The following is a 46,841-nucleotide window of genomic DNA, read 5'->3' on the forward strand; positions in this document are numbered from 1 at the left end:
TAGCTGGAAATGCCGACATAGAGCGCCTTGCCGCTGCGCACGGCATGGGCCAGGGCACCCATGGTTTCCTCGAGCGGGGTCTCGGGATCGAAGCGGTGGGAATAGAAGATATCGACATAGTCGAGCCCCAGGCGTTTCAGGCTCTGGTCGAGGCTGGCCAGCACATATTTGCGGGAGCCGAATTCGCCATAGGGGCCGGGCCACATATTGTAGCCGGCCTTGGTGGAGACGATCAGCTCATCGCGATAGGGGCGGAAATCGCGCGCCATGACCTGGCCGAAGAGCTCTTCGGAGGAGCCGGCGGGGGGGCCATAATTGTTGGCGAGATCGAAATGGGTGATGCCGCTGTCGAAGGCATGGCCGAGGATTTCCATGGCCGAGGGATAATCGCGCGTGCCGCCGAAATTCTGCCAGAGGCCGAGGCTGATGACGGGCAGCTTGAGGCCCGATCTGCCCGAGCGGCGGTATTGCATGGTATCATAGCGTGCCGTATCGGCCCGATAGGTCATGGATGGTCTCCGAACGATTTCTCGATTTGGCCCGTGGAGCGGGCAATGATATGAGCGGGCCGATGAACCGGCCGCAAATCGATATGAACGCTAATCTGCCCCAGACCCATCAACCATACAAGGTGATGGCGATCTATAAATTCGCCGACTTGCCCGATGCCGACGCCATCCAGCCGGCGCTGGCGGCGTTCTGCTGCGCGCGGGGGATCAGGGGTACGCTGATCCTGGCGCCGGAGGGGATCAATGGCACGGTGGCGGGCACGCAAGCGGCGATCGACGCGCTGGCGGAGTGGCTCTTTGCCGGCGAGATGCTGAACGGGCGGCTCAGGGGGGCGGAGGTCAAGTATTCGAGCGCCAGCGAAATGCCGTTCCTGCGCATGAAGGTGCGGCTCAAGCCCGAAATCGTGACGCTGCGAGCGCCAGAGGCCAATCCGGCCAAACAGGTCGGCACCTATGTCGAGCCAGGGGACTGGAACGGGCTGATCGAGCGCAATGACGTGGTGCTGGTCGATACGCGCAACGATTATGAAGTGGGGTTGGGCACGTTCCAGCGGGCGCTGGACCCGACGACGAAGAATTTCACCGAGTTCAAGGACTATGTCGCCACCCATCTCGATCCGAGCCGGGACAAGAAGGTGGCCATGTTCTGCACTGGCGGCATCCGCTGTGAAAAGGCGTCGAGTTACCTCTTGAGCCAGGGCTTTGAGGAAGTGTTCCACCTCAAGGGGGGGATTCTGAAATATCTCGAAGTGGTGCCGGAGGAAGAGAGCCGCTTTGCCGGGGAATGTTTCGTGTTCGACGAGCGCGTTTCAGTGGGTCATGGCCTCGTGGAGGGTGACGCCACCTTGTGCCGCGCCTGCCGGCATCCGCTGACCGCCGCGGACCGGGCGAGTGCCGATTATGCCGAGGGCGTCAGCTGCCCCCATTGCGTGGGCGACGCGGACAAGCATGAAGCGGCGGCCGAGCGGCAGAAGCAGATGACGCTCGCCAAGGCGCGCGGCGCGGCGCATCTGGGCGATGATGCGGCGCGGCTGGCGGCGGAGCGCAAGGCCGAGAAGCGGGCGCTGGCAGAAGCGTCGCGGGTGCGGAACAAGACGGGCTGAGTCACCCTTTCCCATCGCAATAGCCGATGCTAGGCTGGAATTGTCTTTGTATTTTTCCAGCATCATAAGCCAAACCGATGGACCTCGACCAGCTTCGCACCTTTGACCGCATTGTGCGGGAGCAGAGTTTTACCCGCGCGGCGGCGCATCTCAACATTACCCAGGCGACGGCTTCGATGCGCATTCGGGCGCTGGAGAGCCTATTGGGCGTGACGCTGTTCCAGCGCGGGCGCACGGTGACGCTGACCGACCAGGGCATGACCTTCCTGCCCTTTGCACGGCGTATCATCGGCACGGCGCAGGAGGGGCGGGAGGCACTGCGGCGGGTGGAGCGCGGGCGGATCGCCATTGCTTCGCTGCGCAGCCTGGTCTCGCCGCTGATCACCGAGCCGCTGCTGCGCTTCCAGGAGAAATATCCGGGCGTCGACGTGGTGGTGAGCGAGGGGCGGCAGGCGCAGATCGTCGCCATGCTGCATGAGCGCGACGTGGAGATGGGCATATTGTGCTGGCCCAATATCGATCCGCTGGTGGTCGATCTCATTCCACTGGTGGTGATGCGCGAGCGGGTGCCGCTGGTGGTGGCGCCTGAGATTGCGGCGCAATTGTCGAGCACGCCGAGCATAGAGGAAGTGCTGGCGCTGGTGCCGCGGGTCATCTCTCTGCGTTGGTGGCAGGCCGAGCCCGAGACGGCGGCGGCGCTGGTGCGGCTGGCCAAGACCAGTGTCGAACTGCCCACCGGACCGGCGCGGCGGCTGGCAATCAAGGGCCAGGGGCTGGGCTTTTTCGTCAATTCGGCCATTGCCGAGGATGTCAAAGCAGGGCGGCTGGTGGAGATTGTGCCGGCCGATTTCGAGCCGCTGCACCGCGACACGGCTATGGTGGTGCGCTCGACCGCGGCGCTGGAGCGCGACATGCTGGCCGATTTCATCGGCGAAATCGCGCTAGAATCCGAAAGCGTCGGGGTGATCCTCGACAACCGGCTCGATACGCTCAAGGGAGCGGTGTGATGGCCTATGACCGCCATCCGGTGGGGACGCTGCGGATGGGGCTCGACAGCGGATCCGAGCGCGGTGGGGGGGCCGGACCTGAAGGTGCGCGGTATTGACGGGCTTCGTGTGATCGACTGCTCGATCATGCCAACAATCGTGTCGGGCAACACCAATGCGCCGGCCATGGCGATAGGGTCCAAAGCGGCGAGTTTGATTGCGAGCATCTATTGGCCACGAGGGCGTGGCGCCTTTTCAGGTCACCAGCCCTGCTGCCTTCGCCTGGGCCAGATAGCCGCGGCTGATGGGGACGATGGTACCGTTTTCGAGCTCCAGGACGGACTTGCCGGCTAGACGGGTAGTCCTGCGGACGGCATCGAGCGCGACCCAATGGGAGCGGTGGACCTGGAGCCCTGCTACGGGCGCAGTTTCACGGATGGCGTCGGACAGGCGAAGCAGGACGAGGGTCGTCCCCTTGTCGGTCGCGACGTCGACATAGTGGTCATTGACCGCCAGGTGGAGTAGCCGGCCGCGCTGCGGCAAGGGCAGACGATCCAGCAGCGCTGGCCTGGGTGCTATTGTTGGCTGAGCCTTGGCGGCCGTCGCGACCGCATTGCCGAGCAGGTGGCCCATTGTCGTCACGAGGGCGGCGATGGGGATGCAATAGGCCACCAAGGCGCCCAGCGACATGCCCTCGTCCTGCGGACCAAAGGCCAGATTGTTGATGAACCAGACCAGCAGCCCGATGGGGGCGCCGGAGATCAGCCCGCCCAGGCCCGCCGCAGCGAGGGCGGGAACGCGAGGAGGCAGGAGCGGCATCAGCACGAGCGTTACCAATGTGCCCAAGGCACCGGTGCTGATGACGACGACCGTCCAGTAGGCGAGGCGCGGTCCCAAGGGGAGCTCGAAAGTCTCGAAGGGGCCGACCATACCCATCAAGGCGCTGATCGCCGCGAGAACCAGCCAGACCCGCGGCTGGCGGACGAGGCCATGCATTTCACGAAGCGCCAAGTGCAAAGGATTGGATTTCACGGATCGCATCGGCGCTCGACGTAGGGACGGTTGCTCAACGCAGTCTAGTTCTGCAGGCAGGAGGGGCAAGCACAGAAAGGCCGTCTCCCCATGTCGCTGTCGCCATTGCTCGCCGCCTCCCCCGCGATCCAGATGCATGCCTATTCTGCCATGCTGGCTTTCATGCTGGGCGCTTATGTGTTGTTCCTTCCCAAGGGAGACAGCACCCATAAGCGCCTTGGGCGCGCCTGGGCGACGCTGATGGTTATCGTGGCAACCACATCCTTTTTCATCTGGGAATCGCGAGTATTCGGGCCTTTCAGCCCCATCCACCTGCTGTCGGTCAGCGCGCTGGTCTTGTTGGGGTTGGCGATCCGGGCCGCCCGGATGCGCAATATCAAGGCCCATCTGCGCATCATGCAATCGACCTACCTGGGCGCATTGGTAATCGCCGGCTGGTTCACCTTCATGCCGGGCCGCATCATGAACGAGGTCGTGTTCGGACCCAACGGTGGCAGCCCGCTGCAAAGCGGCGTTTTCCTCGCAAGCTCCATCCTGGGCGGCACGGCTATCCTGCTGCTGCTGCGGCATGCCAACCGGCGGCGCGGGCCACGGATCAACCCGGCCGAATAGAGGCGAGGCTCACGCGTTGCCGATCAGGATCCCCGCGGCAAAGACCAGGGAGCCGCCCAGCACGACCTGCAGCACGGCGCGCCAGAAGGGGGTCTGCATGTAGCGGTTCTGGATGAAGGCGATGGCCCAGAGTTCCACCAGGACGACGACGATGGCCACGGTGGTGGCGACGGTAAAATCCGCGATCAGATAGGGCAGTGCGTGGCCCAGCCCGCCAATGGCAGTCATGATGCCGGCGGCGAGGCCGCGCTTGATGGGCGAACCGCGGCCGGTGAGCTTGCCGTCGTCGGAGGCGGCTTCGGTAAAACCCATGGAAATGCCAGCGCCAATGGCTGCGGCGAGGCCGACGAGAAAGGTCTGGTGGGTATCGCCGGTGGCGAAAGCGGCGGCAAAGACGGGGGCCAGGGTGGAGACCGAGCCATCCATCAACCCGGCCAGGCCCGGCTGCACATAGGTCAGGACGAACTGGCGGTGCGACTCGCCTTTTTCGACGTCGCGGCCTTCGGCGCCAAGCCGGCTGGCATCGATGCGGTCGGCGGCATCGGCATGCTTGCGCTCCTGCGCCGCCAGATCGCCCAAGAGCTTCCTGATACCGGCATCGGTGACCTGCTTGGCCGCTTCCATATAGAAGCGATAGGCGCCCTCCTCCATCTCCCAGACCTGCTGGCGCACGGCGTCGAGGCTGAACGACTTCATCAGCCAGAGCGGCTTGCGGGCGAGAAAGCCGCGCACATGTTCGCGCCTGATGGGCACGAGGCGCGGGCCGAAGCGCTCGACATAAAGATCGAGCAGGCGCCGGCGATGTTCGTCCTCCTCGGCTGCCATGCCCTCGAACAGGGCCGCCGAGCCAGGAAAGGCATCGACCAGGCGGGTGGCGAATTCGGAATAGATGCGGCCATCTTCTTCCTCGGCGGCCACGGCGAGCGAGAGGATTTCGCGCTCGGAAAGGCTGGTGAAGGGACGGCGATTGTCGGGGAGCAGGGTGAACATGGCGCGTTTCATGGATTAGAATGGTTCTAAGCAATGATTAGAACGGTTCTAAGGTGATAGCAATGGGTGCGCGGGAGTCTCAGACGTCTCCTCCCCCTTGTGGCCTTCTCACCTAAAATCGCTCCACCGGAGCGATTTAGCCTGCGGCCGGCTCGAAGCCCACAAGGGGGAGGGATACCGACTGATGGCTCAGGGCCCTATCCTCACGCCAGCATGGATTGCTGGGCGAAGATGGCGGCCATGGCGCCTTGGGAGCTGGCGAGGGTGACGCTGGCCATGGGATTGGCGAGGTCACCGGCGGCGTAGATGCCCGGGTGGCTGGTCTGGCGGCGATCATCGACCTTGAGGGTGAAGCCGAGCGGATGCTCCACGGTTTCGAGCGCCAGTACTTCGTGCAGGCTGGCGGAGGGACGATTGCGCGGATGGGCAAAGAGCACGTCGATGGCGACGCTGCGGCCGGTGTCGAGATCGACGGTGGCGAGCTGGCCATCACTATGGGTGATCGTCGCCAGCTTGCCATCCACCACCGCCACATTGCGCCGCGCCAGGTCGGCGCGCTCGTCGTTGGAGAGGGCGTGACCGTTGGTGAACACGGTCAGCCGATCAGTCCAGTCGCCGTAGAGCGTGGTCGCATGCAGCGAATGCGGGCCGGACCAGAGCAGCCCCCAGTGCTGGCCGGCCACTTCGAAGCCATCGCAATAGGGACAGGGCACGATGGACTTGCCCCAGCATTCGGCAAAGCCGGGAGTGGCGGGCATCTGGTCGGCAATGCCATAGGTGAGCAGCAGGCGACGGGCCTTGAGACTGCTGCCGTCACTGGTGCGGACGGTGAAATCGTCCACGGCGCCGGAAATGGCATCGGCACGGGCATTGACCAGTTTGACGGTGGCATAGCGGGCGAGTTGCTGGCGGGCAGCGGCGAGAATTTCCTGCGGTGGCTTGTGGTCGTGGCCGAGCAGGCCATGGGAATGGCCGGCAAAGCGATTGCGCGGCAGGCCGGTGTCGAGGACAGTGACCTTGCGGCGGGCGCGGCCGAGCTGCAGGGCGCCGGCGAGGCCGGCAAAGCTGCCGCCGATGATGATGACGTCATCCATGATTGTGGGCTCCGTGATGGGGATGGAGGGGGTTGGGGGTGGCCTGGCGCGCAATGTCGTCAAGCGACACGCGTTCCAGCCGCGCCGCGAGCAGGGCTTCGGCATCGGCGATGAACTCACCCATGACGGCATTGACGCTGCGCACGATGCCGCACTGGATATCGCCCGGATCGCTCTCGGTGCGGATCAGCAGGCTTTCGCCCATGGCGGCATAGACCTGGCGCAGGCTGATTTCGGAGGCGGGCCGCAGCAGGCGCCAGCCGCCATCATGACCCTTGGTGGCGCCGACAATGCCGGCATCGCGCAGAGTGCCAAGCACGCGGCGGACGACGACCGGATTGGTCATCAGGCACTGGGCCAGAGTGGCGGAGGTGATCGCTTCATCCGGCTGCTTGTGCAGGTGGACGAGCGCGTGAAGGGCAAGGGACGGGCGGCTGGAACGTTTCATGTAACTTGTATTGTTACATGATAGGTTGACTGTCAACCCTGATCCGCGTTGAGGCTTTTCCCCTGCGGGCACGATGTTATGGTCGGCACGACTGGAGATGAATGGGAGAGACAGGATGAGAGTGCTTCTTGCCGCACTGGCGCTGACGCTGGCCGGGAGCGCGGCCGCCATGGGGCTGGATACAGAGACGCAGGCCGCCATCGCGCGCTACAAGCCGGGCAAGCTGGTGGCGATCGAGGATGTGGCGCAGTTCATGCGGGCCAGCGAGCAATGGTGTTACCACAACCAGGACCATAGCTGCGCCTGGACCGACATCTATCTCGAAGTGAGCGAGACCGGCGTCACCTATGAAATCGGCAATGCCTGGGACGCCGAGATCGACGTCGCCTTCACCGACCACGGCGAGTTTCGCGACGGCCGCTATATCTGCGAGACCGGCTATGACTGGGTGCCGACGGTGCGCGCCACCAGGCGCAGCGACGGCAGCGCCATTGGCGGGCGCCTGCTGGCCGAACTCAAGGACGAGATCTACGCCAATCGCGAAGGCGATACGCAGGACTGTTTCGACTATCTCTACCGCGGGTTCGACCCCGACCAGGAGGTGGTAACGCTGTTGCAGCGGCAATATGTCGGCGGCGAGCACCTGCCGGATGCCGACACGGAAGTGACGCTGCATTTCAATGCCGAGGATGCGGCGGGGCTGACCTGGCGGTGGTGAGGGGGCGGTCCGCCACGCCCACTGCGCGGCACCTCCCCCTTGACGGGGGAGGGTGTCGACTGAAACGACTGTGGTCTAGCAGGCCCGCCGCTAAATCCGACCGTCCCTCAGTGACGTCGCCAGCGGTTCCGGGCGGGTGACCGGGGTCTTGATGTCGATGGTGCGGCCTTCGCGGGAGGCGATTTCGAAGGCTTCCATGACTTCGAGGACATGCAAAGCCAGATCGCCATTGGCGCGATGCGGGCGGTTTTCGATTATGCCCGTGGCCATGTCGGCGACGCCGAGCGAGCGGTAATTGCCATCGGCATAGGGCTGGGTGACCGGGACATTGGTCCAGGTCTCCTCGCGGCCGCGCTTGCGGATTTCGACATCGCCGCCGAAGAAATTGGGATCGGGCACGATGAGGCTGGCCTCGGTGCCATAGAGTTCGAGCGGCACATGCTTATGGGCTGGGACATCGAAGCTGAGGCCGACCTGGACGATGGCGCCATTGGCGAAACCGAGCGAACCGGTGACGTGGGTATCAACCTTGACGTCCATCATCTGGCCCTTTTTGGGCTCGGAGGTCACGGGGCGCGTGAGGCGCAGGCGCGAGGCCATGGCCGAGACGCGGGCGACGGGGCCGAGCAGGTTGACCAGGTCGGTGATGTAATAGGGGCCCATATCGAGCACCGGGCCACCGCCGATATCGTAGTAGAAGGCCGGATCGGGATGCCAGCTTTCATGACCGGGGCACTGGAAGTAAGCGGTGCCGCCGACGATCTGGCCGAGGACGCCGCTATCGACCACGGCGCGCGCCTGCTGGTGCGAGCCGCCAAGGAAGGTGTCCGGCGCCGAGCCGATGCGCAGGCCGGCCTTGTTGGCGGCGTCGAGGAGTTTCCGGCCCTCGGCATAGGTGATGCCGAGCGGCTTTTCGGAATAGACGTGTTTGCCGGCGGCGAGGCATTTGAGGCCGACTTCGACATGGGCGCGCGGAATGGTGAGATTGACGATCAGTCCGATGTCCGGGCTGGCCAGCATCTCGTCAATGCTCATCGATGCAAGGCCGAATTCGGCAGCGCGTGCCTGGGAGGCCTCGGGGCGCATGTCGGCGAGGCCCTTGATGTCGAGCACCGGGAAGCCCGCCATGGACTCATGGCCGGTGATGGCCCGCAGATAGGCCGACGAAATATTGCCGGTACCGATAAAGCCGATACCGAGGCGCTTGGTGGTCACAGCGCAATCCTCCCTAGAATGTTAGCGGCAAACTAACGGGGAGAATTGCGCCGCGCCAGACGGTTGGGTGATTTTATTTGGATCACGCAGAATTTGCCGCGAGCCAGTCCGGGTCGGGTTCGATCGCGGTGATGATGTCGAGCAAAAGGCCATTGGGATCGATGGCGATGAAATGGCGCTGACCGAAGACTTCGTCGCGCAGCGGCTGGGCGATGGGGACGCCAGCGGCCGTCAGGCGCGCCTCCTCAGCAGCAGCATCGGCCACGTAGAGGCTGAGGATCATCGCCTTGGTCGGACCACGGCCGGCCGGCGGGATGGTCTCGTGATCATCAACGATCAGGGCGATCTCGAAGGGATGATCGGCAGTGGCTCGCAACTGGGCGTACCAGTCACTGGAAAAAATGCGGGTGAAACCGAGGTATCGTTCATAAAAGCGTACGGTGGCTTCGACGTCGACGACCTGGATCAGCGGATATAGGCTGTGGGTATGCATCGGAAATTCCTTGTGTGAAGCGCATAAATATACATTCTGTCTGTATCTAACTGGTACCATGCAGGTTGTATGTATGAAAGCACGTAAATCGCAAGCTGAGCGGCGGGCGGAAACGCAGCGATTGCTGGTGGCGGCAGCACGGCGGCTATTTGCCGAAAAGGGCTACGCCGCTACCGGCACTCCGGAGATAGTGGCTGGCGCCGGTGTGACAAGGGGCGCGCTCTATCACCACTATGCCGACAAGGTGGCGCTGTTTGCGACGGTGGTGGCGGAGGAACATGCCCTGCTGGCCATGGCGATCAATGCCGCCGGCGAGGGCGAGGACGAGCCCGGGCCGGTCAAGGCGCTGATCGCGGGCGGCGACGCCTTTCTCGATGCCATGCAGGATCCGGGGCGGCGCCGCATCCTGCTGGTGGACGCGCCGGCGGTGCTGGGCCGGGCAGCAGTCGATGCGATCGATGCGCAGCATGGGCTGCGCACCCTGATCGAGGGCGTGACAATCGCGATGGAGGCCAAGGCCATCCGCGAGCTGCCGGTGCTGCCGCTGGCGCATTTGCTCAATGCCCTGTTCGATCGCGCCGCTTTGGCGGCGCCGGAGGAACTGGCGGACTATCGCAAGGCGATCAAGGCGTTGATCCGGGGGCTCAAGATTTAGCCTCGAGCATTCTTACCCTTTCTTCCAGCTCCTGCACCGCCATGATCAATGGGGCGATGAAGGCATCGTAGCGCAGGCCCTGTTCGCTGTCGGGATCGGCCGGATCGGCGAGAACATGGCCGGCGAAATCGACGCCGCCGAGCGCATCCTGCACCTGTTGGGCGAGGAGGCCATAATGGGTGCGGCGGCCGGGGCGCGGCACACCGGACTCATTGCCACCCACGATCCAGCGATACTTGATCGGGATCAGGTCAAGGATGAAGTCGAGACCGAGATCGCTGGGTTCGATATCGGCTTTCTGGCGGCTGTCGGAGGTCTGGATGGTGCCGGTGGCGGACCAGACGGCGGACCAGCGGGCGCCAGCGCCACCCAGGGTCACGGCATTGTCGGTGGCGGGGCGGAAGGTGGCGGCGACGGTGGCGGCGCCGGTGCTGGCATCGACGGTGAGCGCATTGATCCAGGCCGCGCCGTCGGGGCTGACCTTGAGGCGCCAGTGGTCGTCGCCGGCCAGGCCCATTTCGGCGCGGCCGGACCAGTTGGTCTGGTAGAGCAGGCTTGCCGTATCGCCGGGGGCGGCCTTGTTGAGCTTGAGCTGGTGGCCATTGCCGGCATGGGTGAGCAGCGTCGCCGCGGCGGCGACGGCGAGCCGGTTGGTGCTGTCGGCGCTGGTATTGACGCCCAGGCGCGGCAGGGCCGAGCCCAGCGAGGCCAGCGGCATCCAGGCGCCGGAATCGAAGACATAGAGGGTCTGCTCGGCCTTGACATAGACCTGCCAGCCGGGGGCGGGATCGTGGAACAGCCAGGCGCCCGATTGCCAGGCCGCGATTTCGTCGGTGTGGCCGGCCCAGGTGCCTGACGCGCCTGACGGCACGAGATAGGCGTCGCCGGCCAGGGGAGCGACCGGCGGGGTGCCGACAATGCGGCTTTCGACTGCTGGCTGCACCAGGGCGTCCAGCGCCTCTATGGCCTCGTTATGGGTGATGTGCTTCTGCGCCTGGCTCGGCATGATGAAAGGCAGGGTCAGGCGGGGGGTATGGTCCATGGGAGTCTCCTTTTGGGGGAGAGTCTAGGGCCGGATGGAGGGGGCGGGGATAAGTGGGGAGGGCGCGCGATTTTTCCCCATGCACCCGCCGTCACCCTCGGGCTTGACCCGAGGGGTCTTCACTTACGCGCCGCTCCGCAAGTACAGAGCCCTCGGGTCAAGCCCGAGGGTGACGATCCAGTATGTGAATCATGCAGTTACCAATGGCCTTCTCGTCGTCGTCACCACGAAGGTCACGATAAACGTGATGCTCATCAGCAGCACGATGGTGGGGGCCGGGGCGCTATCGATGAAGAAGCTGGCATAGATGCCGACCAGCGAACTCAACACCGAGACCGTTACGGCGATCAGCAGCATCGGGGCGAAGCGTTTGGAGATGAGATAGGCGATGGCGCCGGGGGCGACCAGCAGCGCGATGACCAGGACGATGCCGACCGCGGTGAGGGCAGCGACGATGGTCAGTGAGAGCAGGGCGAGCAGGCCATAATGCAGCACCCGAACCGGCAGGCCGATGGCGCCGGCCTGTTGCGGATCGAAGGTGAAGAGCAGCAGATCGCGCCATTTGGCAAGGACGATGGCGGTGACCACCAGCGCTATCAAGCCGGTCTGGATCAGGTCGCCCTGGCTGACGCCGAGGATGTCGCCGAAGAGGATATGATCGAGATGCACGTCGGTCTGGATCGAGGTGTAGAGCACGATGCCGAGGCCGAACAGGCCGGAGAACACCACGCCCATCACCGTGTCTTCCTTGATGCGGCTGTTTTCCTTGAGATAGCCAACCGAGAGCGCGCAGCCCATACCGGCGGCGAAGGCGCCGATGCCGAGCGGCAGCCCCACGATATAGGCCAGGACCACGCCGGGGAGAACGGCATGGGAGATGGCGTCGCCCATCAGCGACCAGCCCTTGAGCACGAGAAAGCAGGAGAGCAGCGCCGTCGGCACCGCCACCATGACCGCGATGATCATGGCATTGGTCATGAAGGGAAACTGGAAGGGCCAGAGCGCGTAGGTGACAAACTCGTTCATCGGGCGACCCCCTCGGCCGCGCGGCGGCGATGGGCGAAGAGGCCATGCTTGGGCGCGAAGAAAAAGGCACTGAGGAAGACCGCGGTCTGCAGCACCACGATGACGCCGCCGGTGGCGCCATCGAGGAAGAAGGAGATGTAGGCCCCGACCAGCGAGGAGAGCGCGCCCACCGCGATGGCGATGAGAATGAGGCGCGGGAAGCGATCGGTAAGGAGATAGGCGGTGGCGCCGGGGGTGACCACCATGGCGATGACGAGGAAGGCGCCAACGGTCTGCATGGCGGCGACGGTGCAGGCGGCCAGGAGGGTGAAGAAGATTACCCGCAGCAAGGGCGGATTGAGCCCGATGGTGCGGGCATGGCTCTCGTCGAAGAAGGTGACCATCAGGTCCTTCCAGATGACGAACATGACCGCCAGCGTCACCACGGAAATGATGACCAGCTGCAATGTGTCCTCAGGGGTGACGGCCAGGATATTGCCCATGACGATGGTCTGGATGTTCACCGAAGTGGGTGACAACGAGATCATGAACAGGCCGAGGCCGAAAAACGCCGTGAAGATCAGGCCGATAACCGCGTCTTCCTTGAGCTTGGTACGTTGGGTGAGGAACAGCATGGCTCCGGCCGCGAGGCCACCGGAGAAAAAGGCGCCGAGCGAGAAGGGCAGGCCCAGCATATAGGCGCCAGCGACGCCGGGGACGATGGAATGGCTCAGCGCGTCGCCGATCAGCGACCAGCCCTTGAGCATGAGATAGGCGGACAGGAAAGCGCAGACGCCGCCGACCAGGGCCGAGACCCACATGGCATTGATCATGTAGCCGTAGGAAAAGGGCTGCAGCAGGGTTTCGATCATTTGTCGACCGGGTCCGAATGCTTGGTGGCCATCTTGCCCTTCTCGCCATACATGACCAGCGGCCGCTCATCGTCGGTCAGTACCGAGATGTGGCGCGGATCGTCATCGTCATGAAGCCCTGCCCCGGCAAGGACAAAGTGGCGCAGCGCGCCGCCGAAGGTCTCTTCCAGCCACTCGCGGGTGAAGATTTCGCTGGTGGGACCGGAGGCGAGGACGGTGCCCTTGACCAATACGGTACGATCGCAGAATTCGGGGACCGAGCCCAGATTGTGGGTCGAGACCAGCATGACCTTGCCTTCGTTGCGCAGGTCGCGCAGCAGGGCAACGATGGCATCCTCGGTCTTGACGTCGACGCCGGTGAAGGGCTCGTCGAGCAGGATCACTTCGCTCTGCTGCGCCAAAGCGCGGGCGAGGAAGACGCGCTTCTTCTGTCCGCCGGACAATTCGCCGATCTGGCGGTGGCGGAAGTCGAGCATGTTGACGCGCTCGAGCGCCGCAGTGACATGCGCGCGGTCGACCGGCCGGGGGCGGCGCAGCATGCCCATATGGCCGTAGCGACCCATCATCACCACGTCCTCGACCAGGACCGGGAAGTCCCAGTCGACATCTTCGGACTGCGGCACATAGGCGACGAGATTGCGCTTGAGCGCCTGCTTGCCGGGGACGCCAAGGATGTCCACCGAGCCGCGGGCCAAGGGCACGAAGCCCATGATGGCCTTGAACAGGGTCGATTTGCCCGAACCGTTGACGCCCACCAGCGCGGTTATCGATCCTTTCGGGATGGAGAAGCTGGCGTGTTTTATGGCGGTGGTGCCATTGCGGTAGGCGACGGTGATGTCGCTTACCGCAAGGCCGGGCTGCTGGGCGTCGTTCACTTGGTCAGGCCTTGCACGATGGTGTTGGTGGTAACCGAGAGCAGATCCAGATAAGTCGGAACAGGGCCATCTGGTTCAGATAGCGAATCCACATAAAGCACGCCGCCATATTCGATGCCGGTCTCGCGAGCGACCTGCTCGGCGGGCTTGGACGAAATGGTGGATTCCGAGAAGATCGCCGGCACGGCCTTGGCGCGCACCTCGTCAATGACGTGGCGCACCTGCTGGGGGGTGCCCTGCTGGTCGGCATTGATCGGCCAGAGATACAGCTCCTTGAGCCCGAAATCGCGCGTCAGGTAACTGAAGGCGCCCTCGGAGGAGGCGAGCCAGCGGCGGTCCTCAGGGATGGCGGCAATGGCCGCACGGATCGGCTCAACGGTCGCGGTGATCTCGGCCGAATAGGCCGCGGCATTGGCGTTGTAGGTCGCTTCATTGGCCGGGTCGGCCGCAACGAAAGCCTTGCGGATATTGTCGACATAGACCAGCGCGTCGGTCGGCGACATCCAGGCATGCGGATTGGGCTTGCCCGCATAGGGGCCGTCGCCGATCCCCATGGGCTCGATGCCCTCGGTGACGATGACGGATGGCACGTCGCCCAGATTGGACAGGAACTGTTCGAACCACTGCTCGAGATTGAGCCCGTTCCACAGGATCAGATCGGCGTCCTGGGCGGAGATCAGGTCGCCGGGGGTGGGTTGGTAGTTGTGAATCTCGGCGCCGGGCTTGGTAATGGAGACCACGTCGGCCACGTCGCCCGCCACGTTCTGCGCCATGTCAGCAATGATGGTGAAAGTTGTGACGGCCTTGAGACGATCCTGCGCGGCGGCGGGCAGCGCGGCGGCAAGGGCCGCAGACAGGGCGAGGGCAGAAAATACGCGACGATGCATAGATCACTCCAGAAATGGACGGTGGATCAATAATGCAATTGCAAATCATTCGCAATAGCGAAGTACGCCGACCCGGCGCTCGATGAGCGCGACTGTGTGTGAGGGCAACCAGACTTTGAAGCCGCGCGCAGTCGCCTTCAGGGGTCGGGGGCGGTGATGGGCTCGAACGCCGGCAGCCGCTCGCAAGCGGAGACGATCGCGCCGATCCGGGTCAGGTTGCCGATATCGACCTGCCAGCGCCGCGCATTGTGAACCTGCGGGACAAGGCAGATATCGGCCATGGTCGGGCGGTCCCCGTGGCAGAAGCGGCCCGTGGCCGGGTTATCGAGCATGCGCTCGAACGCCGCCAGCCCGTCGCCGATGAACTTGCCCATCCACGCCCGCCGCACCGGGTCGCCGCCGCCGGTGATTTCGAGCACATGGTTGACCGTACCGGTGTTGCAGATCGGGTGAATATCCATGGCAATCGCGTGGGACAGCGCCCGCACCCGGGCACGGCCAAGCGGATCGGTCGGCAACAGGTTCTGGTCGGGATGGGTTTCGGCCAGGTATTCGACAATGGCCAGCGACTGGGTCAGCCGCTGCCCATCGATATCGAGCACCGGCACCAGCCCCTGTGGGTTGCGCGCCAGGTGCGGAGCGTCCTTCTGCTCGCCGGACAACAGGTTCACCGGCACCCGCTCGAAGTCGATACCGAGCAGGCGCAACGCGATGCGTACCCGGTAGCTCGCCGAGGACCGCCAGTAGTCGTAGAGCACGGGCCGGGTCATCGGGAGAAGCGCTCCACCGTCTGCTCGATGGCCCCGAAGATCGAGTGGCCGTGGGCGTCCTTCATCTCGATGCGCACGGTGTCGCCGAATTTCAGGAAGGGCGTCGTGGCTTGTCCTGTGGCAATGGTCTCGACGGTGCGCAACTCGGCGATGCACGAATAGCCCACCCCACCCTCGCCGACCGGCCGGCCCGGCCCGCCATCAAGCTTGTTGGAGACAGTGCCCGAGCCGATGATCGTCCCGGCGCCCAGTCGCCTTGTCCTGGCGGCACGGGCGATGAGGCTGGGGAAATCGAAGGTCATGTCGATGCCTGCATCGGCGCGGCCGAACGGTTGCCCGTTGAGATCCACGCAAAGCGGCAGGTGCAGCTTGCCGCCGCGCCAGGCAGTTCCCAGTTCGTCGGGGGTCACCGCAACCGGCGAGAAGGCCGAGGATGGCTTGGACTGGAAGAAGCCGAAGCCCTTGGCCAGTTCCGCCGGGATCAACCCGCGCAGCGAGACGTCGTTGACCAGCATCACGAGGCGAATGGCCGCCGCAGCCTCATCGCGCGTCGCCCCCATCGGCACATCGTCGACGACTACGGCAATTTCGGCCTCCATGTCGATCCCATCGGCAATATCGACAGCCAGGATCGGGTCGCGCGGGGCGACAAAGGTGTCCGAGCCGCCCTGATAGATCAGCGGCTCGGTCCAGAAGCTCTCCGGCATTTCGGCACCGCGGGCGCGGCGCACCAATTCGACGTGGTTCACATAGGCCGAGCCGTCGGCCCACTGATAGGCCCGCGGCAGAGGCGACAGGGCGTCATGCTCGCGAAAGCGTCCCGTGGGCGTGGTGCCGACCAGCAGCGCCTGCGCCAGCGTCGCCAGCTTCGGCCCAGCATCCGCCCAATCGTCGAGCGCTGCCTGCAAGGTCGGGGTCGCGGGGGTCGCATCCAGGTAGTGCGTGAGGTCGGTGCTGACGACCACCAGTTTGCCGTCGCGGCTGCCGTCCCGGAGCGTTGCCAGCTTCATTGCGTCCAGTCCCCCTCGATGGTGCCGTTGAAGCGCTTTTTGAGGTCGCGCCAGCAGTCGATATAGTTGTCCTGCCGCGTCTCAACCTCCGCAGCATAGCGCGTCACCATCTGCGGGTAACGCGTCTCGAACATGAAGGCCAAGGTATCCTCGAGCTTGTGCGGCGCCAGTTCCACGCGCGACGCCTTTTCGAAGCCCTGAGCATCGGGACCATGCGCCAGCATCAGATTGTGCAGGCTAATGCCCCCCGGCACGAAGCCTTCCGCCTTGGCGTCATACTGGCCGCGGATCAGACCCATGAACTCGCTCATGATGTTGCGGTGATACCAGGGCGGCCGGAACGTATCTTCGGCCACCAGCCACCGTGGCGGGAAGATGACGAAGTCGATATTGGCCGTCCCCTCCTCGCCGCTGGGCGCAGTGAGCACTGTGAAGATCGACGGATCGGGGTGGTCGAACAGTATCGCTCCGACTGGCGAAAAGGTGCTGAGGTCATATTTGTAGGGCGCGTAATTGCCGTGCCAGGCCACCACGTCCAGCGGGGAATGCCCGAGTTCGGTCTGGTGGAACTGGCCGCACCACTTGACCGTCAGCCGGCAGGGCGTCTCCTTTTCCTCGAACCAGGCGTGCGGGGTCTTGAAATCGCGCGGATTGGCCAGGCAATTGGCGCCGATCGGCCCGCGGTCCGGGAGGGTCAGCTTGGCGCCGTAATTCTCGCAGACATAGCCGCGCGCCTGCCTGTCCATCAGCTCGACCTTGAACACCAGCCCGCGCGGCAGCACGGCGATCTCGCCGGGGGTGATCTCGATCACCCCCATTTCGGTCACCAGCCGGAGCCCGCCCACCTGCGGCACCACCAGCAGTTCGCCATCGGCGTTGAAGAAGTGGTCATCCACCATCGACGTGTTGGCCACATAGACATGGGCCGCCATGCCCGCCTGTCCCAGCACGTCTCCGGCCGTGGTCATGGTATGCATGCCGGACAGGAAATCAGTCGGCACATCGGGCACCGGCACCGGATCCCAGCGGTACTGACCCAGCGCCAGCTCGTGGTCGCTCACACCGGGCGCGGTCTTCCACAGTGGATAGGAGGCCGGCAGGAACCGCCCGGTATGCTTGACACTGGGCCGGATGCGGTAGAGCCAGCTTCGCTCATTGGTGCCGCGCGGGGCGGTGAAGGGCGAGCCCGAGAGTTGCTCGGCATAGAGCCCGTAGGCCGGCCGTTGCGGGGAGTTGCGGCCCTGGGGCAACGCACCCGGAAGCATCTCGGTTTCGAAGTCGTTGCCGAAGCCGGGCATGTAGGAATAGGCCATTTCACTCACCCTACTATTGCTGATATTGGTTACAGCCGTAACTGTCAAAGATGTAACTATCAATGCCCACTCCGACTCCCGACGATCAGGTCCTCGCGCTCGAAGCGTTTTTGCCCTACCGGCTCAACCGCCTCGCAGAAGACGTCAGTCGCAACTTCTCCAGGATCTACAGTGACCGCTTCGGCCTCACCCGGCCGGAATGGCGGCTGCTGGCGACGCTGGGGCAGTATGGGACGATGACCGCCACCGCGGTCGGCCAGCATTCGGCCATGCACAAGACTAAGGTCAGCCGGGCGGTTGCTGCGCTGCAACAGCGCCACTGGCTCACCCGCACGCCCGACGAAGCCGACCGCCGCATCGAGCACCTGCGCCTCACCAATGCGGGCCTCGGCGCCTATCGCGAGATGGTGCCGCTCGCCAAGGCATTCGAGGCAAAACTGTTGGCGGCCCTGCCGAACGCCGACCGCGAGGCGGTGATACGACTCATCACGCAGCTGGCTGCGGCATCGCGTACGATCCCGCGCTAAAGCGGCAGGGCGCCGGTTTCCTTGAGCGTCTCCAGCACGATGGCGGTTTTGACGTGCTGCACCGACTCGTGCGGCAGCAGCACGCCATTGACGAATTCGGAGAGCGATTTGAGGTCGGGCGTCACGACCTTGAGGATGTAGTCCATCTCCCCGGTCAGCGCGTGCGCCTCCTGCACCTCGGGCAGGCGCGCTACCAGGTCGGCGAAGCGCCGCGCATTGTCGCGGTTATGCGTCGCCAGCGTCACCGAAATCACGTTGACCAGGGAAAATCCCAGCCGGTCGCGGTCGAGCACGGCGCGATAGGCGCGGATATAACCGCCCTCCTCCAACCGCTGTCGCCGGCGCGAGCACTGCGACGCCGAGAGGTTCACCCGCTCGGACAAATCGTTGTTGGTTAGCCGAGCATCCTCCTGCAGCAATGACAGGATCATGCGATCGAAATGGTCTATGCGCGTGTCATTCATGGAATTTGTTACCTTCGTGCGCGATCCGCGCATCATGCCAGCATTTTATGCGGCACTATGCAAGCACCTTGCGGGGCAAAGGAGCTATTATGGCGGCAATGGTGCTTTTGAGGAGGACACCGCCATGGGCCCCTATCCACACGACGCGCCGGTTGCGACCATCAGCGCGGAAAACCCAGCCGGCACGGACGGCTTCGAATTCGTCGAGTTCGCCCATCCCGAGCCCGAGAAACTCGCCGAACTCTTCACCCGCATGGGTTACAGCCCCGTCGCCCGCCACAAGACCAAGAACATCACTGTCTGGCGCCAGGGCGACATCAACTACGTGCTCAATGCCGAACCCGGCTCCTTCGGCCTGAAATTCGTCGAGCAGCATGGGCCCTGCGCCCCCTCGATGGCCTGGCGGGTCGTCGACGCCAAGCATGCCTTCGAGCACGCAGTCGCCCGGGGCGCCACGCCCTATAATGGCGACGACAAGACGATGGATGTTCCCGCTATTGTCGGCATTGGTGGCTCGCTGCTCTACTTCGTCGAAACCTATGGCGAGAAGGGCTCAGCCTACACGGTCGAATTCAACTGGCTCGGGGAAGCCGATCCCCGGCCTGCCGGCGTCGGCTTCTATTATCTCGACCATTTGACCCACAACGTCTATCGCGGCCAGATGGACAAGTGGTGGGCCTTCTACCGCGAGTTGTTCGGCTTCAAGCAGATCCACTTCTTCGATATCGACGGCCGCATCACGGGCCTGGTGTCGCGCGCAATCACCTCACCATGCGGCAAGATTCGCATTCCGCTCAACGAGTCCAAGGACGACACCAGCCAGATCGCGGAATACCTGCGCAAATACAACGGCGAGGGCATCCAGCATATCGCGGTGGGGACCGACAACATCTATGACGGCGCCGACCAGCTTGCCGCCAACGGGCTCAAGTTCATGCCCGGCCCGCCCGACACCTATTACGAGCTGTCTCATGCGCGGGTGCACGGCCATGACGAGCCAATCGAGCGGCTCAAGCAACACGGCATCCTGATCGATGGCGAGGGCGTGGTGGACGGCGGCACCACCAAGATTCTCCTGCAGATCTTCTCCAAGACCGTGATCGGCCCGATCTTCTTCGAGTTCATCCAGCGCAAGGGCGATGAAGGGTTCGGCGAGGGGAACTTCCGGGCCCTGTTCGAATCGATCGAGGAAGACCAGATCCGCCGCGGCGTCATTTCCGCGGCCGAGTAATCTCCATCACCAGGGCGAGGCTCACTTGAGCTTGGCCTTGGTCTGGGGGAAGGCCCGCCAGAACTCACCCGTACCCTGCCGGATCACCTGATCTTCGGGCAGGATTTCGAACGGCGTATGGGCCGGTAGCGGCCGCACCTCTTCGAACTTGGCGATGAAGTCGGTGCCCCGCAGCACCTCGAACAGATCCTCGAAGCGGTCGATGACGAAGTAGGTCGCCTGGAAATCGTCGATGTAGTAGCCGGTGCGCAGCACGCGATCGAGGTCGAAGGCCAAGTGGTGGGCCGACAGGTCCTCGACGACATAGCGCGCTTCCCCGAAGGACGAAACGATCCCGGCGCCATAAATCTGGATGCCCTCCGGCTTACGGATCAGCCCGAACTCGATCGTGTACCAGTTGAGCCGGCTGAGGAACTTGACGCCCTTATGCTCGATCGCATCGAGCCCGATGCGGCCGTATTCCTGCATGTAGTCGGCATAGGCGGGGTTGGTCAGCAGCGGCACATGGCCGAAGATGTCGTGGAAGATGTCGGGCTCTTCGAGATAGTCGAGCTGTTCGCGCGTGCGAATGAAGGTGCCGGCGGGAAAGCGGCGGCTGGCCAGCATCTGGAAGAACGGCCGCCCGGGCACCAAGCCCGGCACCGCCACCACTTCCCAGCCGGTCAGCTCGCGTAGCCGCACATTCATCCGCTCGAAATTGGGAATGCCCTCGGGGCCGATGCCGAGCGCCGCGAGCCCGTCGAGATATTCCTGGCAGACCTTGCCCTTGAGCGTCTGCTGTTGCCGCTCGAACAGCGTCCGCCAAATGGCGTGATCCTCTTCGGTGTAACGCTCCCAGCCCTGGTCGATGATGCAGTCCTCGACCGTCTGTGCGGTCAAAATGGCGTGTCCGGCCATAGCTCCCTCCCCGGGGCTGACAGTTTTCGTTGATGCTGAAACGCCGTCCGCTGCCAATCGTTCACGCTAATCTGTCGGCGCGCGAACCCGGTGTTCCAATGAATATCCGGTTGCCGAAACACATGTATCGCGCCAGGTGGGGGCACGGGTGATCGTCCTCTCCATGGCTGCGCGGCCCTCGTCCGTGCGCTGGGCGAGCATGCGGTTGGGCGCGTCTTGTCAATTGCGGCGAAATCCCCGCGCCGCTTGCTCCACCCGGTGTTAAGGGCTAGCATCAACGGTGCAAGTATCTCGGCCGGTTGCGCTCGAGAATTCCGGCCGTTGTCGTGCATCTCGAGCCCGATGCGAGGTGGCAATGCTGACTTGCTCGAATTGCGGATTCGGCAACGCCGAGGGCGCAAGCTTCTGCAGTAATTGCGGGTCGGCCCTCGAAGTGGCGCGGCCGATCGAGGGGGAGCGCCGCTTTGCGACGGTGCTGTTCGCCGACGTGGCGCGCTCGACATCGATCGCCGAGCAGCTCGACCCCGAGGACTGGGCGCAGATCATGAACGGCGCCTTCGGCGTGATGAACGCGGCTGTGGCGCGCTATGGCGGTACGGTTTCGCGGCTGATGGGCGATGCGGTGCTGGCGCTGTTCGGCGCCCCGGTGGCCCACGAGGACGATGCCGAGCGCGCGGTACGGGCCGGGCTCGAACTCCAGGAGGCGGTGAAAGCCTACGGAGCCAACATCAAGCAGCGCTACGGCTTCGATTTCGAGATCCGGGTGGGGATCAATACCGGGATGGCGGTGCTGGCCTTTGTCGGCGATGCGATCAAGACCGAGTACACCGCGATGGGCGACACCGCCAATATCGCGGCGCGACTGCAATCTGCGGCCGAACCGGGCATGGTGCTGATCAGCGCCGACACCCACAAGCTGGTGCATGCACTGTTCGAGTTCAGTCAGCGCGGCAGCATCGCGATGAAGGGCAAGTCGGAACCCGTCGGGTCCTATGAGGTGCTGCGGCTCAAGGCGGCGCCGGGGCCGACACGCGGGCTCGAAGGGCTGACCTCGCCATTGGTCGGGCGCGAGAAGGAAATTGGCCTGCTACGCGAGCGGTTCGACGATCTCGACAGGGGCCTGGGCGCGGTGGTGGCGGTGGTTGGCGAGGCCGGGCTCGGCAAATCGCGCCTGATCGCCGAGCTCAAGCACCTGCGCGACGCCAAGACCGGGGTACAGGCGGTGTGGCGCGAGTCGCGCGCCATCTCTTACGGCCAGTCGATCCCGTATTATCCGTGGCGGCAGCTTGGCCGGCAGATCGTCGGCGCTACCGACATGGATGGGGCGCCCGTGGTGCGCGACAAGGTGAAGGCGTGGGTGGCGCGGCTTGGGCTGCAGATAACCGACATCCCGTTCTACGAGATCATGCTGGCGGTCGACACCGAGGAGACCCGCATGGCGCTGGCCCCACTGAGCGGCGAGACGGTGGTCAATGGGGTCGCCGGGGCGGTGGTCAACGCCATCAAGACGGTGATCCACGCCGACAATCGGATAACGCCCTATGTGATGGTGATGGACGACCTGCACTGGTCGGACACGGCGACACTGGAGCTGATCGCGCAGGTGGCGACGCTGGCGGTGTTCGAGCCGATCCTGCTGGTTTGTGTGCTGCGGCCGGACCGCAAGGCGCCGAGCTGGCAGCTGATCGACCGGCTGCAGGGGAGTCTCGGGGGCAGCTTCGCCCGCATCGACCTCGAACCGCTCGACGCATCGGCGTCGGGTGAGCTGCTGGGGAACCTGCTGCATATCGAGGAGCTGCCCGAGAGCATAAGGGCGCAGATCCTCGAGCGCTCGGAGGGCAACCCGTTCTACCTCGAAGAGGTGCTGCGCTCGCTGATCGACGGCGGACAGGTGGTGCACGAAGGCGAACACTGGCGCGCCACCCGCGCCATCCTCGAAGTGACGATCCCCGACACGCTGGCGGGCGTACTGAGTTCGCGTATCGACCGGCTGCCGGACACGACCAAGCGCGTGGCCCAGACTGCGGCGGTGATCGGCCGGGTGTTCCAGCACCGGGTGCTGGAATCGGTCCTGCATGCCGGGCCGGCGGCGGAGCAGATCGAGCATGTCGAGCCGCATCTCGCCGCGCTGTCCTACGAACAACTGGTGCGTGAGCGGGCCCGCGACCCGGAGCGCGAGTATATCTTCAAGCACGCACTGACCTGCGAGGCGGCCTACGACCTGCTGCTGCGCTCGCGCCGCAAGGACCTGCATGCGCGCTGCGGCAGTGCGCTCGAAACGCTGTTTTCCGAGCGCCGCGACGAGTTCGCCGCCATGCTGGCGCATCACTTCGAGGAGGCGGGTGACCTCGAGCGCACACTGCAATATGCCAAGATTGCAGCCGAGAACGCCCGGCGGGTCTACGCCGTGCGCGAGGAGCTGGAGCACCGCGAGCGCATCCTCCAGGTGCTCGACAAGATGCCCGACCGGCGGCCCGAAGACTACATCGACGCGGTCCTCGACTGGGTCTGGGTGCGCAACCGGCGCGCCCAGTATGATGGGATGCTCGAGCGGCTGGAGGGCGTGGTGGCGCTGGCGCGCGAACTCGGCGACAAACGACGGCTCGGCCTGGCGCTGGCCTGGACCGGCAATGTGCACATGGTCACCGGATTCCCCTCCCGCAGCTTCCCGTTCCTCGAGGAGGCACAGGGTCTGGCGACGGAAACGGGCGACGACCAGGTGCTGCTGCTGCCGCTGTTCATCGCCACCTGGTCACTGGTTGAGCGCGACGCCAAGTCGGGCGAGGAAAAGCTCGCCGAGGTGATCGCGCTGGCGCGCAAGCTCGATGCGCCGGATGTACTGGGGCATGCGCTGGTTTACCGGGCCATGGCGCTGGCGCGGCTGGGCCGGTTCGACGAGGCCAATGCGCTGATCGACGAGGCACTGGCCATGGTGCCGAAGATCAGCTCGCCAGTGAAGAAGGCCGACGTCCATATCGGCGCGAGCATGGCCTATTACGACATGGGCGAAATCGAGAAGGGCCTGATGTATGCGCGGATCGGAGCAGAGGAGGCAATGGCGGTCAACGGGCTCGAATGCGCCTGTGCCGGCTATTTCGGCGTGGGGCGGGGCGAACTCGACAAACGCCACATCGATGATGCGCTGGCGCAGTTCACGCGCTCACTGAAGCTCGCCGACGCGGTGGGGATGGACTCCTACATCAACATGATCCGGGCGGGCGTAGGCGAGGCCGAGTTCGAGAAGGCCGGCACCAGCGGTTCGGTGGAGAAGATGCGCGACGCTATCGACAGTGCGCGCGACACCGATGACGACTTCGTGGTGGCGGCCCTGTCGATGCCCTATGCGCGAGCGCTGCTGCGGCTTAATCGGACGGAGGATGCGAGGGGGTCGATTGCCGAGGCCGTCGCCTATTTCCGCAAAATGGGGCTCAAGCCCTACCTGGCCAACGCACTGAGCGTGGCGGGCGATGTCGCCGAGGCGCTGGGTGAAGCCGACTCTGCGACGGAGGCCCGTGAGGAGGCGGCGAGCTTGCGGGATGAAATCCGGCTGCCGCCACCAACACCCCCACTCCCCCAAGTCATGCGGGCCTAGCCCATGGAAAAACCGGTGATCCTTGCGGTCGACGACGAGCCTTCGGTTCTCGCCGCGGTGACGCGAGACCTGCGACGGCACTACGCTACCGCCTATGACGTCGAGCGTGCCGCGTCGGGTGTGGAGGCGCTGGCGGTGCTCGGTGAACTGAAGCTCGCCAACCGGGTGGTAGCATTGTTCCTGGTCGACCAGCGGATGCCCGAAATGAGCGGCGTCGAGTTTCTGGCCCAGGCGATGGAGCTCTATCCCGAAGCGCGGCGGGTGCTGCTCACCGCCTATGCCGACACCGATGCGGCGATCCAGGCGATCAACGAGGTGAAGCTCGACCACTATCTGATGAAGCCGTGGCATCCCCCCGATGAGCTGCTCTATCCGGTACTCGACGACCTGCTCGACGACTGGCGCGCCAACTACCAGCCGGTGTTCGAGGGGGTGCGGGTGGTGGGCCACCGCTGGCTGGCGGATGGGCATCGGGTGCGCGATTTCCTCGCCCGCAACCTCATCCCCTACCGCTGGCTCGACATCGAGACCGACCTAGAGGCGCCGACACTGCGCGAACTTGCCGGGGCCACTGCAGAGCCGCTGCCGCTGGTGATCCTTGCCGACGGCACGGCGCTGTCGCGCCCGACGATCGCGGCGCTGGCGGAGAAGGTGGGGTTGCACACGCATGCGGTGGCCGAGACCTACGACCTGGTGGTGGTCGGCACCGGCCCGGCCGGGCTCGCCGCGGCGGTATATGGCGCTTCGGAAGGTCTGCGAACGCTGCTGATCGAGCGCGAGGCACCGGGCGGCCAGGCCGGCACCAGTTCGCGGATCGAGAACTATCTCGGCTTTCCGGTGGGCCTCAGCGGCGCCGATCTGACACGCCGCGCGGTGCAGCAGGCGCGGCGCTTCGGGGCGGAGATCCTGACGCCGGTCGAGGCGGTGGGCCTGCAAACGCAGGACGGCTACCACATCCTGACACTGAGCGACGGCAGCAAGGTCGCCGCCCAGGCGCTGATCGTCGCCACCGGCGTTTCGTACAGGCTGCTCGATGTGCCGGGCGCTGAACGACTCTCCGGCGCGGGCCTCTATTACGGCGCGGCGATGACCGAGGCACTGGGGGTGCAGGGGCAGGACGTGTTCGTGGTTGGCGCCGGCAACTCTGCCGGCCAGGCGGCGCTGCACCTGGCGCGCTACGCCAAGTCGGTGACGCTGCTGGTGCGTGGCAAATCGCTGGCCGAGAGCATGTCGCAGTACTTGATCGAGCGGATCGACGAGGCGGAGAATGTCGCGGTGCAGACGGGGGCCTCGATCAATGCGCTGGTCGGCGAGGAGAGCCTCGAGGCGGTAGCGATCCTGGATAGCGCGAGCGGCGCGGTGACTGAGGTGCCGGCGCGGGCGGTGTTCGTGTTCATCGGTGCTTCGCCGCGCACCGACTGGCTGAAGGGCAAGCTACAGCTCGACCAGCAGGGTTTCATCCTTTCCGGAGCGGACCTGATGCGCCAGCCCAACCGCAAGCCGGATGGCTGGCTGGCAGAGCGCGAGCCGTTCTGGCTGGAAACCAGCGTGCCGGGCATTTTCGTGGCCGGCGACGTGCGGCGCCAATCAACCAAGCGGATTGCCTCGGCGGTTGGTGAGGGCGCCATGGCGGTGACCCTCGTGCACCAGCATCTGCGCGGCCCGGCGCCGGCACAGCGGCCGGCCGGGATGTAGGGCGATGACCGCATCGGTTGAAGCTGACCTCGACCACGATGCGCTGATCCGGGCCGTACCGATGTTTGCCGATCTCAGCGACGACGAGATCGAGGAACTCTGGCGCTCGGCCGAGCGGGTCAAGGCGACGACGGGCGAGGTGATCATCGCCGAAGGCACGCCCGGCGATCGGCTCTACATCGTCCTGTCGGGGGCACTCGAGGTCACCAAGCGCGAGGGAGGGCGGGACATCACCCTCGCCACCCGCCGGCCCGGCGAAGTGCTGGGCGAGATGTCGCTGCTGGAGCAGGCGCCACGCACGGCGTCGGTACGAGCGAGCGAGGCGAGCGAACTGCTGGCCATTGGCCCCGAGGCGTTCCGGCTGCTGCTGGAGCGACGCCCGGGTGCTGCGACGACCTTGCTGCGGACTGTGGTCGGCCGGCTGCGCAGCACCGAGGCATCGCTGGTGCAGGCCGACAAGCTGGCCTCGCTCGGAACGCTTGCCGCCGGGCTGGCGCACGAACTCAACAACCCGGCTGCGGCGATCCAGCGCAGCTCCGAACTGCTCGGCGAGGCCTTCGAGGCCTGGCGACAGCGTACCTTGGTACTGAACGCGCTCGACCTGACGCCAGAGGAACGTGCGGCGCTGGTCGATCTCGAGGCCGGTATCGTCGCCTGCGGCCGAATGCGTGACTCCGATGCGGCGATCCGCAAGGAAGAGTCGCGGCTGATCACGGTGCTCGAGGGGCTCGGGGTGGCGGAGGCGTGGGAGGTGGCGCCGGCGATGGCGGCCTATGGCTGGACGGTGGAGCGGATCGCGCCGCTGCAGGCGGGCTTTGCCGAGGTGCGGCTGCCGGTCGTCCTGCGATGGCTTGGCTCGGGGCTCGCCGCGCAGCAGCTGATGGAGGAGATCCAGCGCGCCTCCAAGGCAATCAGCGACATCGTCCATGCGGTCAAGTCCTACGCCTATCTCGACCGGGCGCCAGTGCAGGATGTCGACTTGCGGCAGAGCCTCGAGGACACGCTGATGATCCTCAACCACAAGCTCAAGCACGGAATCGAGGTGGTCCGGGCGTTCGAGGACGACCTGCCCCGGGTCACCGCTTATGCCGGCGAGCTCAATCAGGTGTGGACCAACCTGATCGACAACGCCATCCAGGCGATGGAGGGCAAGGGCCGGCTCGAACTGGCGGCGCGGCGGCTCAGCAACGAGGTCGAGATCCGTATTGCCGACAGCGGCCCCGGCATCCCACCCGAGGTGGCCGGTCGGGTGTTCGAGCCGTTCTTCACCACCAAAGCGCAGGGCATCGGCACCGGGCTCGGGCTGCACATCGCCCACAACATCGTGGTCAACCGCCACGGCGGCCGGCTCGACTTCACCAGTCGACCGGGGCGCACCGAGTTCCGCATCGTGCTGCCGTTGAGGCTGAGCCCGTCAGTGGGAACCGGGGAGACATCCAATGGGCGCGGCTGATGTGAGCGCCAATTCGCTCCACCTGTCCAGAGGCTGCCAGGCCGATTCCGACCCCGTGAGTGCCCTGGCAGCCCTGCCTGAGGTCCTCGCACTGCCACCCGTTGCATTGGTTGGACAAGATCGGACTGTTGGGCCAGGTCGCCCGACAAACATGCCATGTGGGGCTGACAACGGGTCTCACGATGTCGGAAGGTCGGGGGGGCTGGATTGATCGGGCGGATCGGGGGCAACGAAGACCGCAAACGGGGCGTCCTCATAGGCCTTGGCCTCGCAGCGCCGGGACGCTTCCTCGACCAAAAGCCTGATCACCTCGCTACCCTCGGAGGGGAGGATGGCGAGAGCCTGCAGCAGGTGGTCTCGAGCCGTTTCGTAGCGGAGATCGGGGAGCGGCAAAGCCATCGCGCGTCTTTCTCAAGAGCCTGCCCGCTCATGACACTAGACCTCTTTGTCTGCGGCTCCGTTACCGTGAGGCAAGCAATTTTATGCATTGACCCGCAGGCGGCAGCGGGCGCCCACGCGCCGTTTTTTGGACTGGCGCGATGGCGCGCAATCTGGGTAACTGGGAGCCGGGCGCAGGCGGCGCCCGCCTGTCGGAGGGGGCATGAAAGCGCCAAGCTTGTCGCTCAGCCATAGGTTGCTGCTGCTGACCGCAGTGGCATTGCTGCCGGCGTTGGCCATTCTCGGTTTCAACGAGTTTTCCCTGCGCAAGGCGCGCGAGGCCGAAGTGCATGCCCAGGCGCTGCGGATGAGCGAGCAGGCCTCGCTGGAGCTGGAGCGCATCCTGGCCGGCGCCGCGGCGCTGATGATCGCCGTCGCCAATGCGCCAGGGGTCGGGGAGAGCGGTGACAATTGTCGGGCCTATATGGACCGGCTGAGTGCACTGTTGCCCCAGGTCAGCCTGCTCAATATTACCGACCTGGATGGGCAATCGGTCTGTGCCACCAGTGGCCGGCCGGAAGACCTGCGGCCCGCGCTGAGCGCGCCGGTGCGCGCGGCACTGGCAGACAAGATGTTCGCGGTGGGCGAATATACATTGGTGACCGCCGGTCCGGCGCTGCTGATGGGCACGCAGCGCACGGCCGCAGACGGCTCGCTGCAGGGCTTCGTGATTGCGACCATCGGACTCGACTATCTGGGTTCCGTCCTCAAGGAGCGCCCCTTCGCGCAGGGCAGCGCCATAACCATCGCCGACCGCAACGGCATCATCATCGCGCGCGAACCCTTGCCGGAGCGCTTTGTGGGCATGAAGGTGCCCGACGAATACATGTCGCGCATCACTGGCCTGGCGGCGGGCACCATGCAGATCATGAGCCCGGATGGGCCCGAGCGCATTGTTGGGTACCAGCCAGCGACGCGACCCCTGGGGCTCTATGTGAGCACCGGCATACCGGTATTGGAGGCAATGGCGCCCATCAACGAGGCCACCTTACGAGGCGTGCTGCTGGCCGGCATAGGGGGCGTCCTGGCCATGCTGCTGGCGCTGATCATTGGCCGGCGGTTCATCCGGCGGCCGGTGCTGCGCCTGCTCTCCACCATTCACGCCTGGCGCGCCGGCAATCACACCGCACGCACCGGCATGTTGCCGGGACGGGCGGAGTTTCACCAGGTCGGCCAGGCCATCGACAATCTGCTGGATGAACTGGACCGGCGGCAGACGGCCCAGCTTGAGGCCGAGCAGCATCGCGACCTGCTGGCGCGCGAACTCGACCATCGCATCAAGAACCTGCTCGCCACCGTGCAAGCGGTGGCGCGGCAGAGTTTCCGCGATGCGCAGACGGCCGAGACGGCGCTGCAGGCCTTTTACGGGCGGCTGGCCGTCATGGCGGACGCACACAAGCTGCTGACCGCTCAGCAGAACGAGAGCGCCGATATCGAAGCGGTGATCCGCACCGCAATCGACCCCTTTTCCGGCAGCGAGCATCCCCGGCTCGGCCTCTCGGGCCCGTCGGTTCAACTGCATGCCAAGGCAGCGTTGTCGCTGGCCATGGCGCTGCATGAATTGTGTACCAATGCGACCAAATATGGCGCGCTGAGCAGCGAGACCGGGCGCGTTGATATTGGCTGGGCCCTGACGGACGACCACAAAATTCTCATGACCTGGCGCGAGAGCGGAGGACCGCCGATCAACCCGCCGGAAACGAGGGGATTTGGCTCACGCATGATCGAACGGGCACTGGCCGCCGATCTGGGGGCGACGGTCATGTTCGACTATGCCCCGGACGGCCTCATCTGCACAATTGTTGCCGCCGAGACGGCGCTGGCCGACCGGCAGCAGCCCAGTGCCGGACCGTTCGAGCCGGTGCGGGCCGCGGTGCAGCGCCCCTAGAGAAGGGCAATGGCGGCACGCGTGCGGTTGGCAAAGCCTGTCACGCGGGCGGTATTGGCGGTTTCAGCCGCGTGGAACGACAGCATGGCAAGCGTGCCTGCGGGGCGCAGGCGCCGATCAGCGCGGTTTTGAGCACGCGCTTGACCGGCTGGCGCATGACCAGCGCATCAATCCACCAGGGGGAGCCGAGCCTGCATCAGCTCTCCGCAAACTTCAACCGCCGCGCCATGGGGCGCGCGGCGGCGGCGTTGCCGGGAAAGCCGGGCCGGGTCAATTGTCGTTGACGCGGCGGCGGTATTCGCTGGCGATATAGATCACCGCCACGGCAAAGACCGCGCCAATGCCGACCTGGGTCCAGTCCGTGATGGCAATGAGATCGGCGGCATAGTGGGCGCCCGACGAAACATCCACGGTTAGCGGGTTGCCTGTCCTCCAGCTTTCTACCAGAGTGGATTCCGGTGCCGTGGCCCGGTAGCTCAGATATTTCCACGTATGTGTAGCGAACGGGTGCAGGCCGCCCAGCGTAACCCATTCCAGGGTCGAGGCCAGCGCTGGCAGCAATAAGGCACCCGGAATGGCCCAACGGCCGACGACGGCACCCATCGCCCCGACCAGCGCCATGAACGGCAGATACCATAGCAGAGCGGTGGCCAGCTGTACGGCTTCGATCAGGGCGATGTTCCAGTAAACCGTCCACAGCCCCATCACGCCGAAAGCCGCCGACAGACCGCTGAACATGAGGGTAATCTGCGCCGTAGCCAACATCAGCGCCATGCTGAGCAGGACCACCAGAAACACCGCTCCTGGCAGGATGGTGATGGACGCCACCAGCTTAGCCATCAGCACCTTGAAGTCGCTGACCGGCATGGATTTCCAGAACAGCATGGCATTGTTCCGCTTATCGGCCGCAAAGCCGTCGGCGCAGTAAAAGAAAAGAGTCGCCAGCAGATAGAGGCCCCAGGCAACACCCAGGAACAGCGAGGCCCAGAAAAGAACCGCGAGCGGCAGCACATTGAGCATGTCGCCCGTCACGCGAGCATTGACGCGGCCAACGGTGAGCGCCAGCACCGTGATGAGCATAATGATCCCCACCAGGATCAACGGGCCGATGAGGAAGGCGCCGCGATGCTCGATGAGCTCGCGGTGGACGAGAGCGGTGAAAGCCTTCATCGGGCGGTCTCCGGATTGGCGGTCGGACGCTGCATCAGCGCGACGAAAAGATCGGACAAGGTCGGGGTCGAGAGCCTGCCGAAGGGCTCGAGCAGGTTGCGATCCACACCATCGAAGATCATCACGGTCTGGCCGAAGCGGGTTTCCTCATAGACCGGATGGTAGGCGCGGGCGGCGGCCTGGGCTGCATTGTCGTTGACGACCAATTGGGTGAACTTGTCGTTCACCGTCTCCATCTGCATGTGCAGGATCAGTTCGCCATCGCGGATGAACATGATGTCGGAGAGCATGAACTCGATCTCGTCCACCTGGTGGGTGGTGATGAGTAGGGTGCGCTCCTCGGTCATGTAATCTTCGAGCAGGCGCCGGTAGAAGCGCTTGCGGTAGGTAATGTCGAGACCCAGCGTCGGCTCGTCCAGCACAAGAAGCTTGGCGTCGATGGCCATGACCACGGCCAGATGCAGCTGGGCGATCATGCCCTTGGAGAGGTGCTTGACCTTCATTTCGGGCTTGATGTCGGTGCCTTCGAGGAAGCTGCGCGCCTTATCCTGGCTGAAATTGGGGTGAATGTTACTGAGCAGAGCGAAGAGTTCGCGGACCCGCAGGAAGCGCGGCAGGCTGGCCACATCGGAAATGAAGGCGACGTTTTCCATCAGCTTGGCGCGCTTGGCGAAGGGGTCTTCGCCCAACACGCGAATGGTGCCCTGGCAACTGGTCAGGCCCAGCATGGCATTGAGCGTGGTGGTCTTGCCGGCGCCATTGTGGCCGATCAGCCCATAGATGCGGCCAGGGGGAATGTCGAAATCCAGGCCATGCAGGATTTCCTTGCGGCCGAATTTCTTGCGCAGGCCGCGGGCGGAGACGATGGGCTCGACGGCGGTATCGGCCGAGGCGGAAAGGTCAGTCATGGGTCTGCCCCTGATTGGCGGGTGAACTGGTGAGAAGGGTATTGAGGTCGAGATCGAGGGCCTTGATCTGGGCGGCAATACGCGGCCAATCCTCTTTCAGAAACTTGTCGCGTTCATGGGCGAGCAGCTCGGCCCGCGCTCCGGTCTTGACGAACATGCCTAGCCCCCTTCGTTTTTCGACCACACCGATATCGACCAGCGCCTCGAAGGCCTTGGTGACCGTCAGCGGATTGACCGAGAGATCGGCGGCGATCTGGCGGACCGAGGGCAGTGCCTCGCCCTCCCCGACCGAACCGCGCAGGATCATCTCGGCAAGCCGTTGCCGGATCTGGACGAAGATCGGCTGGCTGCTGTGAAAATCATCCATGTGTGATGCCTATCTAGTGTGCTAGTCTTGTAGCACACTAAGCTGATCCGTCAATGAGGGAATCGCGGATTCTGCGGCCCCGCCAAAAAATCGTCCCACGCTGCCTTGCCGACCGACCCCGTGGGCACTACCAATGAAGTACCAATTGGAGACCACTCATGCCGCATCACCCGTTCCGAATCGAAATCTGTGTTGAAGGCATTGATGGCCTGGTGGCAGCGCAGACGGCGGGGGCGGACCGGGTGGAGCTGTGCGCGAGCCTGCTCGAAGGTGGGCTAACACCCAGCCTGGGCGTGGTGCGCGAGGCGCTGCGCGTGGCGACCATTCCGTTCCACGTCATCATCCGGCCGCGCGGCGGCGACTTTCTCTATTCCGACCTCGAATTCGCCAGCATGGTCGATGACGTCAAGGCAATGAAGGAACTGGGGGTGGCCGGCGTGGTCATTGGCTGCCTGACGCCGGATGGCCGGATCGACGAGGCGCGCACCAAGGCGCTGGTGGACGCAGCGCGGCCGATGAAGGTCACCTGCCACCGTGCCTTCGACATGACGGCGGACTATCGCGAGGCCATCGAGGCGCTGATACGCTGCGGCGTCGACCGGGTGCTGACCAGCGGGCAGCGCGACACGGCGATTGAAGGCATCGATATTCTCAAGGACACCGCGGCGATTGCCAATGGCCGTATCGTGATCATGGCCTGCGGTGCGCTGGATGCCAGCAATATCGCCCTGGTGCGGCGCGCGACCGGCGTCGACGAGATGCATTTTGCCGCCTTGCACACGATCAAGAGCGAAATGGTGTTCCGCAATCCCCATGTCGGCATGGGCGGCACCGCCATCGAGCGGGAATACGAGATCACGCTGACCGATGTGGATGCGGTGCGGGCAACGCTTGCGGCGGCGCGCGGGGCAGCCTGATAATCCTGTGCCGATCAGGGTTTAGCGGCTTGCGTGTGGCGCGTTGTCGCAGGAAAACTTGCGCACCAGTTCCGTGATTCGGGCTGGATGGGAAGTCTTGTGGGGACATCAAGCGTCATGAACAAACTGATTGCGGAATTCATCGGCACGGCGGTGCTGGTGCTGATTGGCTGCGGGGCAGCCGTACTGGGCGGGGACGCCATCGGGCAGGTCGGCATTTCACTGGCCTTCGGCCTCGCCATCGTGGCCATGGCCTACGGCATCGGCCCGATTTCGGGCTGTCACATCAACCCGGCGGTGAGCCTGGGCGCGTTTCTCGACGGGCGCCTGTCGCTCATGGACATGATCCAGTACTGGATCGCCCAGTTCGCCGGGGCCCTGGCGGGCGCCGTGATCCTGTGGGCCATCGTGGGCAGCAATGTGAGCCTGGGCCAGAATGGCTGGGGTCCGGGTTATCTGGGCGAGTATTCCCTCGTTGCGGCCCTGCTGTTCGAGATCGTCTTCACCGCCATCTTTGTCATCGTCATCCTGGGCTCGACCGGCGAGAAATCGGCGCCGGGCTTTGCGGGTCTGGCCATCGGCCTGACGCTTGCCGCCATCCACCTGGTCGGCATCCAGGTTACCGGCGTTTCGGTCAATCCGGCGCGTAGCTTTGGCCCGGCGCTGCTGGTCGGCGGCAATGCGCTGATCCAGCTCTGGCTGTTCATCGTGGCGCCGCTGGTCGGCGGGGCAATCGGCGGGCTGCTGTTCCGCTTCAAGATCCTCAAGGTCTGACAATCGAGGCCGCCGGAGCGATCCGGCGGCCTTTTCACGGGAGCGGGGGGACGCTAGAACGCGTCCATGGCCCGCTCCTTTCTTTTTCCGCAAGACACTGGCGACGCCGCGACCACGCGGCTGATCGCGACGGCGGCGCAGCTCACCGGCTTCATGAAGGGCGAGCCCGGCGGGCCGCGCGAGGGCTGGTACCGGCCCGGCGCCGACAATTCGGCCATGCTGGGCCAGCTGCATCAGGCGCTAGCGACGAGCTATCCGCAGGCGGGGCCGGCCTTTTATGCGGTGCGGCTATGGACCAATCTATTGTGGCAGCCAGCCTATCTCGCAGTTATCGCCGCCCATGTGCATGGCGCCGTGCCTGACCTTTCCGGCCTCAGCCAGCAGCGGCGCGGCGTCTATGTCGATGGCTATCGGTTGGCGCCGGGGGCGCAGACGTCCGGGCCGCAGGAGGCGCTGATTGCCAATGCCGGGGCGCAGCTGCGAGCCATGACGGCGGTGATGCTGGAGGAGGTCAATGCACTGGCCAAGCTCAGGCCGCTGCCGGCGCGACGGCTACTGGCCGACCGCATGCTGAGCCTGATGGTGTGGCTGAGCCAGCGGCGACGCGACCTGCCGGCGGGCACGATCGAAGCCTGGTCAGAGCAGTGGCTGGAGGTGCTGGGGCTAAGCGGACAGGGCAGGCTGGAGCCGATTGACACAGCCAGCGGGCGGCGCCTGCTGATCGTCAAGCGCAAGGGGTGTTGCCTCGACTATCTCATCGATCCGGATCGCTATTGCGCCAGCTGCCCCAAGCAGGACGAAGCCGTGCGGGTAGCGCGGCAGACCGCCAATGCGCTGGCGGAACTGGGCTTGGGCTAGGGGCATGCATGGGGAAGGCCCCCTCACCCGACCCTTCGGGTCGACCTCTCCCCCAAGGGAGAGGTGAAGAGGGACTAGTCGAAGACTTCATCGGGATAAACGCCCCAGAGTTCTTCCTGGTGCAGATAGCCCGAATAAGAGGTGGCCCGATCGGCCGGGTCCTGGCCGCCGGCGCTGACCTCGCACCAGACGCCGTCGCATTGCTTGATGGTGACCTTGAGGCCCGGCCCGAGCCGGGCGCGGACGGCTGCTTCGTCGGACGGACTGGCGCGCAGGCCGATTTCGCCATTGGCCAGCAGGGGCGTCACATAGCCGGCGCGGGTGCCGGCCAGGAGATTCTGGTGAATCCAGCCCTCGGTGCCGTCGACATCGCGAATCTTGCGCCAGGTATCGAACTCCTGGACGATTTCCACCGGAATGCCGGATTTGAGATAGGTCCAGGCAATATCGTATTTCTGGCCCGGCCCGACGCGCACATTGATCGGCTCGGAACGTGTGGTGGCAAAACGCGGCAAGGGCAGGCCGCTGGGATTGTTGGCCTGCGCCAGGGCAGGCGGAAGCAGCAGTACCGTGACCAGGAAAAGCCAGGGCAGGCGGCGGAAAAGCGCTAAAAACTGACGGCCAAGGCCGGCGCGAAGGGTCTCGTCAAACATGACTTTGCAGACAAATGGAATTGCCCTATCACTAGCCAATGATCCTTAATGGGCGCTGAAGAGTGGGGTTTTCCACAAGCACGCTCCCCCCCGCTCCCGGAACTGATGACCAGCCAGAAACCCCATATCCTCGTCACCAGGCGCCTGCCCGAAACCATCGAGGCGCGCATGGCCACCCTGTTCGAGACCCATGTGAACGAGGGTGACGTGACCCTGACCGGGGACGACATCGTGGAAGGGCTTGCGGGCAAGGACGTGCTGGTCTCTTCCATCACCGACCGCATCGATGCCGAACTCATCGCCCGCCTGCCCAAGAGCGTGCGGATGATCGCCCAGTTCGGCAATGGCGTCGACAATATCGATATCGAGGCGGCCTGGGCGGCCGGGCTGACCGTGACCAATACACCCAGCGTTCTGACCGAGGACACGGCCGACATGGCCATGGTGCTGATGCTGGCGCTGCCGCGCCGGCTGGTGGAAGGCACGCAGATGCTGGTACGCGACGGGGTCTGGGCCGGCTGGTCGCCGACCTCGATGCTGGGCCACCGCCTGCGCGGCAAGGCGCTGGGCATTGTCGGCATGGGCCGCATCGGCACCGCTGTGGCGCAGCGGGCCAAGGCCTTCGGGCTCAATATCCACTACTTCTCGCGCAACCGGCGGCCGCCGGGGGTCGAGAACCCGCTCGAAGCTACCTATTGGCCCGATCTCGACGCCATGATCGAGGCGGTCGATATCGTCTCCCTGCACACGCCCCATACCCGCGAAACCTTTCACATCCTCTCGGCCGAGCGGCTCAAGCGCATGAAGCCGGGCAGCTTTGTGGTCAATGTCAGCCGGCCCGAACTGGTGGACGAGGTGGCATTGATGGACGAGATCGAATCCGGCCATCTGAGCGGCGCGGCGCTCGACGTGTTCGAGAACAAGCGCGGCATCGATCCGCGGCTGCTGGCCTTGGCCGAGGCCAACAAGGTGGTGCTGACCGCGCATATGGCGTCGGCGACGCTGGAGGCCCGCATCGAGATGGGCGAGACGGTGATCGTCAATATCCGCGCCTTCATGGACGGCCACCAGCCGCCGCATCGGGTCCTGCCCGAAGGGGTGCATGGCGGGCGGAGCAATCTGCGCGGCTAGCGCTTGGCACGGAACGCCGCCTCGCCGATTGACGACGGCGCGGTGAGGGCCTAATTCCCCCTCATGAGTAAAGACAATAAGCCAAGCGGCCCCACCCAGCGCTCGTTGCGCGTCGGCGAACTGGTGCGCCACGCGCTGGCGGCCATGTTTGCCCGGGGCGAAATCGAGGATGACGCACTGCGCGGCTCGGTGATCACCGTGCCCGAAGTGCGCATGTCGCCGGACCTCAAGATCGCCAATGCCTATATCATGCCGCTGGGCGGATTGCATGCCGAGGAGATCGTCGCAGCGCTCAACCGGCACCGCAAGTTCGTGCGCGGCCGCGTGGCGCCGCAGATCAACATGAAATTCGCGCCCGAAGTACGGTTCTTCGTCGATGAGACATTCGAGGAGGCCGGCCGCATCGATGCGCTGTTGCGCTCCAAGAAGGTGCAGCAAGACCTCGACGACGAAGACGGCGAGACTGAGTGAACCAGCCCAAGCGGATCAAGCGCGCCATCTCCGGCTGGGTGGTGCTCAACAAGCCCTATGACATGACCTCGACCCAGGCGGTGGGCAAGGTGCGGTGGCTCTATGGCGCCGCCAAGGCGGGACATGCCGGCACGCTCGACCCGCTGGCCACCGGCATATTGCCGATTGCGCTGGGCGAGGCGACCAAGGCCGTGCCGCAGGTGCAGGACGGCACCAAGATCTATCGCTTCGCCATAAAGTGGGGCAGCGCCACCACCACGGACGATGCCGAAGGCGCGGTGGTCGCAACTTCGGATGTGCGTCCGGAGCAGGCGGCGCTTGAGGCCGTGCTGCCGCAGTTTACAGGCACGATATTGCAACGGCCGCCGATCTTTTCGGCACTCAAGATCGATGGCGAGCGCGCCTATGACCTGGCTCGGGCCGGCGAAGCGGTGGAATTGCAGCCGCGCGAGATCGATGTGGATGAAATCGTGCTGGTCGAGCATAGCGCCGATCGCTCGGTGCTGGAGGTCACTTGCGGCAAGGGCACCTATGTGCGCTCGCTGGCCCGCGACATTGCCGAGGCGCTAGGGACGCGGGGGCATGTGAGCATGCTGCATCGCGCTGCGGTGGGGCCGTTCCGCGACGAAGACGCGGTGACGATCGACCAGCTCGAAGCGCTGGGACAGGACGAGCGCGACGCGCTGCTGAAGCCGGTCTGGGCGGGATTTTCCGACCTGCCGGAAATCCGGCTCGACGCTCAGCAGGCTACGGCCGTACGGCATGGCAATGCGGTGCTTCTAACCGGCGCCGGCGCGCCGATATCGCTGGACGAATGCTGGGTCAGCTTCAAGGGCGAGGTGCTGGCCACCGGCTGGGTGGAGTTCGGCCAGTTCAAATGCCGGCGGGTGTTTAACTGAGGCGTTCAGAGGTCCGTTGAAGCACAACGAGAACCCTCGGCGCTGAACCCTTCACCCGACCCTACGGGTCGACCTCTCCCCTGAGGGGAGAGGTGATCAGAAGGCTGGTTGTGAAAAAAGGCGGGGATCACTCCCCGCCTTTCGCTTTTGATGCCGATTGGTCTAGAGGCCGTCGGTGACCACGGTCGTATAGGCACCTTCCGGCTGGGCCTTGATGATCGACTGGTCGATCAGGGCCTTCACGGTGCGCTCATAGGTGGCCATGTCCAGCTTGGGATCTGCAGGGTCGACCAGCTTGGCAACTTCGCCGGTCATATACAGCTGATGCTCAAGCGTGGCGGCACCGGTATCGTCCATGTCGACCACGATCTGGGCGGCTTCCTCGGGGTTCTCGGCGGCATAGGCCCAGCCCTTCATCGAGGCGCGGACGAAGCGGGTATAGGCGTCCACCTTGGCAGGATCGGAGAGGCTGTCTTCGAGGACGTAGAGACCGTCTTCGAGCAGGTCATTGCCCATTTCGGTATAGTTGAAAATGGTCAGGTTTTCCGGGCCGTAACCGGCATCGAGCGCCTGGCCATATTCATTATAGGTCATGACCGAGATGCAGTCGGCCTGACCCTGGATCATCGGCTGGATATCGAAGCTCTGCTGCAGAACGGTGACGCCGCCGGCCGAACCATCGGTGGCAATGCCTTCCTTGTTCATCCAGGCGAAGAACGGATATTCATTGCCGAAGAACCAGACGCCCAGCGTATGCCCAGGGAAATCGGCAGCCGTCTTGATCTCGGTTTCGGTCGGACAGATCATCATCAGGCCCGAGCGCTTGAACGGCTGGGCGATATTAACCAGCGGCACGCCGCTTTCGCGAGCGGCCATGCCGGCTGCCATCCAGGTGACGATGATATCGGCACCGCCGCCAGCGATCACCTGCTCGGGAGCGATGTTGGGGCCGCCAGGCAGGATGGTGATGTCGAGGTTTTCTTCGTCATAGAAGCCCTTGGATTCGGCAATCAGGTAGCCGGCGAACTGCGCCTGCGTGACCCACTTGAGCTGCAGTGTCAGCGCATCCTGTGCGAATGCAGGGGCGGCCGAAAGCGCCAGGGCGCTCACGAGCAGACCTCCGATAATTTTGTTCATTGTCATTCCCTTTTCCCTGTTACGCCCGTCCACCACGGACAGACGGATGCCAGAAGGTGACGCCCCTCTCGATGAGAGCGATCACCCCGTAGAAGGCAGACCCCGCGACCGCTGCAACGGCGATCTCTGCCCAAACCAGATCGATGGCCAGCCGGCCAACGCCTGTCGATATCCGGAAGCCCATTCCCACAATGGGCGTTCCGAAGAATTCCGCTACGATTGCGCCGATCAAGGCCAGAGTCGAGTTGATCTTGAGGGCGTTGAATATGAAGGGGCCCGCAGCGGGAAGCCGTAACTTCATAAGGGTTTGCCAGTAGCCGGCGGCATAGGTGCGCATCAGATCGCGCTCAATGGCCGAACTGGCATTGAGGCCGGCAACGGTGTTGACCAGCATCGGAAAGAAAGTCATCGCCACGACCACTGCGGCCTTGGACTGCCAGTCGAATCCGAACCACATGACCATGATCGGCGCGATGCCGATAATGGGCAGGGCCGACATGAAATTGCCGATCGGCAGCAAGCCCGCCTTGAGGAAAGGCGACCGGTCGACAAGAATGGCGACGACCAGACCCGCGAGGCACCCCATGGCATAGCCGGGCAGCACGGACTTGATGAAGGTCTGGACGAAATCGGCCCAGAGGATCGATGAGGAATTGGCCAGTTGCGCGCCGATCATCGAGGGGGCGGGCAAGAGGACGGGCGGCACATTGGCGCCGCGCGTCACCACTTCCCAGATCACCAGCAAGGCTGCCCCGAAGACGATGGGGATCAAGAGGCCAAGGCCGGCATTGTCGGCGAGACGGGGTGCCAGCACATTGGACAGGCGCTCAACGAACAGCCAGGCAAACAGCCAGGCCACAGTCAACGCCATCCAGAAGAAGGCCGGCGTCGGCGAGAACGCCCCGAGGCTGGTGAGCAGCGCCACCGCGCCGAGCAGGGCAAGAGCGCCATCGGCCCAGAGACCCAAGGGCACGACGAAACGGATCAGCGACAGCAAGCCAAGCCCAAGGAACGCCTTGAGCAGGAGGGCCTGCTCGAAGGGCGTGACCAGGCTCAGGGCAAAGGCCGCGGCAGAAAGACCGCCGGCGACCAGGGCGAGAAAGAATTGCAGCTGACTCACGGGCGTGCCCCCATACGGGCATTGACGACCCGCTCGGCGGCGCCGACGATCATCACCAGCACGGCGGCCAAAGCCGCGGCGATGAACAGGGCTGCCCAAATCTGGATGGTCTGGCCATTATAGGAGCCGGTGAGCAGCCGCACGCCGAGCCCACCACCGGCGGCATTGGACAATTCGCTGACCACGGCGCCGATCAGGGAAATGGCAATACCGACCTTCATCGAGGCGAAGAGCATGGGCATGGCGGCCGGCCAGCGCAGTTTCCAGAAGCTTTGCCAGGTCGTCGCGTCATAGGTGCGCATCAGGTCGAGCTGGATGGTCTCGGGCGAACGCAGCCCTTTGACCATGCCGACCACGACCGGGAAGAAGGAAAGATACATCGAGATCAGCGCGCGCGGCACCGTGCCGGTAATGCCGACCGCGCCTAGCCCGACCACGACCATGGGCGCGATGGCCAGGATGGGAATGGTCTGGCTGGCGATGATCCAGGGCATCAGCGAGCGATTGGCCGCTTCATTGTGGACGATGACGACGGCCAGGGCGACGCCAAGTGCCGTGCCCAAGACGAAGCCGAGCAGCGTCGAGGAAAGGGTGATCCAGCCGTGATAGGCGAGCGAGCGCCGCGAGTTGAACTCCAGGGCCACCGTGGCGTTCCAGATTTCGCCAATCACCTGATGGGGCGCCGGCAGCACGGGGCGATCCTGCGCCCAGGTCTGCAGCGCGAAGGTGGTGAACGGCACATCGGTGAGGTCAGCGCGCGTGTTCAGCGTGGTCTGCCAGGGCGCATTCATGCCGATGGCGGCGGCATACCAGATGACGACGATGGCCAGCAGGACGGTGAGGATGGGCAGGGTGCGGGTCATAGCTGCTCTTCCTCCCCTCTCCCCTTGCGGGATAGGGACGACATTTCCTCGTCCAGCGGAAATGTCGGGGTGGGGGGCGCTGCGCTCGCCCATGCCAGAAGTGCAAAAAGAGACCCCTCATCCGCCCTTCGGGCACCTTCTCCCTCAAGGGGAGAAGGGGAGGTGGCATCGTGGCAGCCCCCCATCAAGCCACTTCCTCATAGCTATGCCCGGCCCTTAGTCCGTCGCGCACGCGCGCCGCGATAGCCAGGAATTCCGGTGTCTCGCGGATATCGAGCGGGCGTTCCTTGGGCAGGTCACTCTCGATAATGTCGGTTACCCGACCCGGGCGCGGTGACATGACAACGATCTTGGTCGAGAGATAGACCGCCTCGGGGATGGAATGCGTCACAAAACAGATGGTTTTCTGCGTGCGATCCCAGAGCTTGAGCAGCTCGGAATTGAGATGGTCGCGCACGATTTCGTCCAACGCGCCGAAAGGCTCGTCCATCAACAGCAGATCGGCGTCGAAGGCCAAAGCGCGGGCGATGGAGGCGCGTTGCTGCATGCCGCCCGACAGCTGCCAGGGATATTTTTTCTCAAAACCCGACAGGTTCACCAGGTCCATGGTGCGCTTGATGCGCTCGGTCTGCTGGCTGGCGGAATAGCCCATGATCTCGAGCGGCAGGGCGATGTTCTTTTCGATCGTCCGCCAGGGATAGAGCGCTGGGGCCTGGAACACGTAGCCATAGGCGCGGCTCTTGCGCGCCTCGTCGGGCGTCTGGCCGTTGATGGTCAGCGTGCCCGAAGTGGGCCGCTCCAGATCGGCAATGGTGCGCAGGAACGTGGTCTTGCCGCAGCCGGAGGGGCCGATGAAGGAGACGAACTCGCCCTTGTTGATGGAGAGGTTGACGTCGCTGAGCGCAACGACATCGCCGTCATTGGTCTTGAAGGTGAGGCCGAGATTGCTCGCGGCGACGACAGGCTGGTGTTCCATCAAACCCCCGTCGCCGGAATGCCGGTGCGCTCGACCTTGCGGGGGGCGACGATCTCTTTCCACTGGCTCAGGGCGCGGTTGACCGGGTTCTTGGCCTCGCGGCCGACGAACTTGCCATGGCCAGGTTCGGTCTTGATCTCGTTCTCGACGATGGAAACCTTGCCGCGGCTCAGCACGAAGCGCGGCAGGCCGGTGACCTTGAAGCCTTCGAACACATTGTAATCGATGACCGATTGCTGGGCGGAGGCCGAAATGGTCTTGGATCGCTTGGGGTCCCAGACCACGAGATCCGCATCGGCGCCGACCAGTACGGCGCCCTTTTTGGGATAGAGCCCCAGTATCTTGGCGATATTGGTGGAGGTTACGGCGACGAACTCGTTCATGGTCAGCCGCCCGGTATTGACGCCGGCGGTCCACAGCACGGGCATGCGATCTTCGAGGCCGCCCGTGCCATTGGGGATCTTGGAGAAATTGCCGATGCCGTTGCGCTTCTGCGCAGTGGTGAAAGCGCAATGGTCGGTGGCGACGACCGAGAGCGAGCCGGACTGCAGCCCGGCCCAGAGCGAATCCTGGTGGCTCTTGTTGCGGAAGGGTGGCGACATGACGCGGCGGGCGGCATGGTCCCAGTCGGGATTGAAATATTCGCTCTCGTCCAGCGTCAGGTGCTGCACCAGCGGCTCGCCATAGACGCGCATGCCCTTCTGGCGGGCGCGGCGGATGGCTTCGTGCGCCTGCTCGGACGAGACGTGCACGACATAGAGCGGAACGCCGGCCATGTCGGCGATCATGATGGCGCGATTGGTGGCTTCGCCCTCGACTTCCGGGGGGCGCGAATAGGCGTGGGCCTCGGGGCCGGTATTGCCCTCGGCGAGGAGCTTGGCTGTCATCGCCGCGACGACGTCACCATTTTCGGCATGCACCAGCGGCAGGGCGCCGAGATCGGCGCAGCGCTGGAAGGACGAGAACAGCTCGTCGTCATTGACCATCAACGCGCCCTTATAGGCCATGAAATGCTTGAAGCTGGTGATGCCGCGGTCGACGACATCGGCCATTTCATTGAAGACCTGCTCGCCCCACCAGGTGATGGCCATGTGGAAGCTATAGTCGGCGTTGGCCAGCGAAGTCTTGTTGTCCCACATCTGCAGCGCTTCGAGCAGGGACTGGTTGGGGCTGGGCAGGCAGAAATCGACCACCATGGTGGTGCCGCCGGATAGCCCGGCCCGCGTGCCGGACTCGAAATCATCGGCCGAATAGGTGCCCATGAAGGGCATTTCGAGATGGGTATGCGGATCGATGCCGCCCGGCATGATGTAGCAGCCGGTGGCGTCGAGCGTCTCGTCGCCGAAAAGGTTCGGGCCGATCTCGACGATCACGTCGCCGTCGATCTTGACGTCGGCCTTGTAGGTGAGATCGGCGGTAACAACGGTGCCGTTCTTGATGACTTTGCTCATGGGCTGATCCTTCAGTTCACGATTTCGGCGGTTTCCACCACTGCGTGGAACAGCACGTCGGCCCCTGCTGCCGCCCATTCCTTCGAGATATCTTCCGCCTCGTTGTGGCTCAGCCCGCCGACGCAGGGGCACATGACCATGGTGCTCGGCGCGACCTTGTTGGCCCAGCAGGCGTCGTGGCCGGCGCCGGAGATGATGTTCATGTGGCTGTAGCCGAGGTCTTCGGCTGCCTTGCGCACGCGAGCGACCAGGGTTGGGTCGAAGGCGACGGGATCGAAATGGCCCACGGCTTCCATGGCGTAGCCGACGCCCAATTGCTGGCAGATTTCTTGCGCTTTGCTTTCGATTTGCTGGCGCATTGCATTGAGCTTGCTCAATTCGGGGGAGCGGATGTCGACGGTGAAGACCACCGTGCCGGGAAGCACGTTGCGTGAATTGGGCGCGAACTTCATCTGGCCCACGCCGCCGACGGCACCGGGCTGGTGATCCATGGCCACGGCCTGCACCATTTCGAGAATCCGGGCCATGGCGAGGCCGGCATTGACGCGCATGTTCATCGGCGTGGAGCCGGTATGGGCTTCCTTGCCGCTCAGGGTGAATTCGAGCCACCACAGGCCCTGGCCGTGGGTGACGACGCCGATCTGCTTGCCTTCGGCTTCGAGGATAGGGCCCTGTTCGATGTGATATTCGAAATAGGCGTGCATCTTGCGAGCGCCGACCACTTCTTCGCCGCGCCAGCCGATGCGGGCGAGTTCGTCGCCATAGGTTTTGCCGTCAGGATCCTTGCGGCCATAGGCATAGTCCTGGGTGTGGACGCCGGCAAAGACGCCCGAGGCCAGCATGGCAGGGGCAAAGCGGGCGCCCTCTTCATTGGCCCAGTTGGTGACGACGATGGGATGCCTGGTCTTGATGCCCATGTCGTTGAGCGAGCGCACGACTTCGAGCGCCGACAGCACGCCGAGGACGCCGTCATATTTGCCGCCGGTAGGCTGGGTATCGAGGTGGCTGCCGACATAGACCGGCAGGGCGTCCGGATCGGTGCCCGGGCGGGTCATGAACATGGTGCCCATCTGGTCGACGCCCATGGTTAGACCAGCCTCGTCGCACCAGCGCTTGAACAGGTGCCGGCCTTCGCCATCTTCGTCGGTCAGCGTCTGGCGGTTGTTGCCCCCGGCAATGCCGGGACCAATCTGCGCCATCTCCATGAGGCTGTCCCAGAGCCGATCACCATTGATGCGAAGGTTTTCTCCTGGGGCAGACATATGGCCTAAATCCTATTTGTGGCTGGGGAATGAGAATTCGGCGCCACCCTTGATGCCGGCGGGCCAGCGGGTGGTGACGGTTTTGAGGCGGGTGTAGAAGTGCACGCCTTCGGGGCCGTAGATGGAGTGGTCGCCGAACAGCGAGCGCTTCCAGCCGCCAAAGGAGTGGTAGGCGACGGGGACGGGAATCGGCACGTTGATGCCCACCATGCCCACTTCGATCTTGTCGGCAAATTCGCGGGCGGCGTCGCCGTCGCGGGTGAAGATGGCAGTGCCGTTGGCGTATTCGTGGCCGTGGATGAGATCGACCGCATCCTGGAAAGAATGGGCCCGCACCACGGAGAGGACGGGGCCGAAGATTTCTTCCCTGTAGATGGTCATCTCGGGCGTGACGTTGTCGAACAAAGTGCCGCCGACATAATAGCCGCCCTCATAGCCCTGGAGGGTGAAGCCGCGGCCATCGACCACCAAGTCGGCGCCCTGCTCGACGCCGGCGTCGATATAACCCAGGATCTTGTCGCGGTGCATCTTGGTGACCACCGGACCCATTTCGGCATCCTTGTCGGTGGCCGGGCCGATCTTGAGGCTTTCGACGCGCGGCTTGAGCTTGGCCACCAGCGCGTCGGCGGTCTCCTTGCCCACCGGGACAGCCACCGAAATTGCCATACAGCGTTCGCCGGCCGAGCCATAGCCGGCGCCCATCAGCGCGTCGGCGGCCTGGTCGAGATCGGCATCAGGCAGGATGACCATATGGTTCTTGGCGCCGCCCAGGGCCTGGACGCGCTTACCGGCCTTGGTGCCGCGCTGGTAGACATACTCCGCAATCGGGGTCGAACCGACAAAGCTCACCGCCTTGATATCGGGATGGTCGAGAATGCCGTCGACCATTTCCTTGTCGCCATGGACGACGTTGAGCACGCCTTCGGGGAGGCCCGCTTCCATGAACAGGTTCCAGGCCAGCATCGAGGCGCTGGGGTCGCGCTCGGAGGGCTTCAAGATGAAGGTATTGCCGCAGGCGATTGCCGCCGGATACATCCACATCGGCACCATGGCCGGGAAGTTGAACGGGGTGATGCCGGCGACGACGCCAAGGGGCTGGCGATCCGAATAGCTATCGATCGACGGGCCGACATTGCGGCTGAACTCACCCTTCAGCAGTTGCGGAATGCCGCAGGCGAAATCGACGCAGTCGATGCCGCGGGCCACTTCGCCCAGGGCATCGTCATGCACCTTGCCGTGCTCGCGCGAAATCTCGCGGGCCATGTCATCGGCATATTGATCGAGCAGCGCCTTGAACTTGAACATGACGCGGGCGCGCTTCATCGGCGGGGTATTGCCCCAGGCGACTTGCGCCTTTTTCGCCGAAGCAACGGCGTCGTTGAGTTCGCTCAGCGTGGAGAGCGGCAGTTCGGCCGAAACCTCGCCGGTGGCCGGATTGAACACCGGCACGCGACGGCCAGTGGAAACATAGCGTTTGCCGGCGACGGCATTCTCGATGGTGTTCATTATTCGATACTCCGCAGGGCGGTGCGCACGCCGTCGATCAGTTCGCCAATCTGCGACTCCGAAACGATGAGCGGCGGGGACATGGCGATGATGTCGCCGGTGGTGCGGATCAGGTAGCCATCCTCGAAGCATTTGAGGAAGGCCGAGAAGGCGCGTTTGGTGGGCGCACCGGCAATGGGTTCAAGCTCGATGGCGCCAACGAGACCGATATTACGCACGTCAATGACATGGGGCTCGCCCTTGAGTGAATGCAGCGCATCCTCCCACACCGGCGCCAGTTCGGCACCGCGGGTGAGCAGACCCTCTTCCTTGTAGGTTTCGAGGGTGGCGAGCCCGGCAGCCGAAGCGATGGGGTTACCCGAATAGGTGTAGCCGTGGAAGAACTCGATGACGTGTTCGGGGCCCTGCATGAAGGCGTCGTGGATTTCGGAGGAAACCAGCACCGCGCCCATGGGGATGACACCGTTGGTCAGGCCCTTGGCGGTGACCATGATGTCGGGCGTGACGCCGAAATAGTCGGCGCCGAATGGTGTGCCGAGGCGCCCGAAGCCGGTGATGACTTCG

At 64.4% G+C, this 46,841-nt stretch carries 47 protein-coding genes and 1 pseudogene; 18 read left to right on the forward strand and 30 right to left on the reverse strand.

Annotated elements, in window-relative coordinates:
• A partial coding sequence (locus tag V6M52_RS00415; protein WP_332698245.1) for an aldo/keto reductase occupies positions 1 to 509 on the reverse strand: 509 nt, incomplete at its 3' end.
• Between the two features lie 62 nt (positions 510 to 571).
• On the opposite strand from V6M52_RS00415, the gene trhO reads away from it, so the two are divergent.
• The 3 genes and pseudogenes from trhO to V6M52_RS00430 form a co-directional block, all read left to right on the forward strand.
• Complete coding sequence (trhO, locus tag V6M52_RS00420) at positions 572 to 1,612, forward strand: oxygen-dependent tRNA uridine(34) hydroxylase TrhO (protein WP_332698248.1); 1,041 nt, start codon at positions 572 to 574, stop codon at positions 1,610 to 1,612.
• A 77-nt stretch (positions 1,613 to 1,689) separates the two neighbouring features.
• Positions 1,690 to 2,619 (forward strand): LysR family transcriptional regulator, encoded by a 930-nt coding sequence (locus tag V6M52_RS00425; RefSeq protein WP_332686924.1) that lies wholly within the window; start codon positions 1,690 to 1,692, stop codon positions 2,617 to 2,619.
• A 14-nt stretch (positions 2,620 to 2,633) separates the two neighbouring features.
• Positions 2,634 to 2,817, forward strand: a pseudogene (locus tag V6M52_RS00430) (GMC oxidoreductase); the annotation flags it as partial.
• Between the two features lie 36 nt (positions 2,818 to 2,853).
• Here V6M52_RS00430 and V6M52_RS00435 read toward each other — a convergent pair.
• The gene (locus tag V6M52_RS00435; protein WP_332698251.1) at positions 2,854 to 3,594 is read right to left on the reverse strand and encodes a LytTR family DNA-binding domain-containing protein; all 741 of its coding nucleotides are present in this window, start codon (positions 3,592 to 3,594) and stop codon (positions 2,854 to 2,856) included.
• Between the two features lie 126 nt (positions 3,595 to 3,720).
• On the opposite strand from V6M52_RS00435, the gene V6M52_RS00440 reads away from it, so the two are divergent.
• A complete protein-coding gene (locus V6M52_RS00440) occupies positions 3,721 to 4,242 on the forward strand; it encodes a DUF2306 domain-containing protein (protein ID WP_332698253.1) in 522 nt (173 codons plus the stop codon).
• Positions 4,243 to 4,251: 9 nt separating this feature from the next.
• Here the strand turns inward: V6M52_RS00440 and mbfA are convergent, their stop codons facing one another.
• The 3 genes from mbfA to V6M52_RS00455 form a co-directional block, all read right to left on the reverse strand.
• A complete protein-coding gene (gene mbfA, locus V6M52_RS00445; RefSeq protein ID WP_332698256.1) occupies positions 4,252 to 5,232 on the reverse strand; it encodes an iron exporter MbfA in 981 nt (326 codons plus the stop codon).
• 203 nt (positions 5,233 to 5,435) lie between these two features.
• Complete coding sequence (locus V6M52_RS00450; RefSeq protein ID WP_332698259.1) at positions 5,436 to 6,326, reverse strand: NAD(P)/FAD-dependent oxidoreductase; 891 nt, start codon at positions 6,324 to 6,326, stop codon at positions 5,436 to 5,438.
• Positions 6,319 to 6,774: an Rrf2 family transcriptional regulator gene (locus tag V6M52_RS00455; protein ID WP_332698262.1), complete on the reverse strand. Its 456-nt coding sequence runs from the start codon at positions 6,772 to 6,774 to the stop codon at positions 6,319 to 6,321. The genes V6M52_RS00450 and V6M52_RS00455 overlap by 8 nt, the downstream gene beginning before the upstream one ends.
• A gap of 115 nt (positions 6,775 to 6,889) precedes the next feature.
• Here V6M52_RS00455 and V6M52_RS00460 point away from each other — a divergent pair, with 115 nt between their 5' ends.
• Complete coding sequence (locus V6M52_RS00460) at positions 6,890 to 7,492, forward strand: hypothetical protein (protein WP_332698265.1); 603 nt, start codon at positions 6,890 to 6,892, stop codon at positions 7,490 to 7,492.
• Positions 7,493 to 7,582: 90 nt separating this feature from the next.
• Here V6M52_RS00460 and V6M52_RS00465 read toward each other — a convergent pair whose 3' ends face one another.
• Positions 7,583 to 8,707, reverse strand: a complete 1,125-nt coding sequence (locus V6M52_RS00465; protein WP_332698268.1) for a Gfo/Idh/MocA family protein — start codon at positions 8,705 to 8,707, stop codon at positions 7,583 to 7,585.
• A gap of 82 nt (positions 8,708 to 8,789) precedes the next feature.
• A complete protein-coding gene (locus V6M52_RS00470) occupies positions 8,790 to 9,200 on the reverse strand; it encodes a VOC family protein (protein ID WP_332686908.1) in 411 nt (136 codons plus the stop codon).
• Positions 9,201 to 9,273: 73 nt separating this feature from the next.
• Between V6M52_RS00470 and V6M52_RS00475 the strand changes: the two genes are divergently transcribed.
• Complete coding sequence (locus tag V6M52_RS00475; protein ID WP_332698271.1) at positions 9,274 to 9,855, forward strand: TetR/AcrR family transcriptional regulator; 582 nt, start codon at positions 9,274 to 9,276, stop codon at positions 9,853 to 9,855.
• On the opposite strand, the gene V6M52_RS00480 is transcribed toward V6M52_RS00475, so the two are convergent.
• The 8 genes from V6M52_RS00480 to hmgA all read right to left on the reverse strand — a co-directional run bounded on the left by V6M52_RS00480 (position 9,845) and on the right by hmgA (position 17,629).
• Positions 9,845 to 10,897 carry a DUF2793 domain-containing protein gene (locus V6M52_RS00480; RefSeq protein ID WP_332698274.1) on the reverse strand — a complete coding sequence of 351 codons (1,053 nt, stop codon included), beginning with the start codon at positions 10,895 to 10,897 and terminating at the stop codon, positions 9,845 to 9,847. The genes V6M52_RS00475 and V6M52_RS00480 overlap by 11 nt on opposite strands.
• A gap of 189 nt (positions 10,898 to 11,086) precedes the next feature.
• Positions 11,087 to 11,923, reverse strand: a complete 837-nt coding sequence (locus V6M52_RS00485; protein WP_332686902.1) for a metal ABC transporter permease — start codon at positions 11,921 to 11,923, stop codon at positions 11,087 to 11,089.
• Positions 11,920 to 12,774, reverse strand: coding sequence for a metal ABC transporter permease (locus V6M52_RS00490; RefSeq protein ID WP_332686900.1), 855 nt, complete (start codon positions 12,772 to 12,774; stop codon positions 11,920 to 11,922). The genes V6M52_RS00485 and V6M52_RS00490 overlap by 4 nt, the downstream gene beginning before the upstream one ends.
• Positions 12,771 to 13,649 (reverse strand): manganese/iron ABC transporter ATP-binding protein, encoded by an 879-nt coding sequence (locus V6M52_RS00495; RefSeq protein ID WP_332686898.1) that lies wholly within the window; start codon positions 13,647 to 13,649, stop codon positions 12,771 to 12,773. The genes V6M52_RS00490 and V6M52_RS00495 overlap by 4 nt, the downstream gene beginning before the upstream one ends.
• On the reverse strand, positions 13,646 to 14,536 hold the full coding sequence (locus V6M52_RS00500; protein WP_332686896.1) for a metal ABC transporter substrate-binding protein: 891 nt from the start codon (positions 14,534 to 14,536) through the stop codon (positions 13,646 to 13,648). The genes V6M52_RS00495 and V6M52_RS00500 overlap by 4 nt, the downstream gene beginning before the upstream one ends.
• 137 nt (positions 14,537 to 14,673) lie before the next feature.
• Entirely contained in the window at positions 14,674 to 15,306 is a 633-nt protein-coding gene (gene maiA / locus V6M52_RS00505; protein ID WP_332698277.1) for a maleylacetoacetate isomerase, read from the reverse strand.
• A complete protein-coding gene (locus V6M52_RS00510; RefSeq protein ID WP_332698280.1) occupies positions 15,303 to 16,316 on the reverse strand; it encodes a fumarylacetoacetate hydrolase family protein in 1,014 nt (337 codons plus the stop codon). The genes maiA and V6M52_RS00510 overlap by 4 nt, the downstream gene beginning before the upstream one ends.
• Positions 16,313 to 17,629, reverse strand: coding sequence for a homogentisate 1,2-dioxygenase (gene hmgA, locus V6M52_RS00515; protein ID WP_332698283.1), 1,317 nt, complete (start codon positions 17,627 to 17,629; stop codon positions 16,313 to 16,315). Before hmgA ends, V6M52_RS00510 begins: the two co-directional genes overlap by 4 nt.
• 62 nt (positions 17,630 to 17,691) lie before the next feature.
• Here hmgA and V6M52_RS00520 point away from each other — a divergent pair, with 62 nt between their 5' ends.
• Positions 17,692 to 18,156, forward strand: coding sequence for a MarR family winged helix-turn-helix transcriptional regulator (locus tag V6M52_RS00520; RefSeq protein ID WP_332698286.1), 465 nt, complete (start codon positions 17,692 to 17,694; stop codon positions 18,154 to 18,156).
• Here the strand turns inward: V6M52_RS00520 and V6M52_RS00525 are convergent.
• A complete protein-coding gene (locus V6M52_RS00525) occupies positions 18,153 to 18,620 on the reverse strand; it encodes an Lrp/AsnC family transcriptional regulator (RefSeq protein ID WP_332698289.1) in 468 nt (155 codons plus the stop codon). The two genes, V6M52_RS00520 and V6M52_RS00525, sit on opposite strands and share 4 nt — an antisense overlap.
• Positions 18,621 to 18,744: 124 nt before the next feature.
• On the opposite strand from V6M52_RS00525, the gene hppD reads away from it, so the two are divergent.
• Positions 18,745 to 19,851 (forward strand): 4-hydroxyphenylpyruvate dioxygenase, encoded by a 1,107-nt coding sequence (hppD, locus tag V6M52_RS00530; RefSeq protein ID WP_332698343.1) that lies wholly within the window; start codon positions 18,745 to 18,747, stop codon positions 19,849 to 19,851.
• 21 nt (positions 19,852 to 19,872) lie between these two features.
• Here the strand turns inward: hppD and phhA are convergent, their stop codons facing one another.
• Positions 19,873 to 20,748: a phenylalanine 4-monooxygenase gene (phhA, locus tag V6M52_RS00535; RefSeq protein ID WP_332698292.1), complete on the reverse strand. Its 876-nt coding sequence runs from the start codon at positions 20,746 to 20,748 to the stop codon at positions 19,873 to 19,875.
• A gap of 355 nt (positions 20,749 to 21,103) precedes the next feature.
• On the opposite strand from phhA, the gene V6M52_RS00540 reads away from it, so the two are divergent.
• The 3 genes from V6M52_RS00540 to V6M52_RS00550 are packed head-to-tail and all read left to right on the forward strand — an operon-like array spanning position 21,104 to position 27,488.
• Entirely contained in the window at positions 21,104 to 24,340 is a 3,237-nt protein-coding gene (locus V6M52_RS00540; RefSeq protein WP_332698295.1) for an adenylate/guanylate cyclase domain-containing protein, read from the forward strand.
• A gap of 15 nt (positions 24,341 to 24,355) precedes the next feature.
• Complete coding sequence (locus V6M52_RS00545) at positions 24,356 to 26,035, forward strand: FAD-dependent oxidoreductase (RefSeq protein WP_332698298.1); 1,680 nt, start codon at positions 24,356 to 24,358, stop codon at positions 26,033 to 26,035.
• A gap of 4 nt (positions 26,036 to 26,039) precedes the next feature.
• A complete protein-coding gene (locus V6M52_RS00550; RefSeq protein ID WP_332698301.1) occupies positions 26,040 to 27,488 on the forward strand; it encodes a sensor histidine kinase in 1,449 nt (482 codons plus the stop codon).
• A 177-nt stretch (positions 27,489 to 27,665) separates the two neighbouring features.
• Here V6M52_RS00550 and V6M52_RS00555 read toward each other — a convergent pair whose 3' ends face one another.
• The gene (locus V6M52_RS00555) at positions 27,666 to 27,887 is read right to left on the reverse strand and encodes a hypothetical protein (RefSeq protein WP_332689791.1); all 222 of its coding nucleotides are present in this window, start codon (positions 27,885 to 27,887) and stop codon (positions 27,666 to 27,668) included.
• 202 nt (positions 27,888 to 28,089) lie between these two features.
• On the opposite strand from V6M52_RS00555, the gene V6M52_RS00560 reads away from it, so the two are divergent.
• A complete protein-coding gene (locus V6M52_RS00560; protein ID WP_332698305.1) occupies positions 28,090 to 29,814 on the forward strand; it encodes a sensor histidine kinase in 1,725 nt (574 codons plus the stop codon).
• Positions 29,815 to 30,084: 270 nt separating this feature from the next.
• Here V6M52_RS00560 and V6M52_RS00565 read toward each other — a convergent pair whose 3' ends face one another.
• Genes V6M52_RS00565 through V6M52_RS00575 form a run of 3 tightly spaced genes read right to left on the reverse strand, consistent with a single transcriptional unit; the run spans position 30,085 to position 32,259 of the window.
• Positions 30,085 to 30,984, reverse strand: a complete 900-nt coding sequence (locus tag V6M52_RS00565; protein ID WP_332698309.1) for a hypothetical protein — start codon at positions 30,982 to 30,984, stop codon at positions 30,085 to 30,087.
• Positions 30,981 to 31,892 (reverse strand): ABC transporter ATP-binding protein, encoded by a 912-nt coding sequence (locus tag V6M52_RS00570; protein ID WP_332689782.1) that lies wholly within the window; start codon positions 31,890 to 31,892, stop codon positions 30,981 to 30,983. The genes V6M52_RS00565 and V6M52_RS00570 overlap by 4 nt, the downstream gene beginning before the upstream one ends.
• Positions 31,885 to 32,259: a GntR family transcriptional regulator gene (locus V6M52_RS00575; protein WP_332698312.1), complete on the reverse strand. Its 375-nt coding sequence runs from the start codon at positions 32,257 to 32,259 to the stop codon at positions 31,885 to 31,887. The genes V6M52_RS00570 and V6M52_RS00575 overlap by 8 nt, the downstream gene beginning before the upstream one ends.
• 158 nt (positions 32,260 to 32,417) lie before the next feature.
• Here V6M52_RS00575 and V6M52_RS00580 point away from each other — a divergent pair, with 158 nt between their 5' ends.
• The 3 genes from V6M52_RS00580 to V6M52_RS00590 all read left to right on the forward strand — a co-directional run bounded on the left by V6M52_RS00580 (position 32,418) and on the right by V6M52_RS00590 (position 34,808).
• Complete coding sequence (locus V6M52_RS00580; protein ID WP_332698315.1) at positions 32,418 to 33,176, forward strand: copper homeostasis protein CutC; 759 nt, start codon at positions 32,418 to 32,420, stop codon at positions 33,174 to 33,176.
• Positions 33,177 to 33,293: 117 nt separating this feature from the next.
• Positions 33,294 to 33,950, forward strand: a complete 657-nt coding sequence (locus V6M52_RS00585; RefSeq protein WP_332689773.1) for an aquaporin — start codon at positions 33,294 to 33,296, stop codon at positions 33,948 to 33,950.
• A gap of 66 nt (positions 33,951 to 34,016) precedes the next feature.
• Positions 34,017 to 34,808 (forward strand): siderophore ferric iron reductase, encoded by a 792-nt coding sequence (locus V6M52_RS00590; protein WP_332698317.1) that lies wholly within the window; start codon positions 34,017 to 34,019, stop codon positions 34,806 to 34,808.
• Positions 34,809 to 34,882: 74 nt separating this feature from the next.
• On the opposite strand, the gene V6M52_RS00595 is transcribed toward V6M52_RS00590, so the two are convergent.
• Positions 34,883 to 35,461 carry an SH3 domain-containing protein gene (locus tag V6M52_RS00595; protein ID WP_332698320.1) on the reverse strand — a complete coding sequence of 193 codons (579 nt, stop codon included), beginning with the start codon at positions 35,459 to 35,461 and terminating at the stop codon, positions 34,883 to 34,885.
• A gap of 105 nt (positions 35,462 to 35,566) precedes the next feature.
• Here V6M52_RS00595 and V6M52_RS00600 point away from each other — a divergent pair, with 105 nt between their 5' ends.
• From V6M52_RS00600 to truB, 3 genes are all read left to right on the forward strand, one after another.
• The gene (locus V6M52_RS00600) at positions 35,567 to 36,592 is read left to right on the forward strand and encodes a 2-hydroxyacid dehydrogenase (protein ID WP_332698323.1); all 1,026 of its coding nucleotides are present in this window, start codon (positions 35,567 to 35,569) and stop codon (positions 36,590 to 36,592) included.
• Between the two features lie 63 nt (positions 36,593 to 36,655).
• On the forward strand, positions 36,656 to 37,063 hold the full coding sequence (gene rbfA, locus V6M52_RS00605; protein WP_332689761.1) for a 30S ribosome-binding factor RbfA: 408 nt from the start codon (positions 36,656 to 36,658) through the stop codon (positions 37,061 to 37,063).
• A complete protein-coding gene (gene truB / locus V6M52_RS00610; protein ID WP_332698326.1) occupies positions 37,060 to 37,962 on the forward strand; it encodes a tRNA pseudouridine(55) synthase TruB in 903 nt (300 codons plus the stop codon). The genes rbfA and truB overlap by 4 nt, the downstream gene beginning before the upstream one ends.
• A 162-nt stretch (positions 37,963 to 38,124) precedes the next feature.
• Here truB and V6M52_RS00615 read toward each other — a convergent pair whose 3' ends face one another.
• The 8 genes from V6M52_RS00615 to V6M52_RS00650 all read right to left on the reverse strand — a co-directional run.
• The gene (locus V6M52_RS00615; RefSeq protein WP_332689752.1) at positions 38,125 to 39,099 is read right to left on the reverse strand and encodes an ABC transporter substrate-binding protein; all 975 of its coding nucleotides are present in this window, start codon (positions 39,097 to 39,099) and stop codon (positions 38,125 to 38,127) included.
• 19 nt (positions 39,100 to 39,118) lie between these two features.
• A complete protein-coding gene (locus V6M52_RS00620; RefSeq protein WP_332698346.1) occupies positions 39,119 to 39,970 on the reverse strand; it encodes an ABC transporter permease in 852 nt (283 codons plus the stop codon).
• A 245-nt stretch (positions 39,971 to 40,215) separates the two neighbouring features.
• A complete protein-coding gene (locus tag V6M52_RS00625; protein WP_332698329.1) occupies positions 40,216 to 41,082 on the reverse strand; it encodes an ABC transporter permease in 867 nt (288 codons plus the stop codon).
• Between the two features lie 184 nt (positions 41,083 to 41,266).
• Positions 41,267 to 42,058 carry an ABC transporter ATP-binding protein gene (locus V6M52_RS00630; RefSeq protein ID WP_332689743.1) on the reverse strand — a complete coding sequence of 264 codons (792 nt, stop codon included), beginning with the start codon at positions 42,056 to 42,058 and terminating at the stop codon, positions 41,267 to 41,269.
• Complete coding sequence (gene hydA, locus V6M52_RS00635) at positions 42,058 to 43,509, reverse strand: dihydropyrimidinase (RefSeq protein WP_332698332.1); 1,452 nt, start codon at positions 43,507 to 43,509, stop codon at positions 42,058 to 42,060. Before hydA ends, V6M52_RS00630 begins: the two co-directional genes overlap by 1 nt.
• 11 nt (positions 43,510 to 43,520) lie before the next feature.
• Positions 43,521 to 44,771, reverse strand: a complete 1,251-nt coding sequence (locus V6M52_RS00640; RefSeq protein ID WP_332698334.1) for a Zn-dependent hydrolase — start codon at positions 44,769 to 44,771, stop codon at positions 43,521 to 43,523.
• A gap of 12 nt (positions 44,772 to 44,783) precedes the next feature.
• A complete protein-coding gene (locus V6M52_RS00645) occupies positions 44,784 to 46,277 on the reverse strand; it encodes a CoA-acylating methylmalonate-semialdehyde dehydrogenase (RefSeq protein ID WP_332698337.1) in 1,494 nt (497 codons plus the stop codon).
• Positions 46,277 to 46,841, reverse strand: a 565-nt coding sequence (locus V6M52_RS00650; protein WP_332698340.1) for an aminotransferase class III-fold pyridoxal phosphate-dependent enzyme, incomplete at its 5' end; no start/stop codon positions are given. The genes V6M52_RS00645 and V6M52_RS00650, both read right to left, overlap by 1 nt.

Origin of the sequence: Devosia sp., from assembly GCF_036676215.1 — a bacterium.
Classification (GTDB): Bacteria; Pseudomonadota; Alphaproteobacteria; order Rhizobiales; family Devosiaceae; genus Devosia.

Excerpts from the sequence above, each read along its gene's own strand:
- trhO (WP_332698248.1), top strand. The coding sequence starts at position 572 with ATGAACCGGCCGCAAATCGATATGAACGCTAATCTGCCCCAGACCCAT.
- V6M52_RS00425 (WP_332686924.1), top strand. The coding sequence starts at position 1,690 with ATGGACCTCGACCAGCTTCGCACCTTTGACCGCATTGTGCGGGAGCAG.
- V6M52_RS00435 (WP_332698251.1), bottom strand. The coding sequence starts at position 3,594 with ATGCATGGCCTCGTCCGCCAGCCGCGGGTCTGGCTGGTTCTCGCGGCG.
- V6M52_RS00440 (WP_332698253.1), top strand. The coding sequence starts at position 3,721 with ATGTCGCTGTCGCCATTGCTCGCCGCCTCCCCCGCGATCCAGATGCAT.
- mbfA (WP_332698256.1), bottom strand. The coding sequence starts at position 5,232 with ATGTTCACCCTGCTCCCCGACAATCGCCGTCCCTTCACCAGCCTTTCC.
- V6M52_RS00450 (WP_332698259.1), bottom strand. The coding sequence starts at position 6,326 with ATGGATGACGTCATCATCATCGGCGGCAGCTTTGCCGGCCTCGCCGGC.
- V6M52_RS00455 (WP_332698262.1), bottom strand. The coding sequence starts at position 6,774 with ATGAAACGTTCCAGCCGCCCGTCCCTTGCCCTTCACGCGCTCGTCCAC.
- V6M52_RS00460 (WP_332698265.1), top strand. The coding sequence starts at position 6,890 with ATGAGAGTGCTTCTTGCCGCACTGGCGCTGACGCTGGCCGGGAGCGCG.
- V6M52_RS00470 (WP_332686908.1), bottom strand. The coding sequence starts at position 9,200 with ATGCATACCCACAGCCTATATCCGCTGATCCAGGTCGTCGACGTCGAA.
- V6M52_RS00475 (WP_332698271.1), top strand. The coding sequence starts at position 9,274 with ATGAAAGCACGTAAATCGCAAGCTGAGCGGCGGGCGGAAACGCAGCGA.
- V6M52_RS00480 (WP_332698274.1), bottom strand. The coding sequence starts at position 10,897 with ATGGACCATACCCCCCGCCTGACCCTGCCTTTCATCATGCCGAGCCAG.
- V6M52_RS00485 (WP_332686902.1), bottom strand. The coding sequence starts at position 11,923 with ATGAACGAGTTTGTCACCTACGCGCTCTGGCCCTTCCAGTTTCCCTTC.
- V6M52_RS00490 (WP_332686900.1), bottom strand. The coding sequence starts at position 12,774 with ATGATCGAAACCCTGCTGCAGCCCTTTTCCTACGGCTACATGATCAAT.
- V6M52_RS00500 (WP_332686896.1), bottom strand. The coding sequence starts at position 14,536 with ATGCATCGTCGCGTATTTTCTGCCCTCGCCCTGTCTGCGGCCCTTGCC.
- maiA (WP_332698277.1), bottom strand. The coding sequence starts at position 15,306 with ATGACCCGGCCCGTGCTCTACGACTACTGGCGGTCCTCGGCGAGCTAC.
- V6M52_RS00510 (WP_332698280.1), bottom strand. The coding sequence starts at position 16,316 with ATGAAGCTGGCAACGCTCCGGGACGGCAGCCGCGACGGCAAACTGGTG.
- hmgA (WP_332698283.1), bottom strand. The coding sequence starts at position 17,629 with ATGGCCTATTCCTACATGCCCGGCTTCGGCAACGACTTCGAAACCGAG.
- V6M52_RS00520 (WP_332698286.1), top strand. The coding sequence starts at position 17,692 with ATGCCCACTCCGACTCCCGACGATCAGGTCCTCGCGCTCGAAGCGTTT.
- V6M52_RS00525 (WP_332698289.1), bottom strand. The coding sequence starts at position 18,620 with ATGAATGACACGCGCATAGACCATTTCGATCGCATGATCCTGTCATTG.
- hppD (WP_332698343.1), top strand. The coding sequence starts at position 18,745 with ATGGGCCCCTATCCACACGACGCGCCGGTTGCGACCATCAGCGCGGAA.
- phhA (WP_332698292.1), bottom strand. The coding sequence starts at position 20,748 with ATGGCCGGACACGCCATTTTGACCGCACAGACGGTCGAGGACTGCATC.
- V6M52_RS00540 (WP_332698295.1), top strand. The coding sequence starts at position 21,104 with ATGCTGACTTGCTCGAATTGCGGATTCGGCAACGCCGAGGGCGCAAGC.
- V6M52_RS00550 (WP_332698301.1), top strand. The coding sequence starts at position 26,040 with ATGACCGCATCGGTTGAAGCTGACCTCGACCACGATGCGCTGATCCGG.
- V6M52_RS00555 (WP_332689791.1), bottom strand. The coding sequence starts at position 27,887 with ATGGCTTTGCCGCTCCCCGATCTCCGCTACGAAACGGCTCGAGACCAC.
- V6M52_RS00560 (WP_332698305.1), top strand. The coding sequence starts at position 28,090 with ATGAAAGCGCCAAGCTTGTCGCTCAGCCATAGGTTGCTGCTGCTGACC.
- V6M52_RS00565 (WP_332698309.1), bottom strand. The coding sequence starts at position 30,984 with ATGAAGGCTTTCACCGCTCTCGTCCACCGCGAGCTCATCGAGCATCGC.
- V6M52_RS00570 (WP_332689782.1), bottom strand. The coding sequence starts at position 31,892 with ATGACTGACCTTTCCGCCTCGGCCGATACCGCCGTCGAGCCCATCGTC.
- V6M52_RS00575 (WP_332698312.1), bottom strand. The coding sequence starts at position 32,259 with ATGGATGATTTTCACAGCAGCCAGCCGATCTTCGTCCAGATCCGGCAA.
- V6M52_RS00580 (WP_332698315.1), top strand. The coding sequence starts at position 32,418 with ATGCCGCATCACCCGTTCCGAATCGAAATCTGTGTTGAAGGCATTGAT.
- V6M52_RS00585 (WP_332689773.1), top strand. The coding sequence starts at position 33,294 with ATGAACAAACTGATTGCGGAATTCATCGGCACGGCGGTGCTGGTGCTG.
- V6M52_RS00590 (WP_332698317.1), top strand. The coding sequence starts at position 34,017 with ATGGCCCGCTCCTTTCTTTTTCCGCAAGACACTGGCGACGCCGCGACC.
- V6M52_RS00595 (WP_332698320.1), bottom strand. The coding sequence starts at position 35,461 with ATGTTTGACGAGACCCTTCGCGCCGGCCTTGGCCGTCAGTTTTTAGCG.
- V6M52_RS00600 (WP_332698323.1), top strand. The coding sequence starts at position 35,567 with ATGACCAGCCAGAAACCCCATATCCTCGTCACCAGGCGCCTGCCCGAA.
- rbfA (WP_332689761.1), top strand. The coding sequence starts at position 36,656 with ATGAGTAAAGACAATAAGCCAAGCGGCCCCACCCAGCGCTCGTTGCGC.
- V6M52_RS00615 (WP_332689752.1), bottom strand. The coding sequence starts at position 39,099 with ATGAACAAAATTATCGGAGGTCTGCTCGTGAGCGCCCTGGCGCTTTCG.
- V6M52_RS00620 (WP_332698346.1), bottom strand. The coding sequence starts at position 39,970 with ATGGCGTTGACTGTGGCCTGGCTGTTTGCCTGGCTGTTCGTTGAGCGC.
- V6M52_RS00625 (WP_332698329.1), bottom strand. The coding sequence starts at position 41,082 with ATGACCCGCACCCTGCCCATCCTCACCGTCCTGCTGGCCATCGTCGTC.
- V6M52_RS00630 (WP_332689743.1), bottom strand. The coding sequence starts at position 42,058 with ATGGAACACCAGCCTGTCGTCGCCGCGAGCAATCTCGGCCTCACCTTC.
- hydA (WP_332698332.1), bottom strand. The coding sequence starts at position 43,509 with ATGAGCAAAGTCATCAAGAACGGCACCGTTGTTACCGCCGATCTCACC.
- V6M52_RS00640 (WP_332698334.1), bottom strand. The coding sequence starts at position 44,771 with ATGTCTGCCCCAGGAGAAAACCTTCGCATCAATGGTGATCGGCTCTGG.
- V6M52_RS00645 (WP_332698337.1), bottom strand. The coding sequence starts at position 46,277 with ATGAACACCATCGAGAATGCCGTCGCCGGCAAACGCTATGTTTCCACT.